The sequence below is a fragment of the Cupriavidus sp. PET2-C1 genome (assembly GCF_054515855.1).
Map to the genome: position 1 here is coordinate 396125 of NZ_CM137259.1, position 56001 is coordinate 452125.

The following is a 56001-nucleotide window of genomic DNA, read 5'->3' on the forward strand; positions in this document are numbered from 1 at the left end:
TCGGTGGCGGCTGAGAGAAATCAGTTTTGATTCCAGTAAAACCGGTTGAATGGCTTCATTGATCCCTAATCGCTAAAGCTTTGTAAAGATATTCCCGTAAACGCGGATATGCACTACGCGCCGCCGCAGTCGTGGCACTGCCTGTGCGTCGCGCGTGCTTTGGAAAACCGATGGGGAATCTTTATGCGCAACAACCAACCCGTCTCGCAGCGCGAATACGAACTGCCTGAGAATGCAACGCTGATGTCGACCACCGACACCGAAAGCCGCATTGCCTATGCCAACGCGGCCTTCGTCGATGTCAGTGGTTTCACACGCGAGGAAATCCAGGGCCAGCCCCACAATATCGTGCGGCACCCGGATATGCCGGCCGAGGCGTTCGCCGATATGTGGGCCACCCTCAAGAGCGGCGAGCCCTGGACGGCGCTGGTGAAGAACCGGCGCAAGGACGGCGACCATTACTGGGTACGCGCCAACGCCATGCCGCTAGTGCGCAACGGCAAGCCGGTGGGATACATGTCGGTGCGCACCAAGCCCTCGCGCGAGGAAATTGACGCCGCCGGGCGGCTTTACCAGGACTTCCGCGAGGGTAGTGCCGGCCAGCGGCGTTTTCACAAGGGCCTGATCATTCAGGGCGGCTGGAAGCGGTGGGCGTCGGCCTTCAAGACCATGCCGGTGCGCTGGCGCATCCGCGGCGCACTGGCGACCTTGCTGCCGGCCTCGGTCATTGGCGCGGCTACGCTTGGCATGGGCGGGATGCCGCTGGCCGGCCTGGGCGGCATCGTCGCCGCCATGCTGATGCTGGTCTCCGGCTGGCTGGAGGCGCAGATCTCGCGGCCGTTGGAGCGGGTCATGGAACAGGCCCTGCGCGTGGCGTCCGGCGAAAGCCAGCAGGTCGAGCATATGGACCGCGTGGACGAGATCGGCATGACGCTGCGCACGATCAGCCAGCTTGGCCTGATGTTTCGCTGGCTGATCGATGACGTGAGCGAGCAGGTGCTGAACGTGCAAGGCGCGAGCAGCGAGATCGCGCAGGGCAATAGCGACCTGAGCTTGCGTACCGAGCAGGCGGCATCCAACGTACAGGATACGGCGTCGTCGATGACGCAGATGACAGCCACGGTCAGGAGCAATGCCGAAACCGCGGCCCAGGCAAACGCGTTGTCCGGCTCCGCCAGCAGCGAGGCCGCCAAGGGTGGCGAGGCAATGTCGCAGGTGGTGGCGACCATGGAGGAAATCAGCAGCAGCTCGAAGCGGATCGCCGATATCATCAGCGTGATCGACGGCATCGCGTTCCAGACCAATATCCTTGCGCTGAATGCTGCGGTGGAAGCCGCGCGGGCCGGGGAACAGGGCAGGGGCTTCGCGGTGGTGGCCGGTGAGGTGCGGGGGCTCGCGCAGCGCAGCGCCAGCGCGGCCAAGGAGATCAAGGCGCTGATCGGCGCCAGCGTGGAAAAGGTCGATTCGGGGGCGCAGCGGGTCAATGACGCCGGCCAGACCATGGACAACATCGTGGCCCAGGTCAGGCGCGTCTCCGACCTGATCGCCGAGATCAGCCTGGCTACGTCCGAGCAGAGCGCGGGCATCAGCCAGGTTGGCGATGCCATCGGCGACCTCGACCGCATCACCCAGCAGAACGCGGCGCTGGTGGAGCAGAGCGCGGCCGCCGCACAGAGCCTGAAACAGCAGGCCAACCGGCTGGTGGAAGCGGTCGGCGTATTCCGTTGACTGCGCGCCAGGCCGCATCGGCCCAAGCCGCAAGGTGGCCGCGAGGGGCGTGGCGGCCCTACTCGCCGTACTGCCGCAGCCCCTCCAGGTCCAGTACCTCGATCACGCCGTAGTCGACCTTCACCAGTCCCTGCTGCTCCAGCACCTTTAGCGCCTGGTTGGCCCGCTGCCGCGAGATGCCCGCCAGCAGTCCGATTTCTTCCTGCGAAATCTCCAGCGTGGTCCCCAGGCCAGGGTACAGGTGCTCATTGAACAGCGACGACACCGCGCGCGCCACCCGCGAATCGATATCGAGCAGCCGTTCGTATTCCACGGCGGCAATGAACTGCCCCAGCCGCTCATTGAACTGCGTCAGCAGGAACCGGGTGAATGGCAAGCTGGTATCCAGCAACCACTGAAAAGTCTCGCGCGGCAGGAACGCAATGCGCGAGCGCCGCAGCGCCATCACATCGTATTTGCGGATTTCGCCCTTGAGCACGGCACCTTCGCCAAACCAGCCCCCTGTCGGCACACCGGTGAATGTGACCGACTTGCCGGACGGCGATACGGTAGTGATCTTGACGATCCCTTCCAGCACGCCCATCCAGTGCTCCGCCATATCGCCTTTATGGCAGACATAGTCGCCCTGGCTATATTCGCGCACGCACATGGCGCGGCGGACAGTGTCGCGTTGTTCTTCGCTGAGGTCGGCTGCCCACACGCAGCGGTCGACGAAATCGTTGAGCATGACCTGGAGAACCTCCCCCGTAGGGATTAACCCGGAATTGTCATCGGCGTGACAACCGGGGGAAATGGCATGGACTATCTTACGATCACCACGAACCGCAAATGCGCGCCAGGACAGGCGCGGCGGGCTTGTTGCGTTGCGGCAGAAACGCCGCCGGGCAAAACAGGCCAAGTATAACCAGCGGCAGCAGGCTTGGCACCGGTGGCGGACCCCCGCGCCGGAGGGACAGGAGACATCCATGCAGGAACCGTCGGCGACGACCTTCCCGCGCTTGTTGCTTGCGCACGCGCAGCAGCGGCCGGGAAGCCCGGCTTACCGTGAGAAGGATCTCGGGATCTGGCAAACCTTTAGCTGGGCGCAGACCGCGCAGGAGGTGCGCGCGCTCGCGTGCGGCCTGGCTGCGCTGGGCTTTGCCCGCGGCATGAACCTGGCGGTGGTCGGCGACAACCGTCCGCGCCTGTACTGGGCCATGAGCGCGGCGCAGGCCATGGGCGGCGTGCCGGTGCCGCTTTACCAGGATGCCATTGCCGGCGAGATGATCTATGTGCTGAACGATGCCGAGATCGACTTCGCCATCGTGGAGGACCAGGAGCAGGTGGACAAGCTGCTGGAGGTGGAGGAGCAGCTTGCCGCGCAGGGCCGCAAGGTGCGCCACATCATCTATGAAGACCCGCGCGGGCTGCGCGACTACGATCATCCGGCGTTGATGTCTTACCAGCGCCTGCAGGAAATCGGCCGCGAGTTCGATCGCGCCAATCCCGGATACTTCGATGCGGCCGTTGCCGCGGGCGAACCCGACGATACCGCCATCATCCTCTACACCTCCGGCACCACCGGCAAGCCCAAGGGTGTGTGCCACTCGCATCGCGGCCTGATCGGCGCGGCGCGCAACGGCTGTGCGTTCGATGGCCTGACCGCGAAGGACGATGTGCTGTCCTACTTGCCGATGGCATGGGTGGGCGACAACCTGTTCTCGTACGCCCAGGCCATGGTGGCGGGCTTCACCGTGAACTGCCCGGAATCGCGCGAGACAGTGATGACCGACCTGCGCGAGATCGGCCCCACCTATTACTTCGCGCCACCGCGCATCTATGAAAACCTGCTGACGCAGGTGATGATCCGCATGGAAGATGCGGGCTGGATCAAGCGCAAGCTCTTTCACTGGGCCATGGACGTGGCGCGCCGCTGCGGCACCGACATCCTCGACGGCAATCCGGTGCCGCTGGCCGACCGCTTGCGCTACGCGGCTGGCGAGGCGCTGATCTTCGGGCCGCTGCGCAATGTGCTCGGCATGAGCCGCATCCGCGTGGGCTACACGGCGGGCGAAGCGATTGGCCCGGACCTGTTCCGCTTCTATCGCTCCATCGGCGTCAACCTCAAGCAGTTCTACGGCCAGACCGAAACCTGCGCCTACGTTTGCCTGCAGCCGGACGGCAAGGTCAAGTTCGATTCGGTAGGGCCCGCCGCGCCGGGCATGGAGATCCGCATTGCCGAGAATGGCGAAGTGCTGGTGCGTGGCGTGGGCTTGTTGAAGGCCTACTACAAGCGTGACGATGCCACCCGCGAGGCGCTCAACGACCAAGGCTATTTCATGACCGGCGACGCCGGCGTGATCGACGCTGATGGCCACCTCAAGATCATCGATCGCGCGAAGGATGTGGGCAAGTTGTCCGACGGCGCCATGTTCGCGCCCAAGTACATCGAGAACAAGCTCAAGTTCTTTCCGTATATCAAGGAAGCGGTGGCGTTCGGCACCGGCCGCGACAGCGTCTGCGCGTTCATCAACATCGATTTCGAAGCCGTGGGCAACTGGGCCGAGCGGCGCCACCTGGCCTATGCGGGCTACATCGACCTGGCGGCGCAGCCAGAGGTGATCGCCATGATCGGCGAGTGCGTCGAGCAGGTGAATGCCGACCTTGCCGCCGATGCCATGCTGGCCGGCTCGCAGGTTTCGCGCTTCCTGATCCTGCACAAGGAACTCGATCCGGACGACGATGAGCTCACCCGCACGCGCAAGGTGCGGCGTGGCTATATCGCCGAGAAATACGCGTCGCTGATCGAAGCGCTGTACGCCGGCAAGCCGGAGCAGTTCATCGAGACGCGCGTGAAGTTCGAGGACGGGCGTGAAGGCAGCGTCTCGGCCACGTTGAAACTGGTCGATGTAAAGCGCTTCCCCCCGGCCACCGCCGGTGCGAAGCGCGCGGCATGAGCAGGGGCAGGAGGATGACGCAAATGGCATGGCAAGGCGTGGAGCGCGGCGGCGATGGCCAGCCGGTGTGGAGCGGCGCGTCCGCGGGGGCCGGGGCAACAGCGCAAGCCCTCGGCGGGGTTCAGATGGAACATGCGCAGGTGCGGCAGGCCGGCGACGTGATACTCGACCTGCAGAATATCTCGTTGGCCTTCGGCGGCGTGAAGGCGCTGACGGATATCTCGTTCGACGTGCGCGAGCATGAGATCCGCGCCATCATCGGCCCCAACGGCGCGGGCAAGAGCTCGATGCTCAATGTGATCAACGGGGTCTATCACCCGCAGCAAGGCCGCATCGTGTTTCGTGGCGAGGAGCGGCGCAAGATGCATCCCACCGCCGCGGCGCGCCAGGGCATCGCGCGCACCTTCCAGAATATCGCGCTGTTCAAGGGCATGACCGTGCTCGACAACATCATGACCGGGCGCAACACCAGGTTCCGCAGCGGCCTGCTGGCCAATGCGCTGTGGTGGGGCCCGGCGCGCAACGAGGAAATGCAGCACCGGCGCAAGGTCGAGGAGGTGATCGATTTCCTCGAGATCCAGGCGATCCGCAAGACGCCGGTGGGGCGCCTGCCCTACGGCTTGCAAAAGCGCGTGGAGCTGGCGCGCGCGCTGGCGGCCGAGCCTTCGATGCTGCTGCTCGACGAACCGATGGCCGGCATGAACGTGGAAGAGAAGCAGGACATGTGCCGCTTCATCCTGGACGTGAACCATCAGTTCGGCACCACCATCGTGCTGATCGAGCACGACATGGGCGTGGTGATGGACATCTCCGACCGTGTGGTGGTGCTGGACTACGGCAAGAAGATCGGCGACGGTACGCCCGAGGCGGTGAAGGCCAACCCGGATGTGATTCGCGCCTATCTGGGCGCTGGTCACTGATGCAGCTGCAAGACAAGGACAACCATGACGTTCTTCTTTGAAATCCTGATCGGCGGCTTATTGTCGGGGTTGATGTACTCGCTGGTGGCACTGGGGTTCGTGCTGATCTACAAGGCGTCGGGCGTGTTCAACTTCGCGCAGGGCGCGATGGTGTACTTTGCCGCGCTGGCGGTAGTGGGGCTGATGGACAAGGGCCTGCCGATGTGGGCGGCCGTGATCGGCGCGTTTGGCGTGATGGTGGTGGTCGGCATCAGCACCGAACGGCTGGTGCTGCGCAAGCTGGTGAACCAGCCACCCATCACGCTGTTCATGGCCACCATCGGGCTGTCCTTCTTCCTCGAGGGGCTGGGGCCGCTGTTGTTCGGCAATGAAGTGCGCCCGATCAACCTCGGCATCGTCGACGAGCCCATCGAAGCCATCCTGACGCGCTTCAATATCGTGGTATCCAAGTTCGACCTGGCGGCGGCGGGCATCGCCGGCATCCTGGTGGGCACGCTGGCGCTGTTCTTCCAGTACACCAAGGTGGGCCGCGCATTGCGCGCGGTGGCGGACGATCACCAGGCCGCGCTGTCGCTGGGCATTCCGCTGCAGCATATCTGGGCCATTGTCTGGGGCGTGGCGGGCTTCGTCGCGCTGGTGGCGGGCATGCTGTGGGGCTCGCGCAATGGCGTGCAGTTCGCGCTGACACTGACTGCGTTGAAGGCGCTGCCGGTGCTGATCCTGGGCGGCTTTACCTCGGTGCCCGGCGCCATCGTCGGCGGGCTGATCATCGGGGCCTCGGAGAAGCTGGCCGAGATCTATATCCCGCCTGTGTTCCAGTCCGCGTTTGGCGGCAACTTCGGTGGTATCGAAGGCTGGTTCCCCTATGTGTTTGCGCTGTTGTTCCTGCTGGTGCGGCCCGAGGGGCTGTTCGGCGAGAAACACATCGATCGTGTCTGAGCGGCCCGCGCCACAGGAGAGAAAACATGTTCTACCGTGAATCCGGCCAGTTCAAGACCACCTACGTTGCCGATAGCCAGATCTTCCCCATCCGCCAGGACCGCATCGGCTTTGCGGTGCTGATGGCGGTGGCCTTCGTGGCGATTCCGCTGCTGGGTTCGGAGTACTGGTTCTCGGCCATCCTGATCCCGTTCCTGATCTTCGCGCTGGCCGCGCTCGGGCTCAATATCCTCACCGGCTACGCGGGGCAGCTCTCGCTTGGCACCGCGGCCTTCATGGCGGTGGGCGCCTACGCGGCCTACAACTTCCAGCTGCGCATCGAGGGCCTGCCGGTGCTGCTGACCTTTATCCTCGCCGGACTGTCGGCGGCGCTGGTGGGGGTGGCGTTCGGCCTGCCGTCGCTGCGCATCAAGGGCTTCTACCTTGCGGTGGCGACGTTGGCCGCACAGTTCTTCGTGGTGTGGGCGCTGACCAAGTTTCCCTGGTTCTCCAACAACAGCTCGTCGGGCGTGATCACCGCGCAGCAGTTGAACCTGTTTGGCATCGCCATCGATACGCCGGTGAAGAAGTACCTCTTCGTGCTGATGCTGGTGACGGTGCTGGCCATCGTGGCCAAGAACCTGGTGCGCTCCTCCACCGGGCGTGCCTGGATGTCGGTGCGCGACATGGACGTGGCGGCGGAAGTGATCGGCATTCCGCTGATGCGCACCAAGCTGCTGGCCTTTGCCGTCAGCTCGTTCTACTGCGGCGTGGCGGGCGCGCTCTATGCGTTCTGCTACCTGGGCTCGGTCGAGCCGGACGGCTTCTCGCTCGACCTTTCCTTTCGCGTGCTGTTCATGATCATCATCGGCGGCGTGGGCAGCATCCTTGGCTCGTTCCTGGGCGCGGCCTTCATCCTGCTGCTGCCGATCTTCCTGGACATCGCGCTGCCGCCGCTGGCCGCGCTGCTGCACCTGCCCTTTACCAACGCCGCCGTGTCGCATATCCAGTTGATGGTGTTCGGCGGGCTGATCATCTTTTTCCTGGTGGTGGAGCCGCATGGCCTGGCACGGCTGTGGCAGATCGCGAAGGAGAAGCTGCGGCTCTGGCCATTCCCCCATTGAGTCTCATCGCATCGACATTTTCTGGTTCGGAACAAGAGAAACGGGTATTCCATAACAAACACACCTGCCAAGGTGAAGGAGACTGTCATGACCATCCTGATTCGCAATCTGCAGCGCATAGCCCTGGCGGTGGGCGCGTCGGCCGCGCTGCTGGCGCCGCTGGCGGTGCAGGCGCAAAGCGGCGAGCAGTTCGTCGCGCTGCCCAGCTATCGCGTCGGCCCTTATGGCGCCAACGGACAGTCCTTTTATGGCGGCTTCGTCGACTACCTGAACTACGTCAACCTCAAGGACGGGGGCGTGAACGGCGTCAAGCTGTCGTGGGAAGAGTGCGAGACGGAGTACAACAACGCCAAGGGCGTGGAGTGCTACGAGCGGCTCAAGGGCAAGAGCCCCGCCAGCAAGGGCACCGCGTACCACACCATGTCGACCGGCATCTCCTACGCGCTGGTGGACAAGACCGCGGCCGACAAGGTGCCGCTGGTGATGATGGGCTATGGCCGCACCGATGCGGTCGACGGTTCGGTCTTCCCCTATGCCTTCCCGCTCGTCACCACCTACCAGATGCAGGTCTCGGCCATCGTCAAGTTCCTGGCGGGCAAGAACGGCGGCTCGCTGGCCGGCAAGAAGATTGTCTACCTGTATCACGACTCCGCCTATGGCAAGGAGCCGATCGTGGCGCTGGAAGCCGAAGCCAAGCTCGGCAAGTTCAACCTGGTCGAGATCCCGGTGGCGCACCCCGGCAACGAGCAGGGCGCGCAGTGGCTGAAGATCCGCCAGGAGAATCCTGACTACGTGATCTTCTGGGGCTGGGGCGTGATGAACCAGACCGCGCTCAAGGCGGCGCAGAAGGTGGGCTTCGCGCGCGACAAGATGATTGGCTCGTGGTGGGCAGGTTCGGAAGAAGACACCGTGCCCGCCGGCGATGCCGCCAAGGGCTATATGAGCGCAACCTGGAACGTGGCGGGCAAGGGCGTGCCGCTGATCGCCGATATCGACAAGGTGGTCTACGGCGCCGGCAAGGGCAATATGCAGGACCGCAACAAGGTTGGCTCGGTACTCTACAACCGTGGCGTGTCCGCGGCCGTGGTGACGGTGGAGGCGATCCGCGTGGCGCAGGCCAAGTATGGCAAGGGCAAGGTCATGAGCGGCGAAGACATGCGCTGGGCATTCGAGAACCTGAACGTGAACAACGCGCGCCTGCAGCAGCTGGGCGCCACCGGTTTGCTGCCGGAGATCAAGACCAGCTGCGACAACCACGAAGGCTCGGGCAAGGTGAAGATCCAGCAGTGGGATGGCACCAAGTGGGTCGTGGTGTCGGACTGGATCGAAGGCAACAAGAACCTGATCCATCCGCTGTTCAAGGCGAGTGCCGCGCAGTTCGCGAAAGAAAAGGGCATCGCGCCTGCGTGCATGAAGTCTTGATCCGGGCGCCGCAAGGCGTTTGTTGATTGTTGTCGACTCCGCTCGGCCGCATGCGGGCGAGCGGGGATGAAGCCAGCCAGGAACCACCAACCGAGCCGCACCATGAGCCTGTTGTCCGTCAACAATATCGAAGTCATCTACGACCACGTCATCCTGGTGCTCAAGGGCGTTTCCCTCGATGTGCCCGAGGGGCGGATCGTGGCGCTGCTGGGCGCCAACGGCGCGGGCAAGACCACCACGCTCAAGGCCATCTCCAACCTGCTGCACGCCGAGCGCGGGGACGTCACCAAGGGCTCGATCGAGTACCGCGGCAACCGGGTCGACCGGCTCACGCCCAATGAACTGGTCAAGCGCGGGGTGATCCAGGTGATGGAGGGGCGGCATTGCTTCGCCCACCTGACGCTCGAGGAAAACCTGCTGACCGGCGCCTACACGCGCGGTTTGTCGCGCAGCGAAACACGCGATGCGCTGGAGCGCATCTACGCCTACTTCCCGCGCCTGAAGACGCGCCGCAAATCGCAGGCGGGCTACACCTCGGGCGGCGAGCAGCAGATGTGCGCGATCGGCCGGGCCATGATGGCCAAGCCCAGCATGATCCTGCTCGATGAGCCATCGATGGGCTTGGCGCCGCAGATCGTGGAGGAGATCTTCGAGATCGTGCGCGACCTGAACCAGCGCGAGAAGGTCAGCTTCCTGCTGGCCGAGCAGAACACCATGGTGGCGCTGCGCTATGCGGACTACGGCTACATCCTGGAGAACGGACGCGTGGTGATGGATGGCGCGGCCGAGGCGCTGCGCACCAATGAGGATGTGAAGGAGTTCTACCTGGGCGTCGCCGCGAACGATGGAGAGGGCGGCGGGAGAAGCTCCTTCCGCGACGTAAAGAGCTATCGCCGGCGCAAGCGCTGGCTCGCCTGAGCAGCGCGGACAAGCCTGCCGCGCGGCCCGTGCACGGCTGCGCTCCGCCAATCCGCCACGGGCCGCTCGCTACGGCGTCTTCGCCCTTCCCGATGCGCATCCGGGTTTAAACAGTACGGTTCATCACGCGACTACCTACGCGAACTACGCACCATGCCTGAATACTTCGATTCGCTTGAAACGCGCGCCCCGGCCGTCCGCTTGCAGGCCTTGCTGGACGCATTGTCGCGCCAGGTTGCGCATGCCAAGGCGCATGCGCCTTATTTTGCGGAGGTGCTGCGCGACGTGGATCCGCGCGCGCTGGACTCACGCGCCGCGTTGGCGGCGCTGCCGGTGACGCGCAAGTCCGAGCTGACGGCGCGGCAGAAGACCATGCCGCCGCTGGGCGGGCTGAATGCGACGCCGCTGGGCGGCCTGCGCCACATCTTCCAGTCGCCCGGCCCGATCCACGAGCCCGACGGGCACGGCGCCGACTGGTGGCGGATCGCGCGCGCGATGTTCGCGGCGGGCTTCCGCTCGGGCGATCTCGTCTACAACACCTTTTCCTACCACTTCACGCCGGCCGGCATGATGATGGAAACCGGCGCCCATCGGCTGGGCTGCTGTGTGTTCCCGGCGGGCGTGGGACAGACCGAATCTCAGGTGCAGGCGATGGCGAGCCTGCAGCCGGCGGCCTACGCGGGCACGCCATCCTTTCTCAAGCTGCTGCTGGAAAAGGGCGACGAGATCGGCCAGCCATGCCGGGGCCTGAGCAAGGCGCTGGTGTCTGGCGAGGCATTGCCGCCATCGCTGCGCGCCTGGTTCACCGAGCGCGGCATCCGCGTGCAGCAGATGTACGGCAGCGCCGACGTGGGCCTGATCGCCTACGAGACGCAGGGCGGCGACGGCTGGGTGGTGGACGAGAACGTGCTGGTGGAGATCGTTGAGCCGGGCGGCACGCAGCCCATGCCTGACGGCGAGACCGGCGAGGTGGTGGTCACGGTGCTGGGCAATGGCGACTATCCGCTGGTTCGCTTCGGCACGGGCGACCTGTCGGCGTTCGTGGCTGGCTCGGACGAGCGCGCTAGTCCGTGCGGGCGCACCAACCAGCGCCTCAAGGGCTGGCTGGGCCGTGCCGACCAGACCACCAAGGTCAAGGGCATGTTCGTGCATCCCGGGCAGGTGGGCGAGGTGGTGCGGCGCCATCCGGAGGTGCGCGCCGCGCGCCTGGTGGTGACTGGCAGCGTAGGCGCCGACGTGATGACCCTGCACTGCGATGCCACGCGCGACGATGCGGCGCTGGCGCAGGCCATCGGCGAATCGCTGCGCGAGGTGATGCGCCTGCGCGGCGAGGTGCGCTTCGTGGCAGCGGGCTCGCTGCCGCAGGATGGCAAGGTGATCGAGGACGCGCGGCGTTACGACTGAGCGCGGTCGCGGTCCGGGGACGGTGCCGCATGGCCGCCGGCGGGGCGCGTCGGCAGCAGGCCGAGCACGCCGAGCACACCGAGCACCACCCACAGCGCGCGTTGCCTGCGGCTGCGCACGGCGGGTGGGGTGGGCGTAAAGGATCGCAATGCGCTCAGACCGCAAGCCCCAGGCGGGCGCGCGCGTCGTTGTACTCGGCCTTCATGCGCGCCACGATTTCGCCGGCGGTGGGGATGTCGTGGATCTGGCCCACGCCCTGGCCGGCGCCCCAGACATCCTTCCATGCCTTGGCCTTGGACGCGCCGCTGGAAAAGTCCATCTTGGTCTTGTCCGCCTGCGGCAGGTTGGCGGGATCCAGCCCCGACGCCTCGATGCTCTCGCGGATGTAATTGCCGTGCACGCCGGTAAACAAGTTGGTGTAGATGATGTCGGCCGCGGCGGAGGTGGTGATCGACTGCTTGTAGGATTCGCTGGCATGCGCTTCCTGCGAGGCGATGAAGCGGGTGCCGACGTAAGCGAAGTCCGCGCCCATGGCCTGTGCGGCCAGCACGGATTCGCCAGTGGCAATCGAGCCCGACAGCGCGATCACGCCGTCGAAGATCTTGCGCACTTCGCCCACCAGCGCGAACGGCGACAGCGTGCCGGCATGGCCGCCGGCCCCGGCCGCCACCAGGATCAGCCCGTCCACGCCGGCTTCGATCGCCTTCTCGGCGTGGCGGATGCTGATCACATCGTGCAGCACGATGCCGCCATAGCTGTGCACGGCGTCGATCATCTCCTTGGGCGGCGCGCGCAGCGAGGTGATGAAGATGGGTACCTTGTGGTCCACGCACACCTTGATGTCGTGCTCCAGGCGCACATTGGAGGTGTGCACGATCTGGTTGACGGCGATCGGGCCGACCGGCTTGCCCGGGTTGGCGGCGCGGAAGGCGGCGAGATCGTCTTCCATCTGCGTGAGCCAGTCGCCCAGCATCTCGGCAGGGCGCGCGTTCAGCGCGGGGAAGGAGCCGACGATGCCGGCCTTGCACTGCGCCAGCACCAGCTCGGGGTAGCTGACGATGAACATCGGCGAGGAAATCACGGGCAGCGCCAGGTTTTGCAGGACCTGGGGCAATTGTTTGGCGGCGGGCATGGCGTCTCCTGGACCACGAACGGGCGCCGGTGGCGCCCTGGATATGAACGATCGTTCGATTATAGGGAGTTTCGGCTGACGGGCGTTAGACGGGCGTTAGAAGGGGCTGTCTACCTGCGCCAGCCACCCGGGCCATCCACCGGGGCCAGCCGCGGGGACAGTCTTTGAGCCGAGTCTGCGCCGGAATCCGTGCCGGCAGCAAGTAACATGGCGGCATGCATTTCGTGGCCGGCCCTGTCACAAAACGGCCGACTGCCGCGTCTAGTCTCAATACCAGCCACCGGACCCTTGTTGCCCCAATCATGCGTTCCAGCGCCTTGCCCGCCGACCCAGAGATCTTCGCCACATTGCGTCCGCGCCTGTTTTCCATCGCTTACCGCATGCTCGGCACCCGGGCGGACGCCGAGGATGTGCTCCAGGATGCCTGGCTGCGCTGGGACCGCGCGGACCACGCCGCGCTGGCGTCGGCCGAGGCCAGGCTGGTAACGGTGGTCACGCGGCTGGCCATCGACCGCCTGCGCGCGGCCAAGGCCGAGCGCGAAGCCTATGTGGGGTGGTGGCTGCCCGAGCCGCTGGTGGAACTGGACGAGCGCACGCCGGAGGCCGCGGCCGAGATGGCGAGCGAACTGTCGGTGGCCTTCCTGTGGGTGCTGGAGCGCTTGTCCGCCGACGAACGCGCGGCCTTCCTGCTGCGGCAGGTGTTCGATCACGACTATGCCGAGATCGCGGCGCTGCTCGGCAAGAGCGAGGCTGCCTGCCGGCAGATGGTGCACCGGGCCTCAGAGCGCGTGCAGCAGCAGCGCCCGCGCTTCGATGTGCCCAAAGACACCCATCGCCGCTTGCTGGAAACCTTCATGCAGGCCGCGCGCAGCGGCGAGATGGACGCCATCAAGGCGGTACTGGCCGATGACGTGCAGATCATCGGCGATGGCGGCGGCAAGGTGACTTCGTTCGTCAAGGTGGTGCATGGCGCGGACAACATTGCCCGGCTGTACCGGCATATGGCCCAGCGCTATGGCGGCGCGCAGGTCTACCGCTTCGCCTGGATCAACGGCGAGCCGGGATTGCTGCGCTATGTGGACGGGCGGCTTGAGTCCGCGCAGGCTTTCCTGATCGACGGCGAGCGCATTGCCGCGATCTACTCGGTGCGCAATCCGGACAAGCTGGCGGGCGTTCCTCCACTTTCTTGAGGGGCGCTGTCACAAACGCCTGGGCCTCCGCGTCTTGACTGCATGGGGGCCGCAAGGGGCGGCCTTCGCAACGCAAGCGGTCCAACGAGGTCTCAGCCGATCTCAGTCGATTTCGGCCGATTTCACCCGATCTCACGCGCCCGCGCCAAAAGGCCAAGCCATGACCCACACCATCCGTCTCCCGTACTTCCAGCAGGCTCCCAAGTCCTTCAAGGCACTGCTTGACCTGTCCGCCATCATCCAGAATGGCCTGCTCGGCAAGCGCCTTGTCGACCTGGTATTCCTGCGCGTATCGCAAATCAACGGCTGCGGCTTCTGCATCGACATGCACTGGCGCGACTTGATCCGCCAGGAGGTGGATCCGCGCCATCTCAACGCCGTTGCCGGCTGGCGCGAAGCGCCGTTCTTCAGCGAGCGCGAGCGCGCGGCATTGCGCTGGGCGGAGATCGTCACCGCTACGCCGCACAGCGACGCGAGCGACGAGGAGTTTGCCGCTTTGCGCGCGCACTTTTCCGATGAAGAGATCGCCGAGCTTGGCTTTGCCATTGTCACGATCAACGCGTGGAACCTGCTCAACGTGAGCTTTCGCAACCCGATCCCGGAAAAGGCATAACGCGGCACAGGCATAACGCCAGCCCGATGCGAGGGGACGTGTTCGCTGCCAGCGGTGACATCGGCTGCCCGCAGGCCGAGCGTGTCGTCCTTGCCTTCACCGTGCACGCTGTCGACGTCCTCGGGTGGAACGGCGAACAAAAAAAACCCCGCTACGCCGCGGGGCAACTACCACGAAGACTGATAGGAAGAGGCGGGAGGGCACCTGCCAATGCCGCATCCGCACAGCGGACTATAGGCGGCGTTTATGACGGACTGAAGGCGCTCGCGTGAAGACGGGGTGACGGCCGCCATCCTGCGATATGGCCGATTTGCTTGCCACTAGTGGGTGAGGGTCCGGGGGAGAGGGCGGGCGCTCGTTGCGGCGTCGTGCTGGACAACACCGCGGGCTTTGCTTGAAGTGGCTCCTTGCTAAGCCACCCCTCTCCCCGTCCCTCTCCCCATGAGGGGAGAGGGAGAGACTGTGGTGGTCAAGTTATTTCAGACAGGTGTTTAGGTTGTCTGGTGCTTTAGCTTGTCCTCGTATTTCTGCGGCGACTCATAGCCCAGCGTCGAGTGCAATCGCACCGGGTTGTAGAAGCCAACGATGTACTGCGTGATGTCGCGCCGGGCCTCGGCCCGGTCGACGTAGCGCTTCTGCCATACGCGCTCCATCTTCAGATTCAGGAAGAAGCGCTCCATGACAGCATTGTCCCAACAGTCGCCCAAGCGGCTCATGCTGCAAACCAGTCCGTGGCGCGCCAGCAAGCCCTGATACTCCTCGCTGGCATACTGGCTGCCCCGATCCGAATGCACGATCAGCCCAGGTGCCGGATTGCGCTGCTGGATCGCCATCTTCAGCGCATTGACGATCAGCGAGGCCGGCATCGTCGGCGCCATCGCCCACCCCACCACCTTGCGCGAATACAAGTCCAGCACGACCGCCAGATACAGCCAGCCTTCGACCGTGCGGATATACGTCATGTCCGACACCCATGCCTGATTGGGCTGCGCCGGCCTGAACTGCCGATTCAGCACGTTGGGCGCTACCGGGCGGTCATGCCGGCTGTTCGTGGTGGCTACGAACTTGCGCTGCCAGACCGGGCGCAGGCCCGCCTTGCGCATCAGCGCGCGCGCCCTGTAGCGACCGATCTTCACGCCCTGTGCGCTCACCGCCTGCGCCACTCGACGGCTGCCGTAGCTGCGCCCACTGCCCTCGAAGGCCGCTCGCACATGGACTTCTTGCCTGGCACGCGCCATGTCGCCTGGCCCCCTCTGCCGGTGTGCGTAATAGCCTGCACGGCTCACGCTCAACACCCGACAGGCACGGCTGATCGAAATGGCCTCCTTCTGCAACGCGGTCACGACGCGATAAATCACTTCAGTTCCCGGGCGAAGAAGGCCGATGCCTTTTTTAGGATCAGGTTGTCCTCCTTCAGGCGGCGATTCTCCTCTTCCAACTGCCGGATCCGCAGCTGCTCGGGCGTGAGCGGCTTGCCAGTGCCCTGGCCGCCAGCCAGCTCCAGGTCATACTGGGCGAGCCAGCGCCTGAGCGCCGTCTCGCCAATCCCCATCGTGTGGCATACCTCGGTAACCGAAAGGGCCTGCTCCCGGACCATTCGGACCACTTCCAGCTTGAAGCTGGCATCAAAATTACGGCGTTGCTTTGTCATCTGCTTTCCTCGTCGATCGTGATTTTCCACCTATCGACCTGTCTGAGGAAATTAGACCACTACAGACAGCCGTCGTCATGGCGCGCGGCTTTGGCCTGTTCGGCGGCTTCGGCCAATGCCCTTGGCCAATGCCCTTGGTTGTCAGATCTTTTCCAGCAGCAGGCCCTTGAGGTACTCGCCTTCGGGGAAGGCCGCCAGCATCGGGTGATCGGTGCCGGCCGAGAGGCGTCGCAGGATGCGCGCATCGGCGCGGGCATCGGTCGCCGCGCCTGCCACGATCTTCTGGAACAGTTCCATGCTGATCGCGCCGGAGCATGAGTAGGTGAACAGCAGGCCACCCGGGCGCAGCAACTGCAGGCCGACCAGGTTGATCTCCTTGTAGGCGCGCGCGGCGCGGTCGATGTGCTGGGCCGATGGCGCAAACTTGGGCGGGTCCAGCACGATCAGGTCGAACTGGCGGCCGTCGGCGCGGAACTGGCGCAGCGACTTGAACACATCGGCGTCGAGCCAGGTCGCGCGCTCGGGGTCGAAGCCGTTGAGGGTGACGTTGCCCGCGGCGGTCTTGAGCGCCTCGCCGGAGGAGTCGATCGAGGTCACCGAGGTGGCGCCGCCGCGCAGCGCCGCCAGCGAGAAGCCGCCGGTGTAGCAGAAGCAGTTGAGCACTTCGCGGCCGTTGGCCAGGTCGCCCACCAGCTTGCGGTTGTCGCGCTGGTCGACATAGAAGCCGGTCTTGTGGCCGCTCCTCACGTCCACGTAGTAGCGCACGCCATGCTCGGTCACGCTGAGCTCGGGGTCGGGCTCGGCGCCGGCCAGCACGCCGGTCACCAGCGGCAAGCCTTCGCGCTCGCGCACGGCGGCGTCGGAGCGCTCGTACACGTTCGGGCAGCCGGTTTCCTTGACCAGCGCCTGCACCAGTGCGTCCTTCCAGGCTTCGACCCCGGCCGCATTGAACTGGCACACCAGCTGGCCGTTGGCGCCGCTGCCGTAGTAGTCGACGATCAGGCCCGGCAGGCGGTCGGATTCACCAAAGATCAGGCGCACGGCGTCGCTGTCTTTCACCCACTGCTTGCGATGCGCGAGGGCGGCGGACACGCGCCGCTTGAACATGGCGTGATCGACCGGCTCGTTCTCGTCGAAGCTCCACACCCGCACGCGAATCTGGGAAGAGGGGCTGTACGCCCCGCGCGCCAGGAAGCGGCCGTCGGCGGCGCGCACGATCACGGTGCTGCCGGGCTCGCAGCGGCCTTCGACGGTATCCACGCCGGTGGCGTAGACCCAGGGGTGGCGGCGCAGCAAGGATTTTTCCTTGCCGGGCTTGAGGGTGATGGTGTTCATGAGTCTGTGTTTTAGGCGCCAGACGAAGCCGAGCAGATAGGCCAACTCGGTCCGAAGCGCCTGATTGTTGTTACTCCCTCTCCCCTCAGGGGGAGAGGGGCGGGGAGAGGGGTGGCTTAGCCAGGAGCCACATCAAGCGGAGCCAATGTTTTTGTCCAGCACGGCAGCATTGCAGACGCTCACCCTCGCCGCGCGATGCGGGAGAGGGTGAGCCACGCAGCGCATGGCGGGAGGATGACGGCAAGCTCGCCGGCCCGCTACACCGCTCAACCGGCTACAGCACTATCTTCACCATCGGGTGCGACGTCAGCGCGCGGTACAGCTCGTCGAGCTGTTCGCGGCTGGTGACCCATACCGTGACGGTCAGGCCGAGGTAGTTGCCCTTGGCGGAAGGGCGCATCTCCATCTTGCCGGCGTGGAAGTCGGGATCGAAGCCTTGCACCAGCGTCACGATGGCTTCGGCAAAGCCATCCTGCATGCTGCCCATCACCTTGATGGGGAAATGGCTGGGGTACTCGATCAGCGACTCGGCCGGCGGGATGTCGCCCGGCTTGCCCTGGTCGGAATTGTCGGCGCTCATTTCAATGCCCTCCTTACTTGCGCTTGAACCACAAGCGGATGGTATCCCACAGGCGGCCGAAGAAGCCGGCCTCGGGCACGTCTTCCAGTGCCACCACCGGGAACTCGGCCACCTTGGTGGCACCGTCCATCAGCTTGACCGTGCCGACCTGCTGGCCGGCGGTGAGCGGCGCCACCAGCAGTTCCTGGCGCTCCAGCACCGGCTTGATGCGCCCGCCCGTGCCCTTGGGCACGGTGATGTAGGTCTCTTCCTTGACGCCGATCTTGACGGTGGATGCCTTGCCCTTGTAGATGTCGGGCGTGGCCAGCACCTGGCCGCGGTCGTACAGGCGCAGCGTGTCGAAGAACTGGAAGCCGTAGTTCAGGATCTTCAGGCTTTCCTGCGTGCGGACCGCTTCAGTGGTGGTGCCGATCACGATCGAGACCAGGCGGCGCGAACCGTTAGGCACATTGGCCAGCGGACGCTTGGCCGAGGAGATCAGGCAATAGCCGGCCGACTTGGTGTGGCCGGTCTTGAGGCCGTCCACGGTGGGGTCGATGTAAAGCAGGCGGTTGCGGTTGGGCTGGCGGATCTTGTTGTAGGTGAACTCCTTCTGCGAGTACATGCTGTAGTACTCGGGGAAGTCCTTGATGATCCGCGTGGTCAGCGTGGCCAGGTCCAAGGCCGTGGTGTAGTGGTTCGGGTCGGGGATGCCGTCGGTGTTGCTGAAGTGGGTGTTCTTCATGCCCATCCGCTGGGCCTCGCGATTCATCATCGCCACGAAGCCTTCTTCCGAGCCGCCCACGGCTTCGGCCAGCGCCAGCGCCGCGTCATTGCCCGATTGCACGATCAGGCCCAGCAGCAGGTCCTGCACGCTGACCGGCTTGTTGGCTTCCAGGAACATGCGGGATTCGTCGCTCTTGACCTTCTGCACGATCGTGGTCGGCACCACGGTCTGGTCCAGCGTGAGGCGCTTTTCCTTGAGTGCGGCGAACGCCAGGTAGGCGGTCATCAGCTTGGTCAGCGAAGCCGGCTCGACGCGCACATCGGCGTTCTGCGAAGCCAGGGCCTGGCCGCTGGTGACGTCATACAGCATCCAGGACTTGGCCGCCACCTGCGGCATCGGCACGCCCTGGGCGCGCACGGGAGCCGGGGCAAGCACGACGGCGGCGCCGACGATGGCTGCGGTGACCAGGGCGGATGTGTTGGCGGACGCGAAAAGCGGCGTGGCTCTATTCAACATGTTTCAGTTTCCGGCAAAAAAAAGGGGCGGGGAGTGCATCCGGTGACATGGCGGGGCGGCGCGCCGCCCCCGTCACTGGTCCCACGCATTGACGACGAGCTGCTTGATCAGGTGCAGCTTGCGATGAAAGAAGTGGTCGGCGCCGGGGATCACGATCACCGGCAGCTCCTGCGGGCGGGCCCAGTCGAACACGCTCGCCAGCGGCACGGTATCGTCCTGCTCGCCGTGGATGACGATGGTGTCGGCCGGCACGTGGGCGACTTCCCAGCGGCTGGCGGCGGTGCCCACCATGGCCAGGCGCTGCACCGGCGTGCCGGCTTCGGCCAGGCGCCGGGCGACGTGGCTGGCCACGAAGCTGCCAAACGAGAAGCCGGCCAGCGCCAGCGGCAGCGTGGCGGCATCCGGCGACCACGCGGACTGGGTACGCATCCAGTCGATGACGGCCAGCAGGTCGTCCTGCTCGCCCACGCCGTTGTCGTGGCTGCCGGCTGTGCCGCCGACGCCACGGAAGTTCGGGCGCACGGTGGCGTAGCCAAGCTGCACGAAACTGCGTGCCAGCGTCTGCGCTACCTTGTTGTCCTTGGTACCGCCGAACAGCGGATGCGGGTGGGCCACCAGCGCGAGCCCGCGCGGGGCGCCGGCCTGGGGCAGGTCGACTGAAACGTCGATGGCGCCGACGGGGCCGGCGACGGTAAGTACCTGGGTATGCGCGTTCATGGGAACAGGAAGCAGGGTGGCTGGCTCTGGCGCCGTGGCGCCGTGGTTTCGGTGATTCAGCGTTTCAGCGTTTCAGCCGAGGCCGGGGCTGAGGTCACTGAGGTCAATCAGTGATCGACCATCAGGCGTTCGACCGGCTTGCCGCCCACCAGATGGCTCTCGATGATCTCGTCGATGTCCTGCTCGTCGACGAAGGTGTACCAGACGGCCTCGGGATAGACCACCAGCACCGGCCCGAGTTCACAACGGTTCAGGCAGCCAGCCTTGTTGATGCGCACGCGGCCTTCGCCGCCGGAGATGCCAAGCGCCTTGCAGCGCTTCTTGGCGTATTCCTGCATGGCCTGGGCGTTATGCGCGCCGCAGCAGGCGCCGCCGTCCTCGCGCTGGTTGAGGCAGAAGAAAACGTGGTGCTGGTAGTGGCTGCGCATGCGTGGTGGGCGTATCGGCGGCGGCAACGCAGGAGGCAAGGAGTGCCCGGGGCGCGCGCCGGTCGCCAGGAATGGGTGGAAGGGCTGAATTATACGGCGTCATGGGGGTCGGTTCGACGCTTTGGGAACCCGCTTCGATGCCGCGCGTGTGCCGCGCCTACTGCGCCGCGGCCACGGGTGGCGTAGCGCGCACCCAGGCCGGGCGGATCGTCCGGATCTCTGGACGGCCGATTTCCGGAATTCCGGAAAATCGGAGTGAATGGTCGTCCGCTTTGCCAGCTTCCTTTTGAAATCAGTCACTTGGCGGCGCCGGCCGGCCTGGCACGGCGGTTGCGATGCTTAAGGCAGACGCGCTCCATTTGCAGGGCGCGCGAATCTGCCGCTGTGCGGCGGCGGGCACGGTCAAATACCGAGGACGACATCATGAGGAAACCCTTTTACAAGATCCTGTACGTGCAGGTGCTGTTCGCCATCGCGGTGGGCATCGTGCTCGGGCATTTCTGGCCCGCTACGGGCGTAGCCATGAAGCCGCTGGGGGATGGCTTCATCAAGCTGATCAAGATGATCATCGGCCCGATCATCTTCTGTACCGTGGTGTCCGGCATCGCCGGCATGCGCGACATGAAGAAGGTGGGCCGGGTCGGCGGCAAGGCGCTGCTCTACTTCGAGGTGATCTCCACCTTCGCGCTGCTGATCGGCCTGCTGTCCGCGCACCTGCTCAAGCCGGGCGCGGGCTTCAACATCGATCCGGCCACGCTCGACACCAAGTCGATCTCGCAGTACGTGACGCAGGCGCATGGCCAGAGCACGGTCGAGTTCTTCATGCACATCATCCCGGACACGATGGTCAGCGCGTTCGCCAATGGCGACATCCTGCAGATCCTGCTGATTTCCCTGCTCTTCGGCTCGGCGCTGGCGGCCATGGGTGAGCGCTCGAAGATCGTGTTCGACTTCGTCGAGCAGGTCTCCAAGGTGTTCTTCCACATCGTTCACGTGATCACCAAGGTGGCCCCGCTGGGCGCGTTCGGTGCGATGGCCTTCACCATCGGCAAGTACGGCCTGGGCTCGCTGGTGCCGCTGCTCAAGCTGATCGGCACCTTCTACTTCACGGCGATCGTCTTCGTGGTGGCGGTGCTGGGCACGGTGGCGCGCCTGACGGGCTTCAACATCTTCCGCTTCATCTCCTACATCAAGGAGGAACTGCTGATCGTGCTGGGCACCAGCTCGTCGGAGGCGGCGCTGCCGCACCTGATGGAAAAGCTGGAAAAGCTGGGCTGCTCCAAATCGGTGGTGGGGCTGGTGGTGCCCACGGGCTACTCCTTCAACCTGGATGGCACCAACATCTACATGACCATGGCGGTGCTGTTCATCGCCCAGGCCACCGGCATCGAGCTCACGCTGCTGCAGCAGCTCACCGTGCTGGGCGTGGCGATGATCACCTCCAAGGGCGCTAGCGGCGTGACCGGCTCCGGCTTCATCACGCTGGCCGCGACGCTGGCGGTGGTGCCGGACATTCCGGTGGCGGGCATGGTGCTGATCCTCGGCATCGACCGCTTCATGAGCGAATGCCGCGCGCTGACCAATATCATCGGCAATGGCGTGGCGACGGTGGTGATGTCGGCGTGGGAGCACGAACTCGACCGCGCGCAGCTTGACCGCATGCTGCGCCGTGGCGGCGATGAAACGGCCGAACTTGCCGAAGCCGGCCCCGGCGTCCGCTGAGGTCCCGGCCTCCGGAGCGGCGGCGCCAGCCGGCGCCGCCCGCCAGCGGGTATCATCGGCGCGTGTCCCTTCGCATGCGCCGATGCCACATTCCGACGATTTCCTCGCCGTGCATGATCCCGCTTCCGCCCGCCTGGTGCATGCGCCAGGCGATGGCGGCGGAACCTGGCGGGGCTTTGCCGCGGCGCTCGCCGTCGGCCTGGTCGTCCTGTGCTCGCTGACCTGGCTGGTTTCGATGCAGCGCGGCATCGACGGGCTGCAGCAAGCCACGGCCACCCGCGCCGATCGTTACGCGGCCACGCTGGAAAGCACGCTCGACCGCTACGAGTTCCTCCCCGCGCTGGTCTCGCTCCATCCCTTTGTCCATGACCTGCTGGCCGCGCCAGGCGATCCCGTGCGCGTGGCGGCGGCCAACCGCTACCTGTCCGAAGTCAACCGCCGCGCGCGGGCTTCGGCCACCTATGTCATTGCCGCCAACGGCCTCGCGCTGGCCGCCAGCAACCATGACGAGCCGGGCAGCTTTGTCGGCACCGACTACCGCTTCCGCCCTTACTTCCAGAGCGCATCGCGCGGGGAGATCGGGCGCTTCTACGCCATCGGCATCACCAGCGATGAGCCCGGCTACTACATTGCGCAGCCCGTGAAGGTGGGCGGGCGCGTGGTGGGCGTGACCGTGGTCAAGCTCAACCTGGAGTGGTTCCAGCGCGCTGGCGCCGGCGGTGCCGAGCCGGTGATGGTGAGCGACGAGCATGGCGTGATCTTCCTTTCCTCGGTGCCGGCCTGGCAGTACCGCACCTTGCAGCCGCTGCCAAGCGAGCTGCAGACCGAGCTGGACCGCACGCGCCAGTACCATGACCAGGAGGTCAGGCCGCTGCCGCTGGAGGCGCTGCAGTCCCCCGTTACGCAATGGCTGGGCCGGACCGTGCTGGGCGAGGGCGCGCGGCTGGTGCGCATCGGGTCCGGCAGCAACGCCGAGCGCTACCTCGAGATCAGCCGCAAGGTGGGCCCGGCCGACTGGACCATGCAGGTGATGGCCGCGCTGGACCCGGTGCTGGCCAGCGCGCGCAATGCCACCGTCGGGGCGGCGCTAGCTTATGCCTGCATGTGCCTGCTGCTGTTCAACTGGCGCCAGCGCCGGCAGCGCGCGCGCGATATCGAATACGGCAGGCGCCTGCTCGAAGCCGCCTACGATGAGCTGGAGCGCCGGGTGGAGGCGCGTACCGCCGACCTGATGGCCATCAACGAGCAGCTGGAAGCCGAGGTGGCGGAGCGCACCCGCGCCGAGAGCGAGCTGCGCGCGGCGCAGGATGAACTGGTGCAGGCCAGCAAGCTGGCGGCGTTGGGCCAGATGGCAGCCGGCATCACGCATGAGCTGAACCAGCCGCTGGCGGCCCTGCGCACGTTTTCCGACAACACCCGCGTGCTGCTCGAGCGCGGGCAGCTCGATGCGGCCGCCGGCAACCTCGTCGCCATCGCCGACCTCACCACCCGCATGGGCAAGATCACCGGGCAGCTCAAGCTGTTCGCCGGCAAGGCGCGCCAGCGGCGGCACGCGGTGCATGTGCGCGCCGCGCTGGACCACGTGCTGGCGCTCATGGCCCCGCGCCTGGCCCATGTCGCGCTGAAGGTGGAGGGCTTGTCCCAGCCGCCCGGGCCGGCGGTGTGGGCCGATGAGCTCAAGCTCGAGCAGGTGCTGCTCAACCTGATCGGCAATGCCCTCGATGCGCTGGCTACCGCGGCGCCGCAGGCGCCCTGCGTGGAAGTGGCGGTGAGCGAGCACGGCGGCACGGTTAGCATCGCGGTGCGCGACAATGGCACCGGCATCGCCGCCGACGCCTTGCCAAGATTGTTCGAACCCTTCTTCACCACCAAGGAGATTGGCCAGGGGCTCGGCCTGGGCCTGGCCATTTCGTCATCCATCGTGCGCGAGTTCGGCGGGCAGCTGAGCGCGGCCGACCGGCCCGGCGGCGGCGCGGAATTCGTGGTGATGCTGCGGCGCGCGCCCGCGCCCGACGGTGCCGCGCCCCGCGCCGCCACCACTTCCATCTCTCCCACCCATACTGAGTGAGCATTGCCATGCAAGACGGATTGCGTGTCCTGTTCGTCGAAGACGAACCCCTGGTGCGCCAGGCCACCGCGCAGAGCCTGGAGCTGGCTGGCTTCTCCGTGCTGGCGTTGCCCTCGGCCGAGGCCGCCATGCCGCACCTGTCGCCGGAATTTCCCGGCGTGCTGGTGACGGACGTGCGCCTCACCGGCGCCAGCGGGCTGGACCTGCTGCAGCACTGCCGCAACGCGGCGCCGGGCGTGCCGGTGATCCTGGTCACCGGCCACGGCGATATCACCATGGCGGTACAGGCCATGCGCGAAGGCGCCTACGATTTCATCGAGAAGCCCTTTGGCGCCGACCGCCTGACCGAGACCGTGCGGCGCGCGCTGGAGCGGCGCGCGCTGGAGCTGGAGAACCGCGCGCTGCGCCGCGAGCTGGCCGGCCCGGCGGCGGGCACGCGCATCATCGGGCGCTCGCCGGCCATCGAGCAGGTGCGCACGCTGGTGGCCAACGTGGCCGCCACGGATGTCCCCGTGATGATCAACGGCGAGACCGGTACCGGCAAGGAGCTGGTGGCGCGCAGCCTGCATGCCTTGTCGCCGCGCCACCAGGCGCCCTTCGTCGCGCTGAACTGCGGCGCGGTGCCCGAGGCCATCTTCGAGAGCGAGATGTTTGGCCACGAGGCCGGCGCGTTTACCGGCGCCGGCAAGCGCCGCGTGGGCAAGCTCGAGCACGCCTCGGGCGGCACGCTGTTCCTCGACGAGATCGAGAGCATGCCGCTGGCGCTGCAGGTCAAGCTGCTGCGCGTGCTGCAGGAGGGCACGCTGGAGCGGCTCGGCTCCAATGCCTCCATCGCCATCGACGTGCGCATCGTGGCCGCGGCCAAGGGCGATATGGAGACGCTGGTGGCGCAAGGCACGTTCCGCGAGGATTTGTACTACCGGCTCAACGTGGTCACCATCCCGTTGCCCCCGCTGCGCGAGCGGCGCGAGGACATCGTTGCGCTGTTCGAGCATTTCATGCTGGTGGCGGCGGTGCGCTACCAGCGCCCCGTGCCCATCCTCTCCGAGCTGCAGCGCCAGGCGCTGATGCAGCGCGCGTGGCCCGGCAACGTGCGCGAGCTGCGCAACGCCGCCGACCGCCTGGTGCTGGGCGTGCCCGAGGGTGGCACGCGCGCCGATGCGCTCGACGACTCCACGCCGCTCAAGGAGCGCATGGAGCACTACGAGCGCGCCGTCATCGCCGATACGCTGGCGCGCACCGGCGGCGCGGTCAGCCAGGCGGCGGATCTGCTGCAGGTGGGCAAGGCCACGCTGTATGACAAGATCAAGCGCTACGGGCTGTAGCGCTTCCGGCGCTTCCGGCGCTTCGGGCGTTTCCGGGCTAACCGGGCCAACCGGGCTAACCGGGCTAACCGGGCGCTGTGCGCTGCGAGTCGACATCTCTTGATACACTCGCGGGCCCGAACAGCTCACCCGGAACACGCAATGAACGAGGTATCCAGCCAGCACGCTTCCAGCCGCCTGGGCGGCACGGCCGTCGAGGTCGATGGCCAGCAACTCACCGCCGCGGCGCTGGCGCAGGTGGCGCAAGGCCGTCGCCAGGCCAGCCTGGACCAGGCCGCGCGTGCCCATGTGGCGGATGCGCGTGCGCGTTTCGAGGAACTTGCCTCGTCCAATATCCCCATCTACGGCGTTTCCACCGGCTTTGGCGAGCTGGTGCATAACTGGGTGGATATCGAGCATGCCGGCGCCCTGCAGGAAAACCTGTTGCGCAGCCACTGCGCCGGCGTGGGCCCGCTGTTCGGGCGCGAAGAAGTGCGCGCGATGATGGTCGCGCGCGCCAATGCGCTGGCGCGGGGCTATTCGGCGGTACGCCCGCTGGTGATCGAGCAATTGCTGCGTTATGTCGAGGCGGGCATCACGCCCGCCGTGCCGCAGGTGGGCTCGCTCGGCGCCAGCGGCGACCTCGCGCCGCTCTCGCATATCGCCATTACTCTGATCGGCGAAGGCAAGGTGCTGCTGGCCGACGGCACCACCGCGCCCACCGCGCAGGTATTGCGCGAGCATGGCATCGAGCCGATCAAGCTGTCCCACAAGGAAGGGCTGGCCCTGATCAACGGCACCTCGGCCATGACCGGCATGGCGTGCCTGCTGCTGGAAACCATGCGCGCCCAGGTGACGCAGGCCGAGATCATCGCGGCGCTGGCGCTGGAAGGGCTGAACGCCTCGGCCGACGCCTTCATGACCCACGGCCACGATATTGCCAAGCCGCATCCGGGCCAGGTGCAATCGGCGGCCAACCTGCGCGCGCTGCTGGCGGGATCCACGCGCCTCTCAGGGCATGGCCAGCTGGCGGGGGAAATGAAGACCCGCGCGGGCGACGAGAAGAACACCGGCACCGGCGTGTTTATCCAAAAGGCCTACACGCTGCGCTGCATTCCGCAGGTGCTGGGCGCGGTGCGCGACACGCTGGGCCACTGCGCCACCGTGGTCGAGCGCGAGCTGAATTCGTCCAACGACAATCCGCTGTTCTTCGACGACGGCGAGCTGTTCCACGGCGGCAATTTCCACGGCCAGCAAGTGGCGTTCGCCATGGACTTCCTCGCCATCGCGGCCACGCAGCTTGGCGTGGTGTCGGAGCGCCGCCTCAACCGCCTGCTCAGCCCGCACCTGAATAACGGCTTGCCGGCTTTCCTGGCGGCCGCCAACGAGGGCCTGAGCTGCGGGTTTGCCGGCGCGCAGTATCCGGCCACCGCGCTGATCGCCGAGAACCGCACCATCTGCAGCCCGGCCAGCATCCAGAGCGTGCCGTCCAACGGCGACAACCAGGACGTGGTGAGCATGGGCCTGATCGGCGCGCGCAATGCACGCCGCATCATCGACAACAACCAGTACATCCTCGCCGTGGAACTGCTCGCAGCCTGCCAGGCCGCCGAGCTGGCAGGCGCGGTGGAAAGCCTGTCGCCGGCGGGCCGCGCGGTCTTTGCCTTTGTGCGCGAGCGCGTGCCGTTCCTGGCGATGGATCGCTACATGACCGACGACATCGAAGCCATTGCCGCGCAACTGCGCGCCGGCGCGCTGGTGGAGGTGGTGCGCGCGGCAGGCGCGGCGGTCAACTGACACGCGCCCTGGCCGCGCAGCCTCATTTCCACATATCGCGCATGCGGCCGGCCAGATCCAGCCTGGGCAGCGGCGCCTTGGCCGGCGCATCCGCCACCGGCGGGGGCGGCGGCCAGGACCGGCTGTGGAACAGCGGCATCACGCGGTTGGGCAGAAAGCGCGTGCGCGAGGCGTAGACATGGCGGTCGCCATAGGCGGTCTGCTGGTGCACATAGAAACGCTGCGGCACCACGATGTCGAGGTGGTCGCGGGCGCGGGTCATGGCAACGTATAGCAGCCGGCGCTCTTCCTCGATTTCCTCGGTGGTGCCGGTGGCCAGGTCCGACGGCATGCAACCGTCGACGGCGTTGAGCACATAGACGGCCTTCCATTCCTGGCCCTTGGCCGAGTGGATGGTGGACAGGATCAGGTAATCCTCGTCGCGCAGCGGCACGCCGGATTCGTCGCTCGATGCGTCCGGCGGGTCGAGCGTGAGTTCCGTCAGGAAGCGCTCGCGCGACGCGTAGGTGGCGGCGATACGCTCCAGTTGCTGCAGGTCGGCCGCGCGTGCGGGAGCGTCGTCGTGCAGGCGCTCAAGGTGCGGCTGGTACCACGCCACCACCTGCTCGAAGGCGGAGGGCCACGGCGCGGCCGGGGCCATCAGGCTGCGCGCCAGCGCCAGCAGGTCGGGCCAGGCCTCGGCGGCGGCTGGCGGCGCCTCAAAGGACTCCAGGGCAAATAGCGGCTCGGTGGCGATTTCCACGGCATCGAGCACACGAGCGGCAGTCTTGGGCCCCACGCCAGGCAGTAGTTGCAGGCTGCGGAAGCCCGCCATGCGGTCGCGCGGATTTTCCAGCCAGCGCACCACCGCCAGCACATCCTTCACGTGCGTGGATTCCAGGAACTTCAAGCCGCCGAACTTCACGAACGGGATGTTGCGCCGGACCAGCTCGATCTCCAGCTGCGCGCTGTGGTCGGCGGCGCGGAACAGCACCGCCTGCGACAGCAGCGCCAGCCCGGCCTCGCGCCGCGCCAGGATCTGCTCGACCACATAGCGGGCCTGGTCCGCCTCGTCGTTGACCACCACGATCTCCGGCTTCTCGGCCGAGCCGCGCTCCGACCACAGGTCCTTGGTATAGCGCTCGGCCGCCAGCCTGATCACCGCGTTGGCGGCAGCCAGGATGGGCTGGGTGGAGCGGTAGTTCTGCGACAGCGTGACCATGTCCGCGGCCGGCGTGAACTGCGCGGGGAAATCGAGGATGTTGCGCACCGTGGCGCCACGGAAGGCGTAGATCGACTGTGCATCGTCGCCCACCACCGTCAGGCCGCGCCCGTCGGGCTTGAGCGCGAGCAGGATGGCAGCCTGCAGCGCATTGGTGTCCTGGTATTCGTCCACCAGCACGTGGTCGAAGCGCGCGCCCATGTCCTGCGCCAGCGCGGGCTCGGCCAGTGCCTGCGCCCAGTAGAGCAGCAGGTCGTCGTAGTCGAGCACCTGCTGCTTCTGCTTGGCTTGCACATAGCCGGCAAATAGTCCGCGCAGCGCATCCGTCCACATGGCATAGCGCGGGAACCATTGCTTGAGCACGTCTTCGAGCGGCGCCTGCGTGTTGACCACGCGCGAGTAGATCGACAGGCAGGTTTCCTTGCGCGGGAACCGCGAAGCCTGGGCCGACAGGCCCAGGTCGTGCCGCACCACGTTCATCAGGTCGGCGGCGTCGCCGCGATCGCAGATGGTGAAGCTGGGCGACAGGCCAAGCGTTTCCGCGTACTCGCGCAGCAGGCGCGCGCCGATGGCGTGGAAGGTGCCTGACCATGTGAGTGCCGCGCGCCCCGCCCCGGAGGCTTGCATGCCCAGCGCCTGGTCGACGATGCGCTCGACCCGCCGCCCCATTTCCGACGCCGCGCGGCGCGAGAACGTCAGCAGCAGGATGCGGCGCGGGTCTGCGCCGCTCAGCACTAGATGGGCAACGCGGTGGGCCAGCGTGTTGGTCTTGCCCGAGCCGGCACCGGCGATGATCAGCAGCGGCGCGGCGGGCTCGTGCGTCACGGCCGCGCGCTGTTCCGGGTTCAGGGTCGACAGGTAGGCCGGCGTGTCGGGGGCGCGGGCATCCACGGTATCGGGCTGCTTGACGGCGGGTGCGTCGCAAAGCACGGCGCTGGGATCGGGATCGAGTAACACGGAGCGGGGGCCTTAGGGGATGCCGGGGATGCCGGGCGCAAGTGCGCTGGCCAGCATGGGCGGGGAAAGCTGCTGGCAACTGTATATCCATACAGCCGGGCTGCGCAAGCCGGGCATTGCCCGGGCGCGCCCAGGCAATAAAAAAGGTGCCATGGAAGGCACCTTTCTGGGCGGAGGCGGTGAGCCGGGCGGTGGCTCAGGCCGCCTTGGCGAGCGCGCCGTCGAGCAGCTTGTGCAGCGCGTCCCACTCGGGCTCGCCCACATAGCGCTTGAGGATGTGGCCGTCCTTGTCGATCACGAAGGTGGTCGGGGTCAGCTGCACTTCGCCGAATGCCTTGGCGGCCGCGCCGTCGGAATCCATCGCCACCTTGAACGGCAGCTTGCGCGTTTGCGCATAGTTCATCACGTACATGGGCGGGTCATAGCTCATTGCCACGGCGACGAACTCCAGGCCCTTGCCCTTGAACTTGTCATAGGTGCGGACCATGTCCGGCATTTCCTTGACGCAGGTGACGCAGCTGGTGGCCCAGAAGTTGACCAGGTAGACCTTGCCCTTGAGATCGGAGGTGCTGATCTTCTCGCCCGACAGCAGCGTGAACGTGGCGGGCGGCGCCGCATTGGCGGGGGCGACGGCGCGATAGCCGAACCAACCCAGCACGGCAACCAGCAGCACGGCGGCGATCACAGGCCACCGCTTGCGCGAGGCGGTGCTTGCCGGGGTGGGTGTGGTGGGGGAAGCGGAGGTCGTCATGATGCTCGCCGACAGGTCAGACAAGCCACTATTCTACTGCCGCTGCCAAGGCGCTGCCGGCTGCATTCACCGAGCCGCCGCGGATGCGACGATTGGCCGCAGCCGGGTGCGCCATCGTGCGCCTCAATGCGCCTTGCTTGCCAAGGCCGAGCGGGCCTGGTCCAGCGCCTGCTCAAGGTAGGCGCCATAGAAATCGGGCTGCATGCCACGTAGCGGCGTGGCCAGCGAGCGGCCGCGCGCGTCAAGGAAGAGCACCGTGGGTGCTACCGCTACATTGCGGCTGCGCGCCCATTCGCGTGCGGTGGTCATGCTGCCATCGGCGTTGCGCAGGGGCGTGTCGGCGGTCATGTCGAGCTCGCGCGCCTCGATTTCGCCCGCCGCGGCTTGCGGGCCGAGATAGTTGCGGCGCACCGTTTCGCAGTACACGCAGCCGGGCAGTGTCACCAGCACCACCAGGGGCTCGCCCCGGCTGGCCGCAGCGGCGGCCTGGGTGGCGAGATCGTTGGCGGGGGGCAGGTGGGCCGTGGCGGCCAGGGCGCTTGTGCCTGCCGCGACCAGCATGGCGCCGAGCATCGCCATGCCAGCACGGCGTGCGGTGCCAAAAACACCCCGGAGGGATGGCGGCATGGGCCGGATCGATGGCTGGGTTTGCATTGGCGGGCAATGTGGATGAGCGCTGACACGCGGGTTCTACGATAATAGCGGCTTATCTCCGCATTCGCCGCCCTGATGCCCCACGCCTGGTTTCCACGGTTTTTCCGCTTGCCGCAGTCCCCGCTTGCCAAAGCCATCGTCCTGGGCGCGCTCGGCGCCGGGCTGATCGCCTGTTCGCCCCGCTATGACTGGCGCACCATCCAGTCCAACGAAGGCGCCTACGCGGCGCTTTATCCCGGCAAGCCATCCGGCGCTGCGCGCGAGGTGGCGATTGCCGGGCGCAAGCTGCCCATGACGATGGACGCGGCCCGGGTCGACGAGACCTTGTTCGCCGTGGGCGTGGTGACCTTGCCCGCCGATGACGCCGAGTTGCGGCAGGCGGCGCTGGATTCCATGCAGAAGGGCTTGCTCGGCAACCTCGGGCCGCATCCTGCCGATGCGGTCAAGACCCGCAAGGTGACGGTGATGTCGGCCGCATCGCCGGCCGTGGCGCTCGAGGGTGTGGAGCTGCAGGTGGCCGCGGTCTCGCCGCAGGACCAGTCGCCACGCAGGTTGACCGCGCGGCTGGTGGCATCGGGCGTGCACGTCTACCAGGCGGTCGTGCTGGAGGCGGGAGAGGCGGCGCGCGACCAGCGCCAGGCGGAACAGATAGACCAGTTCCTGACGGGCTTCCATCCGTTCTGACCTGGGCGCTCCAAGCTTCAAGGCAGATTCAAGACAGTTTATTTTCAAGGAGTAACGCAATGCGTTGGGATGTTTGGCTGGCCTATTTCGCGGCCTGTTGGGTGATTGCCGTGTCGCCGGGTTCCGGCGCGGTGCTGTCGATGAGCCATGGCCTGTCCTATGGGCTGCGCAAGACCACCACCACGATTTTTGGCTTGCAGACCGGGCTGGTCATCATCCTGCTGGTGGCCGGCGGTGGCCTGGGCGCGCTGCTGGTGGCCTCCGAGCATGCATTTGCCGTGGTCAAGACGATTGGTGCGCTCTACCTGATCTACATCGGCGTGCAGCAATGGCGCGCGCGGGTGGACGGCGGCCAGGACGATGCAGCGCAGGGCAGGCAAGCGCCGCGCATGGCCACGCTGAGCCCGCGCCGGCGTTTTGCCACGGGCTTGCTGACCAATGTGACCAACCCCAAGGGCATCATCTTCATGGTGGCGGTGTTGCCGCAGTTCATCGATCCCGCTCATGCGCTCGGGCCCCAGCTTGCCATCCTGGCCGCGACCATGTGCGGCGTGGACCTGGTGGTGATGCACGGCTACGCGCTGCTGGCCTCGCGCATGCGCGGCCTGTTCCGCAATGCGCGCGCGGTGCGCTGGCAGAACCGGATCTTCGGCAGCGTGCTGGTGGCCGTGGGCGCGGCGCTGTTCTTCGTCAGGCGCCATCCGGCGTGAAGACTCAGGGCCGGCTCCGCGCCGGTCCGATCCGGCCTGATCCGTCCCGATCCGTCCATATGCCTATCTATCGCTGGCTTCCCACGAGTGCGTTTGCTTCAATAAGGTAAGACGGTAAGACGAAGACGACCCAAGCGGAGGTAAGCAATGCGAAGCTCTTCCCCCCAGCAGGCTCCATTGCATGCGCGGCCGGTCCACACCGTGCCGCCGGCCGAGGATCCGCTGCCCCCGGGCGTGCCGCCCGACCTCCCTCCGATCGAAGAGCCACCGCCGCCATCGGAGCCGCCTGTGGCCGCGCCGCCGCGCCGGGCGTGAATGGCTACGGTGTGCGCAAGGCGCGCCGGTACTGGATAGCCTCGCCCACATGGCTCGGCTGTAATTGCTCGGCGCCCGCCAGGTCGGCAATGGTGCGGGCGATCTTCAATACGCGGAAATAGGCGCGCGCCGACCAGGCCAGCTTGGCCATGGCGCCGCGCAGCAATGCCTGCGCCTCGGGCGCGAGCGGGCAATGTTCGTCGATCTCGCGACCGGACAGGGCGGCGTTGGGCTTGCCCTGGCGGGCCTGTTGCACGGCCCGGGCGGCCAGCACGCGCTGGCGCACGTCGGCGCTGGGCTCTCCGGGCGGGCCGTCGAGCATTTCCTGATGATCCTGCGCCGGCACTTCCACCTGCAGGTCGATCCGGTCGAGCAACGGCCCCGACAGCCTGGACTGGTAGCGCAGCACCTGGTCAGGCGTGCAACGGCAAGGACGGGAAGGGTGTCCCTGATAGCCGCAAGGACAGGGGTTCATCGCGGCGATGAACTGGAAGCGCGCCGGGAAGTCGGCCTGCCGCATGGCGCGCGAGATGGTGACGCGGCCCGATTCCAGGGGTTCGCGCAGGACTTCCAGCACCTTGCGGTCAAATTCAGGCAACTCGTCCAGGAACAACACACCTTGGTGGGCCAGCGAGATCTCGCCTGGCCGGGGATTGCTGCCGCCGCCCACCAGCGCCGCTGCCGACGCAGTGTGATGCGGCGAGCGGTAGGGCCGCTCACGCCAGCGGGCGGGATGGAAGCCGGCGGCGGTCAGGCTCTGCACCGCGGCGGATTCCAGCGCTTCGTCCAGGGTCATGGGTGGCAGCAGGCTGGCAAAGCGCTGCGCCAGCATGGACTTGCCGGTGCCGGGCGGACCGACCAGCAGTGCCGAATGCTGGCCCGCCGCCGCGATCTCCATGGCGCGGCGCGCTTGCGTCTGGCCCCGCACGTCACGCATGTCCGCGCCGGCCGGGTTGCCTCCGGCGATCTCAACCAGCGGCTCCGCACGCGCCAGGCGGTCCGCCGGCAGGGGGCCAAGGTGAGCACAGACTTCCAGCAGGGAGCGCGCCGCATATACCGTGACGCCGTCGATCAGGGCCGCCTCGGGCGCGTTTTCCGCCGCCACCACGAAGCTGCGCGCCGGGCCTTCGCCAGCGGCTTGCCGTGCCGCGTTGTCGCGCCCCAGGCCCATGGCCATGGCCAGTGCACCGCGCACCGGGCGCAATTCGCCGGATAGCGACAGCTCGCCGGCGAACTCGCTGGCATCCAGGCCATCCAGCGGGACTTGCCCGCTTGCGGCCAGGATGCCGAGCGCGATCGGCAGGTCGAAGCGCCCGCTTTCCTTGGGCAGGTCGGCCGGCGCCAGATTCACCGTAATGCGCCGGCTGGGAAATTCCAGCCGGCTGTTGAGGATCGCCGCGCGCACCCGCTCGCGGCTCTCGCGCACTTCGGTATCGGCCAGCCCGACGATATTGAAGGCGGGCAGGCCGTTGGCCAGGTGCACCTCGACCGACACCAGCGGTGCCTCGAGTCCGGTCAGCGCCCGGCTACGCAGGAGGGCGAGGCTCATCTCACTCCAAAAAGCATCAAGGAAGTGTTAACGAAAATGGCCGCCGGAGTACGGCGGCCATTCTGGCGGTCGAGGGCTGCGCCCGGGTCATCGGACCCCCGGGGCAAACACGGGACGCGGCAACGGTCTTAGCCCGAAACAGGCGTGTCGGAGCCGCCTGCCGAGCGGCTTTCCAGCGCCTGCACGCGGGCTTCCAGTTCCTCCAGGCGCGCGCGGGTGCGCGCCAGCACCTGCGACTGGACGTCGAATTCCTCGCGGGTGACCAGGTCGAGCTTGGAAAACCCCTGCGTCATCATGCTGCGGACGTTTTTTTCGATGTCCTTGGCCGGCGAATTGCGCAGGGCTTCGCTGATCTTGGCCTGGAAATCGTTGAAGAGATCGGTGGGTTTCATACTGGTTCTCCTGTTGCACCGCCTTGGTGCGGATAACTGGGTGGGCGGGATTCGGCATGCTGCATCGCGGTGCACCGAAACGGGGTGTGGGCAAACGCGGTGCGTGCACGGCACTTGCCGCCGGCATGGGCCGATTATCACGCTTCAAGCGTCCCCGGGAAAGCGCCAGCGCGGGCTGGTAACACCTTTTAACGTCAGTCAGTTCGCTGGGAGACAGTCGGCCGGGTCCAGTTCGATGTCTTTTTGCGCACAAAATGACGCTCTCACGCCATGGTTCCTTCCTGGCACGGCAGTTGCAGTAATGGTGACAGGAGCCTCGTTCTACAAACTACTTTCAAACACACGAGTACCGAGCCAGAGGAAAAGGAGAACACACCCATGAAGAAGTTGGCCCTTGCAGTCAGCGCCAGTGCAGTTGTGCTTTGCGGGCTCGCCCCCGCCGCCTTCGCCCAGAGCAGTGCGCAGGAGGGCGGTGCACCTACCGACGCCGCCGCCCCCGCCGAGGCCTCGCCGCACACCTTCACCGCCAACGTGACCTTGGCCAGTGAGTATCGCTATCGCGGCTTGATGCAGACCAACCGCCGCCCGGCCATCCAGGGCGGGTTCGACTACTCGCATTCGAGCGGCTTCTATGTGGGTAACTGGAACTCGAGCATCAGCTGGCTCGGCGACAGCAATTCGAAAGTCTCGGCACCGATCGAGATGGACTTCTACGGCGGCTTCAAGAACACGGTGACGCTGGCCGGCCTGGAGTGGAACTATGACGCAGGCGTGCTGCAGTACTACTACCCGGGCGACTACCCGAACGGCTTCACCCGCCCGTACACCACGGAACTGTACGTCGGCGCTGGCGCTGGCCCGGTGTTCTTCAAGTACTCGCAGGCGCTGACCAACCTGTTCGGCTTCGCTGACAGCAAGTACAGCTACTACGCCGACCTGTCGGCCAATGTGCCGCTGAACTTCTGGGACCTGACGCTCAATGCCCACGTCGGCTACCAGAACGTGAAGCACGTGAACAGCGCCTCCTACACCGACTGGAAGCTCGGGCTGACCAAGGACCTGGGCAAGGGCTTCGCACTGGCGATCGCTTATATCGACACCAATGCGCACAAATCGGCCTATACCAACGTACCGGGCCGCTACGTCGGCAAGGCTACAGCCTGGGCTTCGATCACCAAGACTTTCTAAACACGCATCAGGTTGAGCGGACGCCGGACGCGAGGCCGGGCCGTCCCGCTCAGAGGAGAAATCGGATGAAACTGATCATCGCCGTCATCAAGCCGTTCAAGCTCGACGAGGTGCGCGAAGCGCTCTCGGACGTGGGCGTGTCCGGCATCACCGTGACTGAAGTCAAGGGCTTCGGCCGCCAGAAGGGCCATACCGAGCTGTACCGGGGCGCGGAGTACATCGTGGATTTCCTGCCCAAGGTGAAGATCGAAGTGGCCGTCCCGGACGACGTGGTCGACCGGGCCATCGAGGCGATCGAGAAATCGGCGCGCACCGGCAAGATTGGCGACGGCAAGATCTTTGTCGCACCGATCGAGCAGGTCATCCGCATCCGCACCGGCGAAACCGGCGGCGACGCGCTGTGACGCACAGCCCAACGACAAGAGGTTAATCACAATGAAATCCTGGTTCAAGCGCATCCTGACAACCGGCGCCATGGCGCTGGCCCTGGGCACGGCCGGCATCGGCCTGTCCACCCACGCCGTGGCGCAGGACAAGCCCGCGGCCGAAGCCTCCGCGCCGGCTGCCGCCGCCGCACCTGCAACTGCCGCGCCTGCAACCGCCTCCGCTCCCGCGGCAGCTGCGCCTGCGCCTGCAGAGGCCGCCGCCCCTGCCGCAGCGCCCGCACCGGTGCCCAACAAGGGCGATACGGCCTGGCTGCTGGTTTCCACCGCCTTCGTGATCCTGATGACGCTGCCTGGCCTGGCGCTGTTCTACGGCGGCCTGGTCCGCTCGAAGAACATGCTGTCGGTGCTGATGCAGTGCCTGGTGATCTTCTCGCTGGTGTCGCTGCTGTGGGCCATCTACGGCTACAGCTTCGCCTTCACCGAGGGTAACGCCTTCTTTGGCGGCACCGACCGGCTCTTCATGAAGGGGCTCAATGTCGATGCCGTGGCCGCCACCTTCTCCAAGGGCGTGGTGGTGCCGGAACTGGCTTACTTCGCCTTCCAGTGCGCCTTCGCAGCCATTACCTGCGGCCTGATCATCGGCGCTTTCGCCGAACGCGCCAAGTTCTCGGCGGTGTTGGTTTTCGTGGTGCTGTGGTTCACCTTCTCGTACATCCCGATGGCCCACATGGTCTGGTTCTGGCCTGGTCCTGACCTGTACACCGACGCGGCAGCCGGCGCGGCAGCCACGGCCAAGGGCGGCTGGCTGTTCCAGAAGGGCGCGCTCGACTTTGCTGGCGGCACGGTGGTGCACATCAACGCAGCCGTGGCTGGCCTGGTGGGTGCCTTCATGTTCGGCAAGCGGATCGGCTTTGGCCGTGAGGCCCTGCGTCCGCACAGCCTGACCTTCACCATGGTGGGCGCCTCGCTGCTGTGGTTCGGCTGGTTCGGCTTCAACGCCGGCTCGGCGCTGGAAGCCAACGGTTCGGCCGCACTGGCCTTCGTCAACACCCTGCTGGCGACCTGCGCCGCCGTGCTGTCCTGGACCTTCGGCGAATGGATCAGCAAGGGCAAGCCCTCGATGCTGGGCGGCGCTTCGGGCGCAGTGGCTGGCCTGGTGGCCATCACCCCGGCGGCCGGCTTCGTCGGCCCGATGGGCTCGATCGTGATCGGCATCGCCGCCGGCCTGCTGTGCCTGTGGGGCGTAACCGGCCTGAAGAAGCTGCTGGGCATGGACGACTCGCTCGACGTCTTCGGCGTGCACGGCGTGGGCGGCATCCTGGGTGCGCTGCTGACCGGCGTGTTCGCCGCGCCGAGCCTGGGCGGCACGGGTGTCTATGACTACGTGGCCAACAAGGTCTCTGACGATTATTCGATCGTGGGCCAGGTGTGGATCCAGTTCCAAGGCGTGCTCACCACCATCGTGTGGTCGGGTGTGGTGGCCTTCGTCGCCTTCAAGCTGGTGGATATGCTGATCGGCCTGCGGGTGCCGGAAGAAGAAGAACGCGAGGGCCTGGACATCACCTCGCACGGCGAGACCGCGTATGAAGCCTGATCGTAAAGGTGTTGTGCTGGAGAGCTGATTGGGAATCTTCTCTCAGGAGTTTCGCCCGGCCTTGTGCCGGGCTTTTTTCATTGCAGGCGTCCGCCGCGGGCGGCTGCCCAGGCGGGAAGCGGAGCCAGGGGCTTTTTCGTAAAGTGCTTAAATCCGATCTTAAAAAGCTTCAATTGTTTTTGGGGGGGACCGCACATACAGTGCCAATGAGGCAGTTTCCTCCACCTGCAGAACGCTCCCCGTATCTGTCAGGCCATTTGAAAGCGCGGCTCCGGTCGCGCTTTTTTTTTGCCTCCCGGCCCGGCTGGCAGGCCGCCCGGAAGTGCTTCGGATCCCTCTTCGGGCCTCCCCCTTTTATTCCTGGCCCCCATCCCCATATCCGTATCCCTTATCCCTTATGCCGGCGCTCGCATATGCTTATTCAGGCGGCGCCAGCAGCCAATTGGCCGTTCCTCTACAATCTGGGCGAACGATAAAGACGATCAATAGGATGTTTATGGTCCCGCATCTCATCACCGCGCTGAACGGTCCGCTGCTCGAGCTGGAAAAAAAGATCCTGGATGCGACGCCGTCCATCGAGCGCTGGTTCAGGCTGGAATGGCAGGAACATACGCCTCCGTTCTACTGTTCGGTCGACCTGCGCAACGCCGGCTTCAAGCTGGCCCCGGTCGATACCAACCTGTTCCCGGGCGGGTTCAACAACCTGGCGCCTGAAATGCTGCCGCTGGCAGTCCAGGCGGCGATGGCGGCGATCGAGAAGATCTGCCCCGACGCCAAGAACCTGCTGCTGATCCCCGAGCGCCACACCCGCAACATGTTCTACCTGCAGAACGTGGCGCGGCTGTCGCTGATCATGCGCCAGGCCGGCCTCAACGTCCGCCTGGGCTCGCTGTCCGAAGACATCACCGAACCCACGCCGATCGAGCTTCCCGATGGCCAGACGCTGGTGGTGGAGCCGCTGGCCCGCCTCGGCGCGCGTGGCCGCCGCCTGGGCCTGAAGGACTTCGATCCCTGCTCGATCCTGCTCAACAACGATCTCTCCGCCGGCATTCCCCCGATCCTGGAGAACATCAACGAGCAATACCTGCTGCCGCCGCTGCACGCGGGCTGGTCCACGCGCCGCAAGTCGAGCCATTTCTCGGCCTACGACGAAGTCGCCAAGAAGTTCGCCAAGCTGATCGACGTGGATCCGTGGATGGTCAACCCGTACTTCGCCAAGTGCGGGGGCATCGATTTCCATGAGCGCATTGGCGAGGAGGCGCTGGCCGACTCGGTCGAAGGCGTGCTCAAGAAGATCGCCAAGAAATACCGCGAGTACGGCATCAAGGAAACGCCGTATGTCGTGGTCAAGGCCGATGCCGGCACCTATGGCATGGGCATCATGACCATCAAGGATCCGTCCGAGATCAAGGGGCTGAACCGCAAGGAACGCAACAAGATGAGCGTCGTCAAGGAAGGCCTTGAGGTCAACGACGTCATCATCCAGGAAGGCGTGCACACCTTCGAGAAGGTCAACGAGGCGGTGGCCGAGCCGGTGGTGTACATGATCGACCGCTATGTGGTCGGTGGCTTCTACCGCGTCCATACCGGCCGCGGCAACGACGAGAACCTGAATGCGCCGGGCGCGCATTTCGTGCCGCTGGCGTTCGCGCCCAACGGCATTCCGGACAGCCATGCCAAACCGGGCGCGGCCGTGCCGAACCGTTTCTATATGTATGGTGTGGTGGCGCGGCTGGCTTTGCTGGCGGCGTCGCTGGAACTCGAGAAGACCGACCCTAATCCGATTCTCTGAGACAAACGCTGCGACCGGGACGAGCCAACATGCGCATTCTGTTTATTACCGACCCGCTGGACACCTTCAAGACCTACAAGGACTCGACCTACGCCATGATGGTGGAGGCGGTCGAGCGCGGCCATGAGTTGTTTGCCTGCCTGCAGTCGCAACTGTCGCTGTCGGCCCATCAGGTCGAGGCGGTGGTGCGCCCGCTGCAGCTGACGGGCGACGCCCATGACTGGTACCGCGCGGGCGAGCCCGGCCTGCAGCCACTGACCGGCTTCGATGCGATCGTGATGCGCAAGGATCCGCCCTTCGACATGGAGTACGTGACCAGCACCTGGCTGCTGGAGCTGGCCGAGTCGCAGGGCGCCAATGTGTTCAACAAGCCGCAGGCGATCCGCGACCATTCCGAAAAGCTGGCGATTGCCCGCTATCCCGAATACATCACGCCGACCCTGGTCACCCGTGACGCGGATCGTATTCGCGCGTTCCACGCCGAGCATCGCGATGTGATTTTAAAGCCGCTTGATGGCATGGGCGGGATGGGGATCTTCCGGGTTGGCGCGGATGGCCTGAATCTTGGCGCCATCATCGAGACGCTGGGGGAAAACGGTGCGCGCACCCTGATGGTGCAACGTTATATTCCCGAGATCAAGGACGGCGACAAGCGCATCCTGCTGATTGGCGGCGTGCCCGTGCCGTACTCGCTGGCGCGTATTCCCAAGGACGGCGAAGTGCGCGGCAACCTGGCAGCGGGCGGCACCGGCCGCGCCCAGGCGCTCTCGGCGCGCGATCGCGAGATCGCCGAGGCGCTGGCCCCGGGCCTGTGGGAACAAGGCCTGCTGCTGGTTGGGCTGGACGTGATCGGCGACTACCTGACCGAGGTCAACGTGACCAGCCCGACGTGCTTCCAGGAAATCACGCAGCAGACCGGGTTCCAGGTGGCTGCCATGTTCATCGACGCCCTCGAGCACGCGGTTCAGGCGCGTTCGCGCTGAATCACGGGCGGGCTGCCTGCTACAATCGCGTCAATCCAACGGATTCACCACCATGGCAGGCATCCTGATCATCGCGCACGCCCCGCTGGCTTCGGCATTGCGCGAGTGCGCCGCCCACGTCTACTGCGGCCAGCCCCAACGGCTCGAGGCGATCGACGTCATGCCGGACGCCGAGCCCGCCGCCGTGCTGGCCGAGGCCCGGCGCCGCCTGGCCGAAGTCTGCGAAGACAACGGCGCGCTGGTGTTGACCGATATCTTTGGCGCCACGCCGGCCAACATTGCCGCGCGCCTCGCCGAGCCGGGCCGCGTCAAGGTGCTTGCCGGCGTCAACCTTCCCATGCTGGTGCGCGCCATCTGCTACCGTGCCGAGAAACTCGACCAGCTCGCCCTCAAGGCGCTGGCGGGGGGCTCGCAGGGTGTACTGCAGGTAGGCTCCACCACCGTCCAGAACCAGATCGCAAATCATCCCGACAAATATGCTGCAGAGGGACACCAACATAATCAATAAGCTTGGGCTGCATGCCCGTGCTTCCGCCAAGCTGACGCAACTGGCGGGCAACTTCGTCAGTCAGGTCAAGATGTCGCGCAATGGTCGGCAGGTCGACGCCAAGAGCATCATGGGTGTGATGATGCTGGCCGCCGGCATCGGCTCCACCGTGACCATCGAGACCGACGGACCCGATGAGCAAGAGGCCATGGACGCGTTGCTGGCGCTCATCGCCAATCGCTTCGGCGAAGGGGAGTAGGAGGCCGGAGGATGAAAGGCGGCGGCACCGAACGCCGCAGCGGGCCTGGCCGGGGCCGCTTCGCCGCACATCCTGAAGCCGTTTCCAAGGTGGCTGGCCCTGGCCAGACTTTTTAAACGTTCCGGACGGAGCGGTACATGCCATTTGCCCTGCACGGCATCCCGGTTTCGCGCGGCGTCGCCATCGGGCGCGCGCATTTGCTGGCGCCTGCCGCGCTTGATGTCTCCCATTACCTGGTCGACGAAGACCGGCTTGATGCCGAAGTCGAGCGCTTGCGCTCGGCGCGTGCGGCGGTGCGGGCCGAGCTGGTCACGCTCAAGCGGGATCTGCCGCGCGAGGCGCCGGAAGAACTGGGCGCCTTCCTCGATGTGCATGCCATGATCCTCGATGACGAGGCGCTGGCGCGCGAGCCCGAGGCGCTGATCCGCAACCGGCGCTACAACGCCGAATGGGCGCTGACCACGCGGCTCGAAGAGCTGATGCGCCAGTTCGACGAAATCGAGGACGAATACCTGCGTGAACGCAAGGCGGACATCCGCCAGGTGGTCGAGCGCATCCTCAAGGTGCTGGCCGGCGCGGCCGTGCTGGCCCCGGCCCCGGTGCCACCTTCCTCTCTGGCTCCCGACGGCGAGCCCGCGCCCGGCGTGATCGTGGTCGCCCACGACATCTCGCCGGCCGACATGCTGCAGTTCCGCCACACCGTGTTCCACGGCTTCGTGACCGACCTTGGCGGACGCACTTCCCATACCGCCATCGTGGCGCGCAGCCTCGACATCCCTGCCGCCGTGGGCGTGCAGAGCGCCAGTGAGCTGATCCGCCAGGACGATTGGGTCATCATCGACGGCGATGCGGGCCTGGTCATCGTGGATCCGTCCGCGATCATCCTCGAGGAGTACCGCCACCGGCAGAGCGAGCGCGCGCTGGAAAAGAAGCGCCTGCAGCGCCTGCGCCATACGCCCGCGGTGACACTGGACGGGCTCGAGATCGACCTGCTGGCCAATATCGAGATGGCGGAAGATGCCACCGCGGCGCTGACCGCGGGCGCGGTTGGCGTGGGCCTGTTCCGCTCCGAATTCCTGTTCATGAACCGGCGCGGCGAGCTGCCCGACGAGGAGGAGCAATTCGAGGCGTACCGCGGCGCCGTGGACGCCATGCACGGCCTGCCGGTCACGATCCGCACCATCGACATCGGCGCCGACAAGCCACTGGATGGCCGCGACGGCCGGGATGGCCGCGGCGACGATTTCGAGACGGCCCTCAATCCGGCGCTGGGCTTGCGCGCGATCCGCTGGTCGCTGTCCGAGCCGGCCATGTTCCTGACCCAGTTGCGCGCGCTGCTGCGTGCTTCGGCCTTTGGCCCGGTGCGGCTCCTGATCCCGATGCTGGCCCATGCCCGCGAGATCGACCAGACCCTGGACCTGATCGCGCAGGCCAAGCGCCAGCTCGACGCGCGCGGCCAGGCGTTCGACCCCAACATCAAGGTCGGGGCGATGATCGAGATCCCGGCCGCCGTGCTGATGCTGCCGCTGTTCCTGCGGCGCATGGATTTTCTCTCCATCGGCACCAATGACCTGATCCAGTACACGCTGGCCATCGACCGTGCCGACAATGCCGTCGCGCATCTCTACGACCCGCTGCACCCGGCGGTGCTGCAACTGATCGCCCGCACCATCCGCGAGGCCAACCGCGCTGGCGTGCCGGTGGCGGTGTGTGGGGAGATGGCCGGGGATCCCGCCATGACGCGCCTGCTGCTGGGCATGGGGCTGCGCGAGTTCTCGATGCATCCCTCGCAGTTGCTGCGGGTCAAGCAGGAAGTCCTGCATGCCGACTGCGAAAGGCTGGAGCGGCTGGTGGAGCAGGTGCTGAGCGCTTACGAGCCGGAGGAGCTCGCCTGCGCGCTGAAACTGCTCTGACAACCCTGACTGCGTTAAGGTTTTTACGAAAATCCAACGCCGGCAGATGGCCTCCAGGTCTCTTTTCTGCCGGTTGTGACGTTCCCTGTCTCTGCAATCTCCGGGTTAAGTGCCGCGTTCTTGGCATGTACCCTTTGTAGCTTAATGGGAATTGTTATCATTTTCGATCTCTGATATTCTGGCGTACATCGCGGGTGACATGCCGGTGTCACCCCTCTCCCAAGGAGGGATTTGTGTACGTTTGCATCTGCAATCAGGTTACCGACCGAGAAATTCATGGTGCTGCGCATCTAGGCGTGTCCACGCTCGACGAGCTGGCTGAAACGCTGGGTGTTGGCACCTGTTGTGGCCGCTGCCGCGAATGCGCCCAACAGGTGCTTTGCGAAGGCGTCGCGGCGGTACGCAACGTCAAGGTCTCCACCATCCAGGTCGTGCCCATTTCTTCCTGTTCGTCGTCGGGCCCACGTGCCATAATGGACACTCGGGACCCGGCAGTCGCGAACGACCAGCGCACTGAGCTGGTTGCTTAAACTCGCCCGCAACTTTCAGGTTGCGGCGCGTATTCGCTTGTTTTGACTGCCTGCGGCGCGCTTTGCGCCGCTTCGCGTTTTTGCGGGGGCCCGTTGCAACAAGGAGCCTCCAATGAAAGGTGACAAGAAGGTCATCCAGCATCTGAACGCGCAGCTGAAGAACGAGCTGACCGCGATCAACCAATACTTCCTGCACGCTCGCATGTACCGCCACTGGGGCCTGAAGAAGCTCGGCGATATCGAGTACAAGGAATCCATTGGCGAGATGAAGCATGCCGATCGCCTGATCGATCGCATCCTGATGCTTGACGGCCTGCCCAATCTGCAGGACCTCAACAAGTTGCTGCTGGGCGAAGACACCCCGGAAATGCTCAAGTGCGACCTGAAGCTCGAGCAAGGCGCGCATGCCACCGTCAAGGAAGGCATTACGTATTGCGAATCGGTGGGCGACTACGTCAGCCGCGAGATCCTGGTCGAGATCCTGACCGATACCGAAGAGCACATCGAATTCCTCGAGACGCAGCTCGACCTGATCGACAAGGTTGGCCTGCCGAACTATCTGCAATCGCAGATGGAGCCGGGCGAGCAATAATCCGCCCAGCAGCCGGCCGCAAGTTCGCAAGAACCCAGTGGCCGCAACCGCGCGGCGCCACTCGGTGCTGCCGGTTCCGCCCGCATCCAGGCGGTAACCCTTATCATTCAGATTCCCATTCTTCCCCCAGCCTGACCGCCCTTGCCAGGGCCGGTGCTTGCGCCAGCTTGAGCGCGATACGCCTATGCTGCGGAGAAGGGAGCGGAATCGTCATCGCACCACACCACGCCAAACCAAACCAAACGACAGGAGCCAGCATCATGGCAGACCCGATCCGCCTGACGCAGTACAGCCATGGTGCCGGCTGCGGATGCAAGATTTCGCCGCAGGTGCTCGACGTGATCCTTGCCGGCAGCGGCAACCAGCATCTCGATCCGCGCCTGTGGGTCGGCAATGCCTCGCGCGACGATGCGGCGGTTTATGCGCTGGATGGGCTGGAGGAGGGCCGTGGCGTGGTCTCCACCACCGATTTCTTCATGCCGATCGTCGATGACCCGTTCGACTTCGGACGCATCGCCGCCACCAACGCCATCAGCGATATCTACGCCATGGGGGGCGATCCGCTGCTGGCCATCGCCATCCTCGGCTGGCCGGTCAAGCTGCTGCCGCCCGAGGTGGCGCGCGAGGTGGTGGCAGGCGGGCGCCGCGCCTGCGAGGAAGCGGGCATCCCGCTTGCCGGCGGGCATTCCATCGATGCTCCGGAGCCCATCTTCGGGCTTGCGGTGACTGGCGTGGTCGACCGCGCGCACCTGAAACGCAACGACACCGCGACCGCCGGCTGCCGGCTGTACCTGACCAAGCCGCTGGGCATCGGCGTGCTGACCACCGCCGAGAAGCAGGGCAAGCTGCGCGCCGAGGATATCCACCTGGCGCGCGACTGGATGTGCGTGCTCAATCGTCCCGGCAGTCGCTTCGGCAAGCTGGCCGGTGTGCGGGCCATGACGGATGTCACGGGCTTTGGCCTGCTCGGGCACCTTGTCGAGATGGCAGACGGCAGCCGCCTCACCGCGCGTCTTGACCACGCCGCCGTGCCGTTGCTGCCGGAAGTGCTGCGCTACGTCGAGGCCGGTTGCGTGCCCGGCGGCACCCAGCGCAACTTCGATAGCTACGGCGCGCGAATTGGCGCGGGGATCGGCAACCAGGGTGGCGCGTTGAGCGAGGTGCAGCGCGCCTTGCTGTGCGATCCGCAGACCAGCGGAGGCTTGCTGGTGGCGGTCGAGCCTGCTGGCGAGGCCGGTTTCCATGCCGCCTGCGCGGAGTTTGGCCTGGCACTGGCGCCGGTCGGCGAGTTCGTCGAGCAGGGCCGGTATGCCGTCGAGGTGATCTGATGCGCGAGGATACGGCCGACTTTCGCCAGCTCTTTGTGTCCGGTGCGCCACTGCTCGATGCGCGCGCGCCGGTGGAGTTCGCGCGCGGCGCGTTTCCAGGCGCGGTCAACTTGCCGCTGATGGACGATGCCGAGCGGCACCAGGTTGGCTTGTGTTATGAGGAGCAAGGGCCGCAGGCCGCGCTCGCGCTAGGCCACCAGTTGGTGACCGGCGAAATCCGCGCGGCGCGAACCGCGGGCTGGGCGGCGTTTGCGCGGGCGCATCCCGACGGCTACCTGTATTGCTTCCGCGGCGGCCTGCGCTCGCAGATCGTGCAGCAATGGCTGCGCGAGGACGCCGGTATCGCTTATCCGCGTGTGACGGGCGGCTACAAGGCGATGCGCAGCTTTCTGATCGAGACGCTCGATGCGGCCGCCGCTGAATGCAGCCTGCTGGTGCTGGGCGGCATGACCGGGAGCGGCAAGACTGAGCTGATCACCGAGCTGATCGCCGACCTGGTCACGGGCCCGAGCGGCAGCCGGGACGCCGCTATCGACCTGGAGGGCCTGGCTCGGCACCGCGGGTCCAGCTTTGGCCGGCGCACGGTAGCGCAGCCCACGCAAATCGATTTCGAGAATGGCCTGGCGATTTCGCTGCTGCGCCATCGCGCGGCCGGGCTGCCGGCGCTGGTGGTCGAGGACGAGGGGCGCTTCATCGGCGCGCGCAACCTGCCGCAGGCCTTCTACCAGGCGATTCAGCTAGCGCCGCTGGTCTGGCTGGAGGAATCCTTCGAGGCGCGCGTGCACCGCGTGCTGGAAGACTACGTGCTCGGCCTGTCGGCGGAGTTCATGGCGGCGCTGGGTGAGCAGGCGGGTTTCGCCGCTTACGCGGCGCGCCTGCGCGATGCCATGGCGGCCATTGCCAAGCGGCTCGGCGGGACGCGCTACGAGCGGCTCTCGGCCTTGCTGGACCAGGCGCTGGCGCGGCAGGAGGAAACGGGCGAGACCGACCTGCATCTGGGCTGGATCGCCTTGCTGCTGCAGCAATACTACGACCCGATGTACGCCTACCAACGCGAACAGCGCGAGGCCAGGATCGTGTTCCGCGGCGAGCGTGCTGCGGTGCTGGCTTTCCTGCGTGAGCGCACCCGCGCCTGAACGCGCGCAGGCCGCCTAGGGGGCGGCTTGCGCGTGCGCGCCACCGCAGACTTCGCAATCGGCCGCGCGCGCGAGGCGCATCGTGGTCCATTCCATGCCAAGCGCATCGACCATCAACAGGCGGCCGGCCAGGGTGGTGCCGACGCCCATCAGCAGCTTGAGGGCCTCGGCCGCCTGCACCGTGCCCACCATTCCCACCAGCGGCGCGAACACGCCCATGGTGGCGCAAGCCACTTCCTGCGCCGGCTGCGAGGGCGGGAACAGGCAGGCATAGCAGGGCGCGCCTGGCTGGCGGCGGTCGAACACGCTGATCTGCCCGTCGAAGCGCAGGGCCGCGCCGGACACCAGGGGCACGCGGTGCTGCACGCAGGCGCGGTTGACGGCCTGGCGCGTGTCGAAGTTGTCGCAGCAATCGAGCACCACGTCGGCATCGGCTACCAGGCGCGCTAACTCCGCAGCGCCTACGCGCGCTTGCACCAGGCGCACGTTGATGCCCGGGTTGATGCGCAGCATGCCCTCCCGCGCCGATTCCACCTTGGGGCGTCCGACATTGGCGGTGGTGTGGATCACCTGGCGCTGCAGGTTGGTCAGGTCGACCACGTCGTCATCGACCACGGTGATGGTGCCCACGCCGGCCGAGGCCAGGTAGGGCAGGGCGGCAGCGCCCAGGCCGCCCGCGCCGATCACCAGCGCGTGGCTGGCGAGCAACCGGCTCTGGCCCTCGATGCCGAGTTCGTCGAGCAGGATATGCCGCGAATAGCGCAGCAGTTGATCGTCGTTCATGGCGTGCAATGCAAAAGCGGCCCCGCAGGGCCGCTGTTATTCATCAGGATTTCAGGGTGCCTTGCCGGTCGGCGTGCCCAGCGGCGTGCCCATCGGGGCGCTGGCCGGCGGCGCGCCGGCTGGTGCCTTGGTGGCCGGCTTGGCCGGGGTAGCCGCCTTGGCTGCCGCAGGCTTGGCCGGCTTGTCCGACGTGGCCACGGCTTCGAGCTTGGACTTGGAGCGCTTGACCGGCTGGCCTTCGAGCTGGGCAATGGCTTGCTGCAGCATGAAGTCCTCGGCCGAGCCGAACTCGATCGGCTTCTTCTTGCGTTCCTTGTCGCGCTCTTCCGGCGTCTTCTTGGCGTTTTCTTCCTCGAGGCGGCGCAGTTCCTCGACGCGGCGCTGCTCGCGCTCGTTCATCTCGGGCTCTTCCGATTCCTGCTTGTTGTGCAGGTGGCGCTCGGTGTCGATCTCGCGGGTGATCAGCGCGTCGTCAGGATCGCCTTCCGGGTTCTGGTCGACCGGGATGTCCGGGCGGATGCCCTTGGCCTGGATCGACTTGCCCGTCGGCGTGTAGTAGTACGCGATGGTCAGCTTGATGCCGGTGTCGTTGGTGAGCGGGCGCACGGTCTGCACCGAGCCCTTGCCGAACGTGGTCTTGCCCATGATCAGCGCGCGCTTGTGGTCTTGCAGCGCGCCGGCAACGATTTCGGAGGCCGACGCCGAGTAGGCGTTGGTCAACACCACCATCGGGAGCTTTTTATACAGCGCCGGCAGGTCCTTGAGCGGATCGTCCTCGAGCGAGGACAGCCGGTAGTTGTTGAACGTGGTCTTGTAGACGCGCTTGGCATCGGGCACCTGGCCATTGGTCGAGACCACGGTCACGTCGTCGGGCAGGAAGGCTGCCGCCACGCCGACCGCGCCTTGCAGCACGCCGCCGCCGTTGTTGCGCAGGTCCAGGATCACGCCCTTCAGGTTGGGGTTCTTCTGGGCCAGTTCGTCCAGTTTCTTGCCCAGGTCGGCCACCGTGCGTTCCTGGAAGCTGGTCAGGCGGACCCAGGCGAGGCGGTCATTGTCGATCAGCTTGGCCTTGACCGACTGCACGCGGATCTCCGCGCGCGTGATCGACACCGGGAAGGTGCGCTCGTCGCTCTTGCGGTAGATGGTCAGCGTGACCTTGGTGCCCGGCTCGCCGCGCATGCGCTTGACTGCCTGCTCCAGCGGCAGGCCGCGCACGGGCTTGTCGTCGATGCGGGTGATCAGGTCGCCGGGCTGGATGCCGGCGCGGAAGGCGGGGGTGTCTTCGATCGGGTTGATCACCTTGACCAGCCCTTCTTCCTGCGAGATTTCGATCCCCAGGCCGGCGAAGCGTCCGCGCGTGCCTTCCTGCAGTTCCTTGAAGTCCTTCTCGTCCAGATAGGCCGAATGCGGATCCAGGCTGGCGACCATGCCTTTGATGGCTTCGGTCAGCAGCTTCTTGTCATCCACCGGCTCGACATATTCGCGCTTGATCTGGCCGAAGATGTCGGCCATCAAGCGCAACTGCTCCAGCGGCAGCGGCCCCGGCGAATTCTGCGCCGTGGCCGATAGTTGCAGCGTAGCGAGCACGCCGGCAACGAGTCCGGCAGTAACAAGACTGATGTTCTTGAGCGTCTTACGCATGAGGGCTGCCTGAACGTGTGAGGATTGTGCTGTGTCGGAGCCGGCCTGGCGCATCGCGCCGGCCGGATTTGTCCGACAGTATAAGAGGGAGCAGCAAAAAAGGTCTGGTCCACTGCCTGAGGCGGCCGGGCGAGCCTCGCGGCGCGCGCCCGGCCTGGGCCTCACTTTGCCTTGCCTTGGTTCGCCACGGCGGCCAGGGAGGCTGCGATCGCTTCCTGGTCGCCCAGGTAGTAATGACGCAGCGGGCGCAGGTCGGCGTCCAGCTCGTACACGAGCGGGGTGCCATTGGGGATGTTGATGCCAACGATGTCGTCATCCGAGATCTGGTCCAGGTATTTCACCAGCGCGCGGATGCTGTTGCCATGGGCGGCGATTACCACGCGCTTCCCCGCTTTGATGTCGGGGGCGATGGATTCGTTCCATAGCGGCAGCACGCGCTCGACCGTGTCCTTCAGGCATTCGGTCAGCGGAATCTGCTCGCGCGGCACTTGCGCGTAGCGCGGATCGTCGTAAGCCGCACGCGGATCGTCCGCTTCGAGCGCCGGCGGCGGGGTGTCGTAGCTGCGGCGCCATACCAGCACCTGCTCGTTGCCGAACTTGGCGGCGGTTTCGGCCTTGTTCAGGCCGGACAGCGCGCCATAGTGGCGCTCGTTCAGGCGCCATTCGTTCCGGACCGGAATCCACATCAGGTCCATTTCGTCCTGCACGTGCCACAGCGTGCGGATGGCACGCTTGAGCACCGAGGTGTACGCTACATCGAAGGCCAGCCCTGCCTCGCGCAGCAGCTTGCCGCCCAGCTTGGCCTGGGCCACGCCGGTGTCGGTGAGGTCGACGTCGACCCAGCCGGTGAAGCGGTTTTCGAGATTCCACGTGGATTCGCCGTGGCGGATGAGAACGAGTTTGTACATGCTGCTTCCAAAGCGTGAGAAACCTGTGTGCGCCCTGCCACATACCGCCGCACATGTGTCAACTAGGAGACAATAGCGGGTCGCGGGCGCCAAACCGTCTATTTTATAATGCCGCCGACTCAACCCACCGGAATGCCAACGTGAATTTCTTCGCCGACTACAACAACCTTGCCTTGATCGCCCTCGCCGTCGTGTCGGGCGGCCTGCTGGCGTGGCCCGCCATCTCGCGCGGAACCTCCGGCAAGACCGTCAACCCGGCCGCCGCTACCCAGCTGATCAACAAGCGCAATGCCGTGGTCGTGGATATCCGGGAAGCCACCGAATACGCCAAGGGTCACCTGCCGCAAGCCAAGAGTGCGCCACTTTCCGACCTGGCAAGCCGTGCCGCCAGCCTTGCAAAGGACAAGTCCGTCCCCATCATCGTCGTGTGCCAGACCGGCCAGCGCTCGGGCAAGGGTCAAGCAGCCCTGAAGGAAGCCGGTTACAGTGAGATCTATTCGCTCGAAGGCGGCCTTGCCGCCTGGCAGCAAGCCGGTCTGCCCGTCGTCAAGTAAGCGGCGCAGGCAAGCGGCGCCGGGGGCACGCCCTCCGTTGCCGCCGCTGCCCCGGCTTGCGAGCACCCGACCAACCTCCGGATTCCGTTTTTCAAGGAGATGCGCATGGCCCGCGTTGTAATGTACAGCACGGTAGTTTGTCCGTATTGCCAGATGGCCGAGCGCCTTCTGAAGGCCAAGGGCGTGGAGGCGATCGAGAAGATCCTGATCGACCGCGAGCCCGGCAAGCGCGAGGAAATGATGAGCCGCACCGGTCGCCGCACCGTGCCGCAGATCTACATCGACGAGACCCATGTCGGTGGCTTCGACGACCTTTCGGCGCTCGATCGCCAGGGTGGACTGGTGCCGCTGCTGGCAGCCTGACGCGCCGCCTGCCTCGCTGCGGGTGAATTCGCCACCCGCGTCATGTACCATATACGTTTTCCAACCGGGTGCCGACCCGGGCCGTGACCCTGGGCCAATCCCGCCCGGGGTGCCAATGTCCCGCACGCCTGGCCCCCAACGCCCATTTTTCCGGAAGCCTTTCATGAGCGACCAGCAGAACAATCAGCAGGAAGACCAGCCGTTCTTCAACATCCAGCGCGTGTACCTGAAGGACATGTCGCTTGAGCAGCCGAATTCGCCCGGCATCTTCCTCGAGACCGAAGCGCCGGCCGTGGAAGTGCAGGTGAACGTGGGTGCCTCGCAGCTCCAGGAAGGCATCTTCGAAGTCGTGGTGACCGGTACCGTGACCACCAAGGTGCAGGACAAGGTTGCCTTCCTGGTGGAAGCCCACCAGGCCGGCATCTTCGATATCCGCAACGTGCCGGTGGAGCAGCTTGACCCGCTGCTGGGCATTGCCTGCCCGACCATTCTCTACCCGTACCTGCGTAGCAATATCGCCGACGTGATCACCCGCGCCGGCTTCCAGGCCATTCATCTGTCGGAAATCAACTTCCAGGCCCTGTACGAACAGCGCCTGCAGGCCGCGATGGAAGAAGCGGAAACCGCGCAAGGTGGCAACAGCGGCATCGTGATGCCCGACGGCAGCCAGGCTCGTCACTGATCCTGCTGCAGGATGTCGCAAAGACGGGGCTTCGGCCCCGTTTTGTCTTTCCGGTTCGCGTCATTCGTGGCGCGCAAGGCTTAAGGTTTCGAGGCCGAACAAGCGAGGCAAACCGTCATGAAAATCACTGTCTTCGGTGCAGGTGCCTGGGGCACCGCGCTCGCCAGCCATGCCGCCGCGGCCCACGATGTGGTGCTGTGGGGGCGAGATGCCGCCCAGCTGGCCGCGATCGGCGCCGACCGCGTCAATGCTACCTACCTGCCGGGCGTGCCGCTGTCCGGGCGGCTCGTGGTGGAACCCGATTTCGAGCGGGCCGCGGCGCATGCCGATATCGAGCCCGATGGCCTGGTGATCGTCGCCACGCCAGTTTCGGGCCTGCGCGAAATGACGCGCAGGCTGGCCGCGAGCCAGGCCGGGGGCTTGCGCATGCTCTGGCTGTGCAAGGGCTTCGAAGCCGGCACCAATGCGTTGCCGCACCAGATGGTGCGCGAAGAACTCACCGCCGCCGGCCGTCTCGCCGACACCAGCTACGGCGTGCTGACCGGCCCTAGTTTTGCCCGTGAAGTGGCGCTGGGCCTGCCCTGCGCGCTGACCGTGGCGGGCACCTCGCCGGCACTCTCCGAGTTCGCTCAGCAGGCGTTCCATCACCATGCCATGCGCATCTACGGCAGCGACGACCTGGTCGGCGCCGAGGTGGGGGGCGCGGTCAAGAACGTGCTGGCGATTGCCACCGGCGCCAGCGATGGCCTGGGCCTGGGCCTGAACGCGCGCGCCGCGCTGGTAACGCGCGGCCTGGCCGAGATGACCCGGCTCGGCATGGCGCTGGGCGGACGCATCGAAACCTTCATGGGCCTGGCGGGCATGGGCGACCTGATCCTGACCGCCACGGGCGATCTCTCGCGCAATCGCAAGGTCGGCCAGCAACTGGCCGAGGGCAAGACGCTGGCGCAGATCCTGGCCGAGTTGGGCCACGTTGCCGAAGGCGTGCGCTGTGCGCAGGCCGTGGCGGCGCTGGCTGCGGCCAAGGGCGTCGAGATGCCGATCACGCGCGCGGTATGCGCCGTGCTTTTCGAGGGGCTGCCTGCCGCCGATGCGGTGGCGCGGCTGCTCCAGCGCGACGCGCGCGATGAGTGAGCGCGCGATGGAAGATCGCCGCCGCATCCTGAAAGCCCTTGCCGCCTGTGCCATGCCCGGCGTGGCCGGCACGGCGCTGGCTGTGCCCGCGTCCGCCCAGCCCTGGCCGGTAAAGCCGGTCCGCATGGTGGTGCCGTTCCCGGCCGGATCCTCGCCCGACCTGATCGCGCGCCTGCTGACCGAGAAGCTGGCCGCAGCGCTCGGACAAGCGGTCGTGGTGGAGAACCGCCCGGGCGCCGGCGGCAATATCGGTACCGGCATGGTGGCCAGGGCCGCTCCAGACGGCTATACCTTGCTGCTCACGATCAATGGGCCGCTGGTCACCGCGCCCACCCTGTCGCGCCATCTCGGCTACGACCCGGTGCGCCAGCTCGCCCCCGTGTCGCTGGTGGCAACTTCGCCCAATGTGCTGGTGGTGGATGCCCGCCTGCCGGTGCATGACGTGCGGGAGTTCGTGGCCCTCGCCCGTTCCCGGCCGGGTGTGCTGAACTACGGGTCGGTAGGCAACGGCAGCGCTGCCCACCTGGCCATGGAGCAGCTCAAGGCGGCCGCCGGCATCGACCTGCAGCACATCCCTTATCCGGGGTTTGCGCAGATCACCACCGCCATGGTCGGCGGCCAGGTGCAGGCCGGTTTCATGGTGCCGGCCATCGCCATGCCGCTGGTGACCGCCGGCAAGCTGCGCATCATCGCGGTCACCACCAGCGGGCGCACCAGCCTGCTGCCCGCGGTGCCAACCGTGGCGGAATCCGGCTATCCCGGCTTCGAGGCGATCTCATGGCAAGCGGTGCTGGCCCCGGCGGGCACGCCCGCGCCGGTGATCGATCGGCTCTATCGCGAGCTGGTGGCCATCATCGGCAGCGAGGACGTGCGCGCCAAGATGCGCGCCCAGTATTTCGTGCCGGCCGGCACCGCGCCGCAATCGCTGCGCCAGACCATGGCGAGCGAGAAGGTGCGCTGGGACAAGGTGATCCGCGTGGCGGGCGTGCAGCCGGAATAAGGAAGTGCGGGAAGTGCGCCAGCGGCGGCCTCAGGCCCCGCCGGCAAAGCCGTTCTGGCGCCAGGCTTCGAACACCACGACCGCGACGGTATTGGAGAGGTTGAGGCTGCGGTTGTCCGGCCGCATCGGCAGCCGGATGCGCTGCGCGGTGGGAAACCATTCGCGCCGCTCCGGCGCCAGCCCGCGCGTTTCCGAGCCGAACACAAACCAGTCCCCGGGCTGGAAGCTGACCTGGCCGAAGGGCGTCGAGCCATGGGTGGTCAGCGCGAACATGCGGGCTGGGTCGGGCCGCTCGCTTTCCATCAGCGCGTCCCAGTTCTCGTGCACGCGCATGCTGGCGTACTCGTGATAATCCAGGCCGGCGCGGCGCATGCGCGCGTCTTCCAGCGGAAAGCCAAGCGGCTTGACAAGGTGCAGGCGCGCACCGGTGTTGGCGCACAGCCGTATCACATTGCCGGTGTTCGGCGGGATCTCGGGTTCGACCAGGACGACATTGAACATGGGGAGGGGCGGGCCAGGGGCGCCGCAGCCGTGAAACGCTGGGCAGCTTACCCTGCCGGGGGCCGGCTGTCACGCCAGGCCCATGGGCTGCGCTACGGCGTGCGCAAGGCGACCACCAGCGTCACGCGCGCCGCGCCGTTGGCTTTCAGGAGCCGCGCCGCTTCGCCCAAGGTGGCGCCGCTGGTCATCACATCGTCGACCAGGCCGACATGCTGGCCCGCAACGTCATGCCCGGACCCGAGGCCGAAGGCATCCTGCAGGTTGGCCTGCCGCGCGGGCAGGTCCAGCGTGGCTTGGGCCGGCGTATCGCGCAGCCTCGCCAGCAGCGTCGGCGCGGCGCGCACGCCCAGCCGGCGTGCCAGAGGCCGGGCGATTTCCCAGGACTGGTTGAAGCCGCGCTCGGCAAGGCGCTGCGCGGACAGCGGGATCGGCGCCAGCACATCGGGCAGGGCCAGGCCGGGTCTGCCGGACTCGTCGGCATGCCAGCGGCGTGCCAGCTCGCCCGCAAGCCAGTCCGCCAGCGGCAGCACGCCGCCGAACTTCAAGGCCAGCACCAAGCCGTCCTGCGGGCTGGCGTAGTCGCCCAGCACCAGCGCGTCGTCGAACGGCGGCGGCTCGTAGCGGCACTGGGCACAGAGCCAGGCCGCGCCTGGCCTGGCAGTGCGCCCGAGCGGCAGGGCGCAGCAGCGGCAACGCGGCAGCGGCGTCAGCAACTCTTGCGCGCAACCTGCGCAGACGGTTTCGTCCTGCACCGTGCCGCAAAGTGCGCAGGCCGCAGGCAGGAGCGTGCGCAGCAAGCGCCGCGCATGATGGCGCAGGACGCCTTCGCCCGGGCGCGCCAGGCGGCACGGCACGGAGGCAACCGCCGCATGGGGCACGCCGGAGCCGTCGGCGGCAGGCCTGGCGGTGGGCGCGTATACTTGCGATCCTGTTGCGGCGCCCGCTGGCGCGCGCACCGCATGCCCGGCCGCCGCCTCGCGCCGGCCGTCATCCTCATTCTTAGTTCCTTGCTGCCTGGTTTGACCGTGTCCCTGCATGACGCCGACTCCCCCGATGCCTATTTGCCGCCCACGCGGCTGACCCGCCTCGCCTTCGACCGGCGCAGCGCCGGATTCAGCCAACTGGACTTCCTGCTGGGCGAGATCGGCCAGCGCATGCAGGAGCGCATGCAGATGATCCGGCTGGCGCCGGCGCGCGCGCTCGATATCGGCTGCGGCCACGGGCGCGGCCTGGCCGCGCTGCGCGCCCAGTACCCGGATGCGCAGATCGCCGGGATGGATATTTCCGGCGCCATGCTGCGCGAGGCTGCCCAGCGCGATCCCCAGCGCCAGGCCGGGTGGCTGGGGCGCCTGCTTGGCAAGCGCCCGACCTTTGACCTGGTACAGGGCGATCTTGCCACATTGCCCTTCGCCCCGGCCAGCTTCGACCTGTTGTGGTCCAACCTGGCGCTGCACTGGCACCCCGAGCCGCACCGGGTCTTCCCGGAGTGGCACCGGGTCACCCGCGACGAAGGCCTGGTCCTGTTCTCGCTGTTCGGGCCCGACACGCTGGCGCAATTGCGCGCCGCCTTTGCCGAAGTCGATGGTGACACCCACACGCTGCGCTTTGTCGACATGCACGATATCGGGGACATGCTGGTGCACAGCGGCTGGTCCACGCCCGTGATGGACATGGAGACCCTGACAATCACTTATGAGTCGCCGCGGACCCTGCTGCGCGAAGTGCAGGCCTTCGGCGGGCTGCGCCTGCCGGCTGGCGCGAGCCGGGGAGGGCTGCGTGGGCGCCGCTGGCATGCAGCGCTGCTGGCCGCGCTGGAGCGCCAGCGCAACGCCGAGGGGCTGATCCCGCTTACGTTCGAGATCGTCTACGGCCATGCCTGGAAGCTGGCGCCGCGCGGCAAGCAGG

At 66.4% G+C, this 56001-nt stretch carries 53 protein-coding genes (1 of these 53 running past the window's edge); 34 read left to right on the plus strand and 19 right to left on the minus strand.

Going from position 1 to position 56001, the window contains the following annotated elements; all coding sequences use genetic code 11:
* Positions 1–183: 183 nt before the first annotated feature.
* The gene (locus ACX12D_RS01790; protein ID WP_459372718.1) at positions 184–1728 is read left to right on the plus strand and encodes a methyl-accepting chemotaxis protein; all 1545 of its coding nucleotides are present in this window, start codon (positions 184–186) and stop codon (positions 1726–1728) included.
* Positions 1729–1786: 58 nt separating this feature from the next.
* Here ACX12D_RS01790 and ACX12D_RS01795 read toward each other — a convergent pair whose 3' ends face one another.
* Positions 1787–2455 carry a Crp/Fnr family transcriptional regulator gene (locus ACX12D_RS01795; protein ID WP_459372719.1) on the minus strand — a complete coding sequence of 223 codons (669 nt, stop codon included), beginning with the start codon at positions 2453–2455 and terminating at the stop codon, positions 1787–1789.
* Between the two features lie 238 nt (positions 2456–2693).
* Between ACX12D_RS01795 and ACX12D_RS01800 the strand changes: the two genes are divergently transcribed.
* From ACX12D_RS01800 to ACX12D_RS01830, 7 genes are all read left to right on the plus strand, one after another.
* Positions 2694–4664 carry an AMP-dependent synthetase/ligase gene (locus ACX12D_RS01800; RefSeq protein ID WP_459372720.1) on the plus strand — a complete coding sequence of 657 codons (1971 nt, stop codon included), beginning with the start codon at positions 2694–2696 and terminating at the stop codon, positions 4662–4664.
* A gap of 14 nt (positions 4665–4678) precedes the next feature.
* Positions 4679–5584, plus strand: coding sequence for an ABC transporter ATP-binding protein (locus ACX12D_RS01805; protein ID WP_441632211.1), 906 nt, complete (start codon positions 4679–4681; stop codon positions 5582–5584).
* A gap of 24 nt (positions 5585–5608) precedes the next feature.
* The gene (locus tag ACX12D_RS01810) at positions 5609–6523 is read left to right on the plus strand and encodes a branched-chain amino acid ABC transporter permease (protein WP_006160142.1); all 915 of its coding nucleotides are present in this window, start codon (positions 5609–5611) and stop codon (positions 6521–6523) included.
* 26 nt (positions 6524–6549) lie between these two features.
* Positions 6550–7626: a branched-chain amino acid ABC transporter permease gene (locus ACX12D_RS01815; RefSeq protein ID WP_267605314.1), complete on the plus strand. Its 1077-nt coding sequence runs from the start codon at positions 6550–6552 to the stop codon at positions 7624–7626.
* An 87-nt stretch (positions 7627–7713) separates the two neighbouring features.
* On the plus strand, positions 7714–9048 hold the full coding sequence (locus tag ACX12D_RS01820) for an ABC transporter substrate-binding protein (RefSeq protein ID WP_459372721.1): 1335 nt from the start codon (positions 7714–7716) through the stop codon (positions 9046–9048).
* 102 nt (positions 9049–9150) lie between these two features.
* Complete coding sequence (locus tag ACX12D_RS01825) at positions 9151–9966, plus strand: ABC transporter ATP-binding protein (RefSeq protein ID WP_441630697.1); 816 nt, start codon at positions 9151–9153, stop codon at positions 9964–9966.
* A gap of 153 nt (positions 9967–10119) precedes the next feature.
* A complete protein-coding gene (locus ACX12D_RS01830; protein ID WP_459372722.1) occupies positions 10120–11370 on the plus strand; it encodes a phenylacetate--CoA ligase family protein in 1251 nt (416 codons plus the stop codon).
* Here ACX12D_RS01830 and ACX12D_RS01835 read toward each other — a convergent pair.
* Positions 11361–11519 carry a hypothetical protein gene (locus ACX12D_RS01835; RefSeq protein WP_459372723.1) on the minus strand — a complete coding sequence of 53 codons (159 nt, stop codon included), beginning with the start codon at positions 11517–11519 and terminating at the stop codon, positions 11361–11363. The two genes, ACX12D_RS01830 and ACX12D_RS01835, sit on opposite strands and share 10 nt — an antisense overlap.
* Before the next feature lie 5 nt (positions 11520–11524).
* Entirely contained in the window at positions 11525–12502 is a 978-nt protein-coding gene (locus ACX12D_RS01840) for an NAD(P)H-dependent flavin oxidoreductase (protein ID WP_183032018.1), read from the minus strand.
* 302 nt (positions 12503–12804) lie between these two features.
* Between ACX12D_RS01840 and sigJ the strand changes: the two genes are divergently transcribed.
* Both sigJ and ACX12D_RS01850 read left to right on the plus strand, forming a co-directional pair.
* Positions 12805–13692 carry an RNA polymerase sigma factor SigJ gene (gene sigJ / locus ACX12D_RS01845; RefSeq protein WP_459372724.1) on the plus strand — a complete coding sequence of 296 codons (888 nt, stop codon included), beginning with the start codon at positions 12805–12807 and terminating at the stop codon, positions 13690–13692.
* A gap of 160 nt (positions 13693–13852) precedes the next feature.
* Complete coding sequence (locus ACX12D_RS01850; RefSeq protein WP_459372725.1) at positions 13853–14305, plus strand: carboxymuconolactone decarboxylase family protein; 453 nt, start codon at positions 13853–13855, stop codon at positions 14303–14305.
* A gap of 491 nt (positions 14306–14796) precedes the next feature.
* Here the strand turns inward: ACX12D_RS01850 and ACX12D_RS01855 are convergent.
* From ACX12D_RS01855 to ACX12D_RS01880, 6 genes are all read right to left on the minus strand, one after another.
* A protein-coding gene (locus ACX12D_RS01855; RefSeq protein ID WP_459373900.1) for an IS3 family transposase occupies positions 14797–15956 on the minus strand; the annotation gives its coding sequence in 2 pieces (ribosomal slippage) (positions 14797–15689 and positions 15689–15956; 1161 coding nt in all).
* A gap of 141 nt (positions 15957–16097) precedes the next feature.
* Positions 16098–17291, minus strand: coding sequence for a class I SAM-dependent rRNA methyltransferase (locus ACX12D_RS01860; protein WP_441632222.1), 1194 nt, complete (start codon positions 17289–17291; stop codon positions 16098–16100).
* 274 nt (positions 17292–17565) lie between these two features.
* The gene (locus ACX12D_RS01865) at positions 17566–17871 is read right to left on the minus strand and encodes a YbeD family protein (RefSeq protein WP_459372726.1); all 306 of its coding nucleotides are present in this window, start codon (positions 17869–17871) and stop codon (positions 17566–17568) included.
* A gap of 13 nt (positions 17872–17884) precedes the next feature.
* On the minus strand, positions 17885–19093 hold the full coding sequence (locus ACX12D_RS01870) for a D-alanyl-D-alanine carboxypeptidase family protein (RefSeq protein ID WP_459372727.1): 1209 nt from the start codon (positions 19091–19093) through the stop codon (positions 17885–17887).
* Between the two features lie 72 nt (positions 19094–19165).
* Positions 19166–19810, minus strand: a complete 645-nt coding sequence (locus ACX12D_RS01875) for an alpha/beta hydrolase (protein WP_441632226.1) — start codon at positions 19808–19810, stop codon at positions 19166–19168.
* 107 nt (positions 19811–19917) lie between these two features.
* A complete protein-coding gene (locus ACX12D_RS01880) occupies positions 19918–20238 on the minus strand; it encodes a (2Fe-2S) ferredoxin domain-containing protein (RefSeq protein ID WP_267605322.1) in 321 nt (106 codons plus the stop codon).
* Between the two features lie 420 nt (positions 20239–20658).
* Here ACX12D_RS01880 and ACX12D_RS01885 point away from each other — a divergent pair, with 420 nt between their 5' ends.
* The 4 genes from ACX12D_RS01885 (at position 20659) to cmdF (ending at position 27129) form a co-directional block, all read left to right on the plus strand.
* On the plus strand, positions 20659–21960 hold the full coding sequence (locus ACX12D_RS01885) for a dicarboxylate/amino acid:cation symporter (protein ID WP_459373901.1): 1302 nt from the start codon (positions 20659–20661) through the stop codon (positions 21958–21960).
* 82 nt (positions 21961–22042) lie between these two features.
* On the plus strand, positions 22043–24028 hold the full coding sequence (locus ACX12D_RS01890) for a sensor histidine kinase (protein WP_459372728.1): 1986 nt from the start codon (positions 22043–22045) through the stop codon (positions 24026–24028).
* An 8-nt stretch (positions 24029–24036) separates the two neighbouring features.
* Positions 24037–25353, plus strand: coding sequence for a sigma-54-dependent transcriptional regulator (locus ACX12D_RS01895; RefSeq protein ID WP_043343292.1), 1317 nt, complete (start codon positions 24037–24039; stop codon positions 25351–25353).
* Between the two features lie 141 nt (positions 25354–25494).
* Complete coding sequence (cmdF, locus tag ACX12D_RS01900) at positions 25495–27129, plus strand: tyrosine 2,3-aminomutase (protein ID WP_459372729.1); 1635 nt, start codon at positions 25495–25497, stop codon at positions 27127–27129.
* 22 nt (positions 27130–27151) lie between these two features.
* Here cmdF and ACX12D_RS01905 read toward each other — a convergent pair whose 3' ends face one another.
* From ACX12D_RS01905 to ACX12D_RS01915, 3 genes are all read right to left on the minus strand, one after another.
* On the minus strand, positions 27152–29221 hold the full coding sequence (locus tag ACX12D_RS01905; protein WP_459373903.1) for an ATP-dependent helicase: 2070 nt from the start codon (positions 29219–29221) through the stop codon (positions 27152–27154).
* A 262-nt stretch (positions 29222–29483) separates the two neighbouring features.
* Complete coding sequence (locus ACX12D_RS01910; protein ID WP_459372730.1) at positions 29484–30038, minus strand: TlpA disulfide reductase family protein; 555 nt, start codon at positions 30036–30038, stop codon at positions 29484–29486.
* Positions 30039–30161: 123 nt separating this feature from the next.
* Complete coding sequence (locus tag ACX12D_RS01915; protein ID WP_441632402.1) at positions 30162–30617, minus strand: thioredoxin domain-containing protein; 456 nt, start codon at positions 30615–30617, stop codon at positions 30162–30164.
* A gap of 150 nt (positions 30618–30767) precedes the next feature.
* Between ACX12D_RS01915 and ACX12D_RS01920 the strand changes: the two genes are divergently transcribed.
* Positions 30768–31376, plus strand: coding sequence for a hypothetical protein (locus tag ACX12D_RS01920; RefSeq protein WP_441632235.1), 609 nt, complete (start codon positions 30768–30770; stop codon positions 31374–31376).
* Between the two features lie 59 nt (positions 31377–31435).
* Positions 31436–32086 carry a LysE family transporter gene (locus ACX12D_RS01925; RefSeq protein ID WP_459372731.1) on the plus strand — a complete coding sequence of 217 codons (651 nt, stop codon included), beginning with the start codon at positions 31436–31438 and terminating at the stop codon, positions 32084–32086.
* Between the two features lie 319 nt (positions 32087–32405).
* Here the strand turns inward: ACX12D_RS01925 and ACX12D_RS01930 are convergent, their stop codons facing one another.
* Positions 32406–33950 (minus strand): YifB family Mg chelatase-like AAA ATPase, encoded by a 1545-nt coding sequence (locus tag ACX12D_RS01930; protein ID WP_459372733.1) that lies wholly within the window; start codon positions 33948–33950, stop codon positions 32406–32408.
* Between the two features lie 128 nt (positions 33951–34078).
* Complete coding sequence (locus tag ACX12D_RS01935) at positions 34079–34342, minus strand: accessory factor UbiK family protein (protein WP_043343307.1); 264 nt, start codon at positions 34340–34342, stop codon at positions 34079–34081.
* 378 nt (positions 34343–34720) lie between these two features.
* Between ACX12D_RS01935 and ACX12D_RS01940 the strand changes: the two genes are divergently transcribed.
* The 12 genes from ACX12D_RS01940 to mnmH all read left to right on the plus strand — a co-directional run bounded on the left by ACX12D_RS01940 (position 34721) and on the right by mnmH (position 46530).
* Positions 34721–35530, plus strand: coding sequence for a TorF family putative porin (locus ACX12D_RS01940; protein WP_459372734.1), 810 nt, complete (start codon positions 34721–34723; stop codon positions 35528–35530).
* A gap of 65 nt (positions 35531–35595) precedes the next feature.
* On the plus strand, positions 35596–35934 hold the full coding sequence (locus ACX12D_RS01945; RefSeq protein WP_006159494.1) for a P-II family nitrogen regulator: 339 nt from the start codon (positions 35596–35598) through the stop codon (positions 35932–35934).
* A gap of 31 nt (positions 35935–35965) precedes the next feature.
* Entirely contained in the window at positions 35966–37510 is a 1545-nt protein-coding gene (locus ACX12D_RS01950; protein WP_459372735.1) for an ammonium transporter, read from the plus strand.
* A 496-nt stretch (positions 37511–38006) separates the two neighbouring features.
* Positions 38007–39302, plus strand: a complete 1296-nt coding sequence (gene gshA / locus ACX12D_RS01955) for a glutamate--cysteine ligase (RefSeq protein ID WP_174426580.1) — start codon at positions 38007–38009, stop codon at positions 39300–39302.
* 29 nt (positions 39303–39331) lie between these two features.
* Positions 39332–40285, plus strand: a complete 954-nt coding sequence (gene gshB / locus ACX12D_RS01960) for a glutathione synthase (RefSeq protein WP_441632247.1) — start codon at positions 39332–39334, stop codon at positions 40283–40285.
* A gap of 52 nt (positions 40286–40337) precedes the next feature.
* Positions 40338–40793 carry a PTS sugar transporter subunit IIA gene (locus ACX12D_RS01965; protein ID WP_150989660.1) on the plus strand — a complete coding sequence of 152 codons (456 nt, stop codon included), beginning with the start codon at positions 40338–40340 and terminating at the stop codon, positions 40791–40793.
* Positions 40762–41031 carry an HPr family phosphocarrier protein gene (locus tag ACX12D_RS01970; protein WP_035861002.1) on the plus strand — a complete coding sequence of 90 codons (270 nt, stop codon included), beginning with the start codon at positions 40762–40764 and terminating at the stop codon, positions 41029–41031. Before ACX12D_RS01965 ends, ACX12D_RS01970 begins: the two co-directional genes overlap by 32 nt.
* Positions 41032–41168: 137 nt before the next feature.
* Positions 41169–42944 (plus strand): phosphoenolpyruvate--protein phosphotransferase, encoded by a 1776-nt coding sequence (gene ptsP / locus ACX12D_RS01975; protein ID WP_043343319.1) that lies wholly within the window; start codon positions 41169–41171, stop codon positions 42942–42944.
* Between the two features lie 233 nt (positions 42945–43177).
* On the plus strand, positions 43178–43474 hold the full coding sequence (locus tag ACX12D_RS01980; RefSeq protein ID WP_082054783.1) for a (2Fe-2S)-binding protein: 297 nt from the start codon (positions 43178–43180) through the stop codon (positions 43472–43474).
* 112 nt (positions 43475–43586) lie between these two features.
* Complete coding sequence (gene bfr, locus ACX12D_RS01985; protein WP_006159487.1) at positions 43587–44066, plus strand: bacterioferritin; 480 nt, start codon at positions 43587–43589, stop codon at positions 44064–44066.
* 260 nt (positions 44067–44326) lie between these two features.
* Positions 44327–45394, plus strand: coding sequence for a selenide, water dikinase SelD (gene selD / locus ACX12D_RS01990; RefSeq protein ID WP_459372736.1), 1068 nt, complete (start codon positions 44327–44329; stop codon positions 45392–45394).
* Positions 45394–46530, plus strand: a complete 1137-nt coding sequence (gene mnmH, locus ACX12D_RS01995) for a tRNA 2-selenouridine(34) synthase MnmH (protein ID WP_459372737.1) — start codon at positions 45394–45396, stop codon at positions 46528–46530. Before selD ends, mnmH begins: the two co-directional genes overlap by 1 nt.
* A gap of 15 nt (positions 46531–46545) precedes the next feature.
* Here the strand turns inward: mnmH and ACX12D_RS02000 are convergent, their stop codons facing one another.
* The 3 genes from ACX12D_RS02000 to gpmA form a co-directional block, all read right to left on the minus strand.
* On the minus strand, positions 46546–47313 hold the full coding sequence (locus ACX12D_RS02000) for a HesA/MoeB/ThiF family protein (RefSeq protein WP_459372738.1): 768 nt from the start codon (positions 47311–47313) through the stop codon (positions 46546–46548).
* Positions 47314–47364: 51 nt separating this feature from the next.
* On the minus strand, positions 47365–48954 hold the full coding sequence (locus ACX12D_RS02005) for a S41 family peptidase (protein WP_459372739.1): 1590 nt from the start codon (positions 48952–48954) through the stop codon (positions 47365–47367).
* A 161-nt stretch (positions 48955–49115) separates the two neighbouring features.
* Positions 49116–49862, minus strand: coding sequence for a 2,3-diphosphoglycerate-dependent phosphoglycerate mutase (gpmA, locus tag ACX12D_RS02010; protein ID WP_459372740.1), 747 nt, complete (start codon positions 49860–49862; stop codon positions 49116–49118).
* A 140-nt stretch (positions 49863–50002) separates the two neighbouring features.
* Here gpmA and ACX12D_RS02015 point away from each other — a divergent pair, with 140 nt between their 5' ends.
* The 5 genes from ACX12D_RS02015 (at position 50003) to ACX12D_RS02035 (ending at position 53595) form a co-directional block, all read left to right on the plus strand.
* Positions 50003–50416 carry a rhodanese-like domain-containing protein gene (locus tag ACX12D_RS02015; RefSeq protein ID WP_150989682.1) on the plus strand — a complete coding sequence of 138 codons (414 nt, stop codon included), beginning with the start codon at positions 50003–50005 and terminating at the stop codon, positions 50414–50416.
* A 105-nt stretch (positions 50417–50521) separates the two neighbouring features.
* Positions 50522–50779, plus strand: a complete 258-nt coding sequence (gene grxC / locus ACX12D_RS02020) for a glutaredoxin 3 (RefSeq protein WP_043343338.1) — start codon at positions 50522–50524, stop codon at positions 50777–50779.
* A gap of 163 nt (positions 50780–50942) precedes the next feature.
* Positions 50943–51461: a protein-export chaperone SecB gene (gene secB / locus ACX12D_RS02025; protein WP_043343340.1), complete on the plus strand. Its 519-nt coding sequence runs from the start codon at positions 50943–50945 to the stop codon at positions 51459–51461.
* A 117-nt stretch (positions 51462–51578) separates the two neighbouring features.
* Positions 51579–52595, plus strand: a complete 1017-nt coding sequence (locus tag ACX12D_RS02030; RefSeq protein ID WP_459372741.1) for an NAD(P)H-dependent glycerol-3-phosphate dehydrogenase — start codon at positions 51579–51581, stop codon at positions 52593–52595.
* Between the two features lie 7 nt (positions 52596–52602).
* Positions 52603–53595, plus strand: coding sequence for a Bug family tripartite tricarboxylate transporter substrate binding protein (locus ACX12D_RS02035; protein WP_459372742.1), 993 nt, complete (start codon positions 52603–52605; stop codon positions 53593–53595).
* A gap of 30 nt (positions 53596–53625) precedes the next feature.
* Here the strand turns inward: ACX12D_RS02035 and trmL are convergent, their stop codons facing one another.
* Together trmL and ACX12D_RS02045 are read right to left on the minus strand one after the other, a co-directional pair.
* Complete coding sequence (gene trmL, locus ACX12D_RS02040; RefSeq protein ID WP_043343349.1) at positions 53626–54096, minus strand: tRNA (uridine(34)/cytosine(34)/5-carboxymethylaminomethyluridine(34)-2'-O)-methyltransferase TrmL; 471 nt, start codon at positions 54094–54096, stop codon at positions 53626–53628.
* Between the two features lie 92 nt (positions 54097–54188).
* Complete coding sequence (locus tag ACX12D_RS02045) at positions 54189–54974, minus strand: phosphoribosyltransferase family protein (RefSeq protein WP_459373904.1); 786 nt, start codon at positions 54972–54974, stop codon at positions 54189–54191.
* Positions 54975–55121: 147 nt separating this feature from the next.
* Between ACX12D_RS02045 and ACX12D_RS02050 the strand changes: the two genes are divergently transcribed.
* On the plus strand, positions 55122–56001 hold the 5' portion of the coding sequence (locus tag ACX12D_RS02050; protein WP_459372743.1) for a methyltransferase domain-containing protein. Its footprint extends 68 nt past the window's final position; the window shows 880 of its 948 coding nt (coding positions 1–880); its start codon is at positions 55122–55124; the stop codon falls past the right edge of the window.

What these genes read in the sequence shown, in the direction of transcription:
- ACX12D_RS01820 (WP_459372721.1), top strand. Translation starts at nt 7,714, where the DNA reads ATGACCATCCTGATTCGCAATCTGCAGCGCATAGCCCTGGCGGTGGGC.
- trmL (WP_043343349.1), bottom strand. Translation starts at nt 54,096, where the DNA reads ATGTTCAATGTCGTCCTGGTCGAACCCGAGATCCCGCCGAACACCGGC.
- ACX12D_RS01945 (WP_006159494.1), top strand. Translation starts at nt 35,596, where the DNA reads ATGAAACTGATCATCGCCGTCATCAAGCCGTTCAAGCTCGACGAGGTG.
- ACX12D_RS01790 (WP_459372718.1), top strand. Translation starts at nt 184, where the DNA reads ATGCGCAACAACCAACCCGTCTCGCAGCGCGAATACGAACTGCCTGAG.
- ptsP (WP_043343319.1), top strand. Translation starts at nt 41,169, where the DNA reads ATGCCATTTGCCCTGCACGGCATCCCGGTTTCGCGCGGCGTCGCCATC.
- ACX12D_RS01870 (WP_459372727.1), bottom strand. Translation starts at nt 19,093, where the DNA reads ATGTTGAATAGAGCCACGCCGCTTTTCGCGTCCGCCAACACATCCGCC.
- bfr (WP_006159487.1), top strand. Translation starts at nt 43,587, where the DNA reads ATGAAAGGTGACAAGAAGGTCATCCAGCATCTGAACGCGCAGCTGAAG.
- ACX12D_RS01890 (WP_459372728.1), top strand. Translation starts at nt 22,043, where the DNA reads ATGCCACATTCCGACGATTTCCTCGCCGTGCATGATCCCGCTTCCGCC.
- ACX12D_RS01825 (WP_441630697.1), top strand. Translation starts at nt 9,151, where the DNA reads ATGAGCCTGTTGTCCGTCAACAATATCGAAGTCATCTACGACCACGTC.
- ACX12D_RS02005 (WP_459372739.1), bottom strand. Translation starts at nt 48,954, where the DNA reads ATGCGTAAGACGCTCAAGAACATCAGTCTTGTTACTGCCGGACTCGTT.
- gshA (WP_174426580.1), top strand. Translation starts at nt 38,007, where the DNA reads ATGGTCCCGCATCTCATCACCGCGCTGAACGGTCCGCTGCTCGAGCTG.
- ACX12D_RS01965 (WP_150989660.1), top strand. Translation starts at nt 40,338, where the DNA reads ATGGCAGGCATCCTGATCATCGCGCACGCCCCGCTGGCTTCGGCATTG.
- ACX12D_RS01810 (WP_006160142.1), top strand. Translation starts at nt 5,609, where the DNA reads ATGACGTTCTTCTTTGAAATCCTGATCGGCGGCTTATTGTCGGGGTTG.
- ACX12D_RS01830 (WP_459372722.1), top strand. Translation starts at nt 10,120, where the DNA reads ATGCCTGAATACTTCGATTCGCTTGAAACGCGCGCCCCGGCCGTCCGC.
- ACX12D_RS01880 (WP_267605322.1), bottom strand. Translation starts at nt 20,238, where the DNA reads ATGCGCAGCCACTACCAGCACCACGTTTTCTTCTGCCTCAACCAGCGC.
- grxC (WP_043343338.1), top strand. Translation starts at nt 50,522, where the DNA reads ATGGCCCGCGTTGTAATGTACAGCACGGTAGTTTGTCCGTATTGCCAG.
- sigJ (WP_459372724.1), top strand. Translation starts at nt 12,805, where the DNA reads ATGCGTTCCAGCGCCTTGCCCGCCGACCCAGAGATCTTCGCCACATTG.
- ACX12D_RS01915 (WP_441632402.1), bottom strand. Translation starts at nt 30,617, where the DNA reads ATGGCGATGCTCGGCGCCATGCTGGTCGCGGCAGGCACAAGCGCCCTG.
- ACX12D_RS01950 (WP_459372735.1), top strand. Translation starts at nt 35,966, where the DNA reads ATGAAATCCTGGTTCAAGCGCATCCTGACAACCGGCGCCATGGCGCTG.
- ACX12D_RS01800 (WP_459372720.1), top strand. Translation starts at nt 2,694, where the DNA reads ATGCAGGAACCGTCGGCGACGACCTTCCCGCGCTTGTTGCTTGCGCAC.
- ACX12D_RS01860 (WP_441632222.1), bottom strand. Translation starts at nt 17,291, where the DNA reads ATGAACACCATCACCCTCAAGCCCGGCAAGGAAAAATCCTTGCTGCGC.
- ACX12D_RS01795 (WP_459372719.1), bottom strand. Translation starts at nt 2,455, where the DNA reads ATGCTCAACGATTTCGTCGACCGCTGCGTGTGGGCAGCCGACCTCAGC.
- ACX12D_RS01935 (WP_043343307.1), bottom strand. Translation starts at nt 34,342, where the DNA reads ATGAAACCCACCGATCTCTTCAACGATTTCCAGGCCAAGATCAGCGAA.
- cmdF (WP_459372729.1), top strand. Translation starts at nt 25,495, where the DNA reads ATGAACGAGGTATCCAGCCAGCACGCTTCCAGCCGCCTGGGCGGCACG.
- selD (WP_459372736.1), top strand. Translation starts at nt 44,327, where the DNA reads ATGGCAGACCCGATCCGCCTGACGCAGTACAGCCATGGTGCCGGCTGC.
- ACX12D_RS01840 (WP_183032018.1), bottom strand. Translation starts at nt 12,502, where the DNA reads ATGCCCGCCGCCAAACAATTGCCCCAGGTCCTGCAAAACCTGGCGCTG.
- ACX12D_RS02035 (WP_459372742.1), top strand. Translation starts at nt 52,603, where the DNA reads ATGGAAGATCGCCGCCGCATCCTGAAAGCCCTTGCCGCCTGTGCCATG.
- ACX12D_RS01865 (WP_459372726.1), bottom strand. Translation starts at nt 17,871, where the DNA reads ATGAGCGCCGACAATTCCGACCAGGGCAAGCCGGGCGACATCCCGCCG.
- ACX12D_RS01925 (WP_459372731.1), top strand. Translation starts at nt 31,436, where the DNA reads ATGCGTTGGGATGTTTGGCTGGCCTATTTCGCGGCCTGTTGGGTGATT.
- ACX12D_RS01940 (WP_459372734.1), top strand. Translation starts at nt 34,721, where the DNA reads ATGAAGAAGTTGGCCCTTGCAGTCAGCGCCAGTGCAGTTGTGCTTTGC.
- ACX12D_RS01970 (WP_035861002.1), top strand. Translation starts at nt 40,762, where the DNA reads ATGCTGCAGAGGGACACCAACATAATCAATAAGCTTGGGCTGCATGCC.
- ACX12D_RS01815 (WP_267605314.1), top strand. Translation starts at nt 6,550, where the DNA reads ATGTTCTACCGTGAATCCGGCCAGTTCAAGACCACCTACGTTGCCGAT.
- secB (WP_043343340.1), top strand. Translation starts at nt 50,943, where the DNA reads ATGAGCGACCAGCAGAACAATCAGCAGGAAGACCAGCCGTTCTTCAAC.
- gshB (WP_441632247.1), top strand. Translation starts at nt 39,332, where the DNA reads ATGCGCATTCTGTTTATTACCGACCCGCTGGACACCTTCAAGACCTAC.
- ACX12D_RS01895 (WP_043343292.1), top strand. Translation starts at nt 24,037, where the DNA reads ATGCAAGACGGATTGCGTGTCCTGTTCGTCGAAGACGAACCCCTGGTG.
- ACX12D_RS01920 (WP_441632235.1), top strand. Translation starts at nt 30,768, where the DNA reads ATGCCCCACGCCTGGTTTCCACGGTTTTTCCGCTTGCCGCAGTCCCCG.
- ACX12D_RS01930 (WP_459372733.1), bottom strand. Translation starts at nt 33,950, where the DNA reads ATGAGCCTCGCCCTCCTGCGTAGCCGGGCGCTGACCGGACTCGAGGCA.
- mnmH (WP_459372737.1), top strand. Translation starts at nt 45,394, where the DNA reads ATGCGCGAGGATACGGCCGACTTTCGCCAGCTCTTTGTGTCCGGTGCG.
- ACX12D_RS01875 (WP_441632226.1), bottom strand. Translation starts at nt 19,810, where the DNA reads ATGAACGCGCATACCCAGGTACTTACCGTCGCCGGCCCCGTCGGCGCC.
- ACX12D_RS01805 (WP_441632211.1), top strand. Translation starts at nt 4,679, where the DNA reads ATGACGCAAATGGCATGGCAAGGCGTGGAGCGCGGCGGCGATGGCCAG.
- ACX12D_RS01850 (WP_459372725.1), top strand. Translation starts at nt 13,853, where the DNA reads ATGACCCACACCATCCGTCTCCCGTACTTCCAGCAGGCTCCCAAGTCC.
- gpmA (WP_459372740.1), bottom strand. Translation starts at nt 49,862, where the DNA reads ATGTACAAACTCGTTCTCATCCGCCACGGCGAATCCACGTGGAATCTC.
- ACX12D_RS02000 (WP_459372738.1), bottom strand. Translation starts at nt 47,313, where the DNA reads ATGAACGACGATCAACTGCTGCGCTATTCGCGGCATATCCTGCTCGAC.
- ACX12D_RS02030 (WP_459372741.1), top strand. Translation starts at nt 51,579, where the DNA reads ATGAAAATCACTGTCTTCGGTGCAGGTGCCTGGGGCACCGCGCTCGCC.
- ACX12D_RS01910 (WP_459372730.1), bottom strand. Translation starts at nt 30,038, where the DNA reads ATGACGACCTCCGCTTCCCCCACCACACCCACCCCGGCAAGCACCGCC.